Annotated in this window: 44 protein-coding genes (1 of these 44 running past the window's edge); 16 read left to right on the forward strand and 28 right to left on the reverse strand. The window is 72.3% G+C overall.

Going from position 1 to position 57,671, the window contains the following annotated elements:
* From AW16_RS0102825 to AW16_RS0102835, 3 genes are all read left to right on the forward strand, one after another.
* On the forward strand, positions 1-1,021 hold a 1,021-nt coding region (locus AW16_RS0102825; protein ID WP_369794749.1), incomplete at its 5' end, for an AAA family ATPase.
* Positions 1,022-1,023: 2 nt separating this feature from the next.
* Complete coding sequence (locus AW16_RS0102830; protein ID WP_029288031.1) at positions 1,024-2,316, forward strand: DUF58 domain-containing protein; 1,293 nt, start codon at positions 1,024-1,026, stop codon at positions 2,314-2,316.
* Positions 2,317-2,415: 99 nt separating this feature from the next.
* The gene (locus AW16_RS0102835) at positions 2,416-3,573 is read left to right on the forward strand and encodes a winged helix DNA-binding domain-containing protein (RefSeq protein WP_029288033.1); all 1,158 of its coding nucleotides are present in this window, start codon (positions 2,416-2,418) and stop codon (positions 3,571-3,573) included.
* A 27-nt stretch (positions 3,574-3,600) separates the two neighbouring features.
* On the opposite strand, the gene AW16_RS0102840 is transcribed toward AW16_RS0102835, so the two are convergent.
* The gene (locus tag AW16_RS0102840; RefSeq protein WP_029288035.1) at positions 3,601-4,590 is read right to left on the reverse strand and encodes a stage II sporulation protein M; all 990 of its coding nucleotides are present in this window, start codon (positions 4,588-4,590) and stop codon (positions 3,601-3,603) included.
* Positions 4,591-4,639: 49 nt separating this feature from the next.
* Here AW16_RS0102840 and AW16_RS0102845 point away from each other — a divergent pair, with 49 nt between their 5' ends.
* Positions 4,640-5,464, forward strand: coding sequence for an RDD family protein (locus tag AW16_RS0102845; protein WP_029288037.1), 825 nt, complete (start codon positions 4,640-4,642; stop codon positions 5,462-5,464).
* A 50-nt stretch (positions 5,465-5,514) separates the two neighbouring features.
* Here the strand turns inward: AW16_RS0102845 and AW16_RS0102850 are convergent, their stop codons facing one another.
* The 4 genes from AW16_RS0102850 to AW16_RS0102865 all read right to left on the reverse strand — a co-directional run bounded on the left by AW16_RS0102850 (position 5,515) and on the right by AW16_RS0102865 (position 7,350).
* Positions 5,515-6,426 carry a cation diffusion facilitator family transporter gene (locus tag AW16_RS0102850; RefSeq protein WP_029288038.1) on the reverse strand — a complete coding sequence of 304 codons (912 nt, stop codon included), beginning with the start codon at positions 6,424-6,426 and terminating at the stop codon, positions 5,515-5,517.
* Between the two features lie 63 nt (positions 6,427-6,489).
* Positions 6,490-6,678, reverse strand: coding sequence for a Trm112 family protein (locus AW16_RS0102855; protein WP_029288040.1), 189 nt, complete (start codon positions 6,676-6,678; stop codon positions 6,490-6,492).
* 61 nt (positions 6,679-6,739) lie between these two features.
* Positions 6,740-6,943: a hypothetical protein gene (locus AW16_RS0102860; protein WP_231495928.1), complete on the reverse strand. Its 204-nt coding sequence runs from the start codon at positions 6,941-6,943 to the stop codon at positions 6,740-6,742.
* Between the two features lie 56 nt (positions 6,944-6,999).
* Positions 7,000-7,350 (reverse strand): DUF3499 domain-containing protein, encoded by a 351-nt coding sequence (locus tag AW16_RS0102865; RefSeq protein WP_029288043.1) that lies wholly within the window; start codon positions 7,348-7,350, stop codon positions 7,000-7,002.
* A 94-nt stretch (positions 7,351-7,444) separates the two neighbouring features.
* On the opposite strand from AW16_RS0102865, the gene AW16_RS0102870 reads away from it, so the two are divergent.
* Positions 7,445-7,951: a metallopeptidase family protein gene (locus tag AW16_RS0102870; protein ID WP_369794751.1), complete on the forward strand. Its 507-nt coding sequence runs from the start codon at positions 7,445-7,447 to the stop codon at positions 7,949-7,951.
* A gap of 87 nt (positions 7,952-8,038) precedes the next feature.
* On the opposite strand, the gene AW16_RS18320 is transcribed toward AW16_RS0102870, so the two are convergent.
* From AW16_RS18320 to AW16_RS0102885, 3 genes are all read right to left on the reverse strand, one after another.
* The gene (locus AW16_RS18320) at positions 8,039-9,628 is read right to left on the reverse strand and encodes a DUF5719 family protein (RefSeq protein ID WP_029288047.1); all 1,590 of its coding nucleotides are present in this window, start codon (positions 9,626-9,628) and stop codon (positions 8,039-8,041) included.
* Positions 9,625-13,152, reverse strand: coding sequence for a glycosyltransferase (locus tag AW16_RS0102880; RefSeq protein WP_029288048.1), 3,528 nt, complete (start codon positions 13,150-13,152; stop codon positions 9,625-9,627). Before AW16_RS0102880 ends, AW16_RS18320 begins: the two co-directional genes overlap by 4 nt.
* A 110-nt stretch (positions 13,153-13,262) precedes the next feature.
* On the reverse strand, positions 13,263-13,508 hold the full coding sequence (locus tag AW16_RS0102885) for a WhiB family transcriptional regulator (protein WP_304412820.1): 246 nt from the start codon (positions 13,506-13,508) through the stop codon (positions 13,263-13,265).
* Positions 13,509-13,831: 323 nt separating this feature from the next.
* On the opposite strand from AW16_RS0102885, the gene AW16_RS16770 reads away from it, so the two are divergent.
* Positions 13,832-14,542 (forward strand): TIGR03089 family protein, encoded by a 711-nt coding sequence (locus AW16_RS16770; RefSeq protein WP_231495929.1) that lies wholly within the window; start codon positions 13,832-13,834, stop codon positions 14,540-14,542.
* A 7-nt stretch (positions 14,543-14,549) separates the two neighbouring features.
* Positions 14,550-15,419 (forward strand): glucose-1-phosphate thymidylyltransferase RfbA, encoded by an 870-nt coding sequence (gene rfbA / locus AW16_RS0102895; protein ID WP_029288054.1) that lies wholly within the window; start codon positions 14,550-14,552, stop codon positions 15,417-15,419.
* Here the strand turns inward: rfbA and rfbD are convergent.
* Complete coding sequence (gene rfbD / locus AW16_RS0102900; RefSeq protein ID WP_029288056.1) at positions 15,386-16,261, reverse strand: dTDP-4-dehydrorhamnose reductase; 876 nt, start codon at positions 16,259-16,261, stop codon at positions 15,386-15,388. The two genes, rfbA and rfbD, sit on opposite strands and share 34 nt — an antisense overlap.
* Positions 16,262-16,428: 167 nt before the next feature.
* Between rfbD and AW16_RS0102905 the strand changes: the two genes are divergently transcribed.
* The gene (locus AW16_RS0102905) at positions 16,429-17,034 is read left to right on the forward strand and encodes a dTDP-4-dehydrorhamnose 3,5-epimerase family protein (RefSeq protein ID WP_029288058.1); all 606 of its coding nucleotides are present in this window, start codon (positions 16,429-16,431) and stop codon (positions 17,032-17,034) included.
* A gap of 9 nt (positions 17,035-17,043) precedes the next feature.
* Here AW16_RS0102905 and AW16_RS16775 read toward each other — a convergent pair whose 3' ends face one another.
* Genes AW16_RS16775 through AW16_RS0102920 form a run of 3 tightly spaced genes read right to left on the reverse strand, consistent with a single transcriptional unit; the run spans position 17,044 to position 20,733 of the window.
* Positions 17,044-18,933: a glycosyltransferase gene (locus AW16_RS16775; protein ID WP_081861425.1), complete on the reverse strand. Its 1,890-nt coding sequence runs from the start codon at positions 18,931-18,933 to the stop codon at positions 17,044-17,046.
* Positions 18,926-19,780: an ABC transporter ATP-binding protein gene (locus tag AW16_RS0102915; protein ID WP_029288060.1), complete on the reverse strand. Its 855-nt coding sequence runs from the start codon at positions 19,778-19,780 to the stop codon at positions 18,926-18,928. The genes AW16_RS16775 and AW16_RS0102915 overlap by 8 nt, the downstream gene beginning before the upstream one ends.
* A complete protein-coding gene (locus tag AW16_RS0102920; RefSeq protein WP_231495930.1) occupies positions 19,780-20,733 on the reverse strand; it encodes an ABC transporter permease in 954 nt (317 codons plus the stop codon). The genes AW16_RS0102915 and AW16_RS0102920 overlap by 1 nt, the downstream gene beginning before the upstream one ends.
* Positions 20,734-20,977: 244 nt before the next feature.
* On the opposite strand from AW16_RS0102920, the gene AW16_RS0102925 reads away from it, so the two are divergent.
* Genes AW16_RS0102925 through AW16_RS0102935 form a run of 3 tightly spaced genes read left to right on the forward strand, consistent with a single transcriptional unit; the run spans position 20,978 to position 24,163 of the window.
* Entirely contained in the window at positions 20,978-21,667 is a 690-nt protein-coding gene (locus tag AW16_RS0102925) for a 2-C-methyl-D-erythritol 4-phosphate cytidylyltransferase (protein ID WP_029288063.1), read from the forward strand.
* Complete coding sequence (locus AW16_RS17955; RefSeq protein ID WP_029288065.1) at positions 21,660-22,391, forward strand: SDR family NAD(P)-dependent oxidoreductase; 732 nt, start codon at positions 21,660-21,662, stop codon at positions 22,389-22,391. Before AW16_RS0102925 ends, AW16_RS17955 begins: the two co-directional genes overlap by 8 nt.
* Positions 22,388-24,163 carry a CDP-glycerol glycerophosphotransferase family protein gene (locus AW16_RS0102935; RefSeq protein WP_051681610.1) on the forward strand — a complete coding sequence of 592 codons (1,776 nt, stop codon included), beginning with the start codon at positions 22,388-22,390 and terminating at the stop codon, positions 24,161-24,163. Before AW16_RS17955 ends, AW16_RS0102935 begins: the two co-directional genes overlap by 4 nt.
* Before the next feature lie 18 nt (positions 24,164-24,181).
* On the opposite strand, the gene AW16_RS0102940 is transcribed toward AW16_RS0102935, so the two are convergent.
* Positions 24,182-25,426 (reverse strand): CDP-glycerol glycerophosphotransferase family protein, encoded by a 1,245-nt coding sequence (locus tag AW16_RS0102940; RefSeq protein ID WP_029288068.1) that lies wholly within the window; start codon positions 25,424-25,426, stop codon positions 24,182-24,184.
* Positions 25,427-25,601: 175 nt separating this feature from the next.
* On the opposite strand from AW16_RS0102940, the gene AW16_RS0102945 reads away from it, so the two are divergent.
* Positions 25,602-27,530, forward strand: a complete 1,929-nt coding sequence (locus AW16_RS0102945) for a carboxypeptidase regulatory-like domain-containing protein (RefSeq protein WP_156044030.1) — start codon at positions 25,602-25,604, stop codon at positions 27,528-27,530.
* 66 nt (positions 27,531-27,596) lie between these two features.
* On the opposite strand, the gene AW16_RS16785 is transcribed toward AW16_RS0102945, so the two are convergent.
* A complete protein-coding gene (locus tag AW16_RS16785; protein WP_156044031.1) occupies positions 27,597-30,356 on the reverse strand; it encodes an N-acetylmuramoyl-L-alanine amidase in 2,760 nt (919 codons plus the stop codon).
* Positions 30,357-30,493: 137 nt separating this feature from the next.
* On the opposite strand from AW16_RS16785, the gene rfbB reads away from it, so the two are divergent.
* Positions 30,494-31,489, forward strand: a complete 996-nt coding sequence (gene rfbB / locus AW16_RS0102955; protein ID WP_029288072.1) for a dTDP-glucose 4,6-dehydratase — start codon at positions 30,494-30,496, stop codon at positions 31,487-31,489.
* Position 31,490: 1 nt separating this feature from the next.
* On the opposite strand, the gene AW16_RS17460 is transcribed toward rfbB, so the two are convergent.
* From AW16_RS17460 to AW16_RS17465, 9 genes are all read right to left on the reverse strand, one after another.
* The gene (locus AW16_RS17460) at positions 31,491-33,659 is read right to left on the reverse strand and encodes a SpoIID/LytB domain-containing protein (RefSeq protein WP_051681611.1); all 2,169 of its coding nucleotides are present in this window, start codon (positions 33,657-33,659) and stop codon (positions 31,491-31,493) included.
* Between the two features lie 78 nt (positions 33,660-33,737).
* Positions 33,738-34,613, reverse strand: coding sequence for a glycosyltransferase family 2 protein (locus tag AW16_RS0102965; protein WP_029288076.1), 876 nt, complete (start codon positions 34,611-34,613; stop codon positions 33,738-33,740).
* Complete coding sequence (locus AW16_RS0102970) at positions 34,610-35,434, reverse strand: CDP-alcohol phosphatidyltransferase family protein (RefSeq protein WP_034648057.1); 825 nt, start codon at positions 35,432-35,434, stop codon at positions 34,610-34,612. Before AW16_RS0102970 ends, AW16_RS0102965 begins: the two co-directional genes overlap by 4 nt.
* Positions 35,431-36,657: a CDP-glycerol glycerophosphotransferase family protein gene (locus AW16_RS0102975; protein WP_029288080.1), complete on the reverse strand. Its 1,227-nt coding sequence runs from the start codon at positions 36,655-36,657 to the stop codon at positions 35,431-35,433. The genes AW16_RS0102970 and AW16_RS0102975 overlap by 4 nt, the downstream gene beginning before the upstream one ends.
* A 5-nt stretch (positions 36,658-36,662) precedes the next feature.
* Positions 36,663-37,352, reverse strand: a complete 690-nt coding sequence (locus AW16_RS0102980; RefSeq protein WP_029288082.1) for an NTP transferase domain-containing protein — start codon at positions 37,350-37,352, stop codon at positions 36,663-36,665.
* Between the two features lie 129 nt (positions 37,353-37,481).
* Positions 37,482-39,626: an acyltransferase family protein gene (locus tag AW16_RS0102985; protein ID WP_051681612.1), complete on the reverse strand. Its 2,145-nt coding sequence runs from the start codon at positions 39,624-39,626 to the stop codon at positions 37,482-37,484.
* A 61-nt stretch (positions 39,627-39,687) separates the two neighbouring features.
* Positions 39,688-40,920: a CDP-glycerol glycerophosphotransferase family protein gene (locus tag AW16_RS0102990; protein WP_231495931.1), complete on the reverse strand. Its 1,233-nt coding sequence runs from the start codon at positions 40,918-40,920 to the stop codon at positions 39,688-39,690.
* Between the two features lie 75 nt (positions 40,921-40,995).
* Positions 40,996-42,192 (reverse strand): LGFP repeat-containing protein, encoded by a 1,197-nt coding sequence (locus tag AW16_RS0102995; protein WP_029288087.1) that lies wholly within the window; start codon positions 42,190-42,192, stop codon positions 40,996-40,998.
* Between the two features lie 11 nt (positions 42,193-42,203).
* Positions 42,204-43,361, reverse strand: coding sequence for a CHAP domain-containing protein (locus tag AW16_RS17465; RefSeq protein WP_081861429.1), 1,158 nt, complete (start codon positions 43,359-43,361; stop codon positions 42,204-42,206).
* Positions 43,362-43,453: 92 nt separating this feature from the next.
* Here AW16_RS17465 and AW16_RS0103005 point away from each other — a divergent pair, with 92 nt between their 5' ends.
* Positions 43,454-44,473 carry an acyltransferase family protein gene (locus AW16_RS0103005; RefSeq protein ID WP_051681613.1) on the forward strand — a complete coding sequence of 340 codons (1,020 nt, stop codon included), beginning with the start codon at positions 43,454-43,456 and terminating at the stop codon, positions 44,471-44,473.
* A gap of 2 nt (positions 44,474-44,475) precedes the next feature.
* Here AW16_RS0103005 and AW16_RS17470 read toward each other — a convergent pair whose 3' ends face one another.
* The 4 genes from AW16_RS17470 to AW16_RS0103025 all read right to left on the reverse strand — a co-directional run bounded on the left by AW16_RS17470 (position 44,476) and on the right by AW16_RS0103025 (position 53,810).
* A complete protein-coding gene (locus tag AW16_RS17470; RefSeq protein WP_051681614.1) occupies positions 44,476-46,038 on the reverse strand; it encodes a glycosyltransferase in 1,563 nt (520 codons plus the stop codon).
* Position 46,039: 1 nt separating this feature from the next.
* A complete protein-coding gene (locus AW16_RS0103015; protein WP_051681615.1) occupies positions 46,040-49,303 on the reverse strand; it encodes a CDP-glycerol glycerophosphotransferase family protein in 3,264 nt (1,087 codons plus the stop codon).
* Between the two features lie 294 nt (positions 49,304-49,597).
* Positions 49,598-51,160, reverse strand: coding sequence for a hypothetical protein (locus tag AW16_RS17475; RefSeq protein WP_156044032.1), 1,563 nt, complete (start codon positions 51,158-51,160; stop codon positions 49,598-49,600).
* 574 nt (positions 51,161-51,734) lie between these two features.
* Entirely contained in the window at positions 51,735-53,810 is a 2,076-nt protein-coding gene (locus AW16_RS0103025) for an acyltransferase family protein (RefSeq protein WP_156044033.1), read from the reverse strand.
* A 141-nt stretch (positions 53,811-53,951) separates the two neighbouring features.
* Between AW16_RS0103025 and AW16_RS0103030 the strand changes: the two genes are divergently transcribed.
* Complete coding sequence (locus AW16_RS0103030; protein ID WP_156044034.1) at positions 53,952-54,263, forward strand: hypothetical protein; 312 nt, start codon at positions 53,952-53,954, stop codon at positions 54,261-54,263.
* Between the two features lie 416 nt (positions 54,264-54,679).
* Positions 54,680-56,827 (forward strand): heparinase II/III family protein, encoded by a 2,148-nt coding sequence (locus AW16_RS17480; protein WP_156044035.1) that lies wholly within the window; start codon positions 54,680-54,682, stop codon positions 56,825-56,827.
* Between the two features lie 9 nt (positions 56,828-56,836).
* On the opposite strand, the gene AW16_RS0103040 is transcribed toward AW16_RS17480, so the two are convergent.
* A protein-coding gene (locus AW16_RS0103040) for a DUF6270 domain-containing protein (protein ID WP_156044036.1) crosses the window boundary here: on the reverse strand, positions 56,837-57,671 show its 3' portion. Its footprint extends 3,698 nt past the window's final position; only the last 835 of its 4,533 coding nucleotides appear in the window; the start codon falls outside the window, past its right edge — the gene reads right to left on this strand; the stop codon is at positions 56,837-56,839.

Genomic DNA, 57,671 nt, shown 5'->3' on the forward strand with positions numbered 1-57,671 from the left:
CCCCGCCCCGGCCGCGTCCGGGCCCACGCCCGCCTTGCCGACCGCGGCCCGGACCGGGGCGGGGGGGGGGCGCGGCTCGGGGGCCGGGGCGCTCGCCGCGGTCCGGGCCGAGGTCGGCAAGGCGGTCGTGGGCCAGGACGCGGCCGTGACGGGCCTGATCATCGCGCTGCTGTGCCGCGGCCACGTGCTGCTCGAGGGCGTGCCCGGCGTGGCCAAGACGCTGCTCGTGCGCACGCTGTCGTCGGCCCTCGCGCTGGACACCAAGCGCGTCCAGTTCACACCGGACCTCATGCCCGGCGACGTGACCGGCTCGCTGGTGTACGACGCGCGCACCGCGGAGTTCTCCTTCCGGCCCGGACCCGTGTTCACCAACCTCCTGCTCGCCGACGAGATCAACAGGACGCCCCCGAAGACGCAGGCGTCGCTCCTCGAGGCGATGGAGGAGCGACAGGTGTCGGTCGACGGCACGCCGCGGCCGCTGCCGGACCCGTTCGTCGTCGTCGCGACGCAGAACCCGGTCGAGTACGAGGGCACCTACCCGCTGCCCGAGGCCCAGCTCGACCGGTTCCTGCTCAAGCTCGTGCTTCCGCTGCCCGAGCGGGGCGACGAGGTCGAGGTGCTCGCACGGCACGCCGGCGGCTTCGACCCGCGCGACCTGCGCGGCGCGGGCGTGCGGCCGGTCGCCGACGCCGCCACGCTCGAGCGTGCGCGCGCCGAGGTCGCGCGCGTCCAGGTGGCGCGCGAGGTGCTCGGGTACGTGGTCGACGTGTGCCGCGCGACCCGCACGTCGCCGTCGCTCGCACTCGGGGTCTCGCCGCGTGGTGCCACGGCGCTCCTCGCGACCGCCCGCGCGTGGGCGTGGCTCTCGGGCCGTGGCTACGTCACGCCCGACGACGTCAAGGCGCTCGCGCACCCCACGCTGCGCCACCGCGTGCAGCTGCGCGCCGAGGCCGAGCTCGAGGGCGTGAGCACTGAGTCGGTGCTCGACACGGTGCTCGCGACCGTGCCGGTCCCCCGCTGACGGTGGCGGTCACCTGGCGCGCGGTGCTGCTGGCCGCGCTCGGCATCCCGGCGGTCCTCGTCGTGCCCTCGGGCGGGACGGTGCTGCTGTGGGCGCTCGTCGTGCTGCTCGTGTGCCTCGTCGACGTCGCGCTCGCCGCCTCGCCGCGCCGCGTCGGCCTCGCCCGCTCGGTCCCGGGCGCGGTTCGCCTCGGCGAGCCGACGACGTGCGAGCTCACGGTCACGAACGTCTCGGGACGGCGGCTGCGGGCGCTCGTGCGCGACGCGTGGCCGCCGTCGACGGGTGCGGTCGGCGAGCGGCACGCCGTCGACGTCCGGCGCGACGAGGGCGTGCGCCTGCGCACGCGACTGGTCCCGACGCGGCGGGGCGACGCGCACGCGGCTGCAGTGACCGTCCGCAGCATGGGGCCGCTCGGCGTGGCCGCGCGCCAGGCGTCGCTCGACGTCCCGGCCCGGCTGCGGGTGCTGCCCGAGTTCGCCTCCCGGCGGCACCTGCCGAGCCGGCTCGCGCGGCTGCGCGAGCTCGACGGCCGCTCGGCCGTCCAGGTCCGCGGTCCGGGCACCGAGTTCGACTCGCTGCGCGAGTACGTCATCGGCGACGACGTGCGCTCGATCGACTGGCGCGCCTCGGCGCGGCGCGCGGACGTCGTCGTGCGGACCTGGCGACCGGAGCGGGACCGGCGGGTGGTCATCGTGCTCGACACGGGCCGGACCTCGGCCGTCCGCGTGCTCGACGCGCCTCGGGTCGACGCGTCGATCGAGGCCGCGCTGCTGCTCTCGGCGCTCGCCGCGCGCGCGGGCGACCGCGTCGAGCTGCTCGCGTTCGACCGGCGCGTGCGCGCACGCGTCGCGGCGACGACCGGCGCGCGGCTCATGCCCGCGATGGCCGACGCCCTCGCGACGGTCGACCCCGCGCTCGTCGAGACGGACTGGCCGGCGCTCGTGGCCCAGGTACGCGAGCGCACGAGCCAGCGCGCGCTCGTCGTGCTGCTGACGGCGCTCGAGCCCGCCGCCGTGGAGAACGGGCTGCTCGGCGTCGTCGGTCAGCTCACGCAGCGCCATCAGGTGGTGGTCGCCTCTGTCGCCGACCCCGAGGTCGAGGCCATGGCGCGCGCTCGCGACGACGTCACGGCGGTGTTCGACGCGGCGGCGGCCGAACGGGCCGGTCTCGAGCGCGCGGCCGTGGGCGTGCGGCTGCGTCAGCGCGGTGCAGAGGTGGTCGACGCGCTCCCCGACGACCTCGCGCCGCGGCTCGCGGACACGTACCTCGCGCTGAAGGCCGCAGGACGGCTCTAGACGTGGTGTCCGGGGAGCCCCTCCCGCGGCATGTCGGAGGTCGTCCGTAGGCTCGCGACGACCGAGCTCGCCTCTCGCACGACACGCACCGGGAGCCCCGTGGCCGCACTCCCTGTCCTGACCGCCTCCGAGCTCTCGCGTGCACTGCTCGCACGTCAGCACCTGCTCGAACGCACGGACGCCCCGTTCGAGACCGTCGTCCGCGAGCTCGTCGGGCTCCAGGCCCAGAACGCCTGGTCGCCGTACCTGGCGCTGTTCAGCCGCGTCCGGGGATTCACGCACGCGCAGCTCGGTGACGCCCTCCAGGCGCGGACCGTGGCCCGCATCGGGGTGCAGCGTGGCACCATCCACCTCGTCACGGCCGACGACGCGCTGCTGCTGCCGGTCCTCACCGCCCCGCTGCACGCGCGCGACCTGCTCGTCAACGCAGCGCACTCAGCAGCGCTGCGGACGGTGCACGTCCCGGACGTCACCCGCGCCGCGCGTGCCCTCGTCGAGGAGCGGCCGCGGGTCACCACCGAGCTCGGACGCCTGCTCGCACAGGTGTGGCCGGACGTGCCGCCGACGACGCTCGCGTACGCGGCACGCGGCACCCTGCCGATGGTCCAGGTGCCCCCGCGCGGCGTGTGGGGCCGGTCGGGGGCGACGACGTGGACCACCGCGTGGTCGTGGCTCGGGCGGCCGGCACCGGTGCTCGAGGGCGACGCGCTCGACGCCGCCATGGAGGACCTGGTGCTGCGGTACCTCGCCGCTTACGGGCCGGCGAGCGTCGCGGACGTGCAGTCGTGGTCCGGGCTGACCGGCCTGCGCGCGGTCGTCGACCGACTGGGCGACCGCGTGGTGCGGCTCGTCGCCGAGCCGAGTCCCGGCAAGGTCCGGCCACGCGAGGTGCTCGACGTCCCGGACGGCCCGCGCCCCGACGGCGAGACGCCCGCGCCCGTGCGGTTCCTGCCGGACTACGACGACGCGCTGCTCGCCCACGCCGACCGCACGCGCGTGTTCGCCGACGACGACCGACGCACGCTGCAGTCACCCAACGGCGTCCTGCCGGGGACGTTCCTGCACGACGGCCGTGTCGCGGGTTCCTGGCGGATCGTGCGCACCAGCGTCGCACGCGGGCGTGAGCTCGCGACGCTCGTCGTCACGCCGTTCCGGCCGCCGACGTCCACAGGGCGGCGCGAGGTCGAGCAGGAGGCCTGGGAGGTCGTGCGCTTCATGGCCGACGACGCGGCCGAGCACGAGGTGGTCGTCGGCTGACCCTCGCCCCGACCCCGGGCTGCGCGGTCAGCCGACCGTGGCGAGCACGTAGCCCGCGCGGTCCTCCTCGAGGTCGCCCGTGTGACCCGCGCGCACGGCCCGACCGCCGAGCACGATCGTGTACGTCCAGAAGGCCGCGAGCGCGACGGCGCCGGTCACGATCTTGAGCCACCAGGCCAGGCCCGAGCCGGTCACGAAGCCCTCGATCAGACCCGACACCGCGAGCACCCCGACGAGCCCGATCGCGACGGTGAACAGCGAGCGCCCCTCCTCCGCGAGCGCGCGCCCCCGCGGGCGCGGACCGGGGGCGAGCCACGCCCAGAAGATGCGCAGGCCCGCGGCGCCGGCGACGAAGACAGCCGTGAGCTCGAGCATCCCGTGCGGGGCGATGAGCTGCAGGAAGATCCCCAGCCGGTCGTGCGCGGCCATCATGCCGCCGATCGCACCGACCTGGATCGCGTTCTGGGCGAGGAACCACACAGGCCCGATCCCCGTGATCCCGAACGCGACGCACAGGGCCGCGAGGAACGCGTTGTTGGTCCACACCGTCGCCGCGAAGCCGATCCCGGGGTCGTAGTAGGACGCGAACGCCTTGTCCACGTACTCCTGCTGCTGCGACGGCGTCCCCATCGCGGCCAGCGCGTCGGGGTTCGTCGCGACCCACCACCCGGCCGTGACCGACAGCGCGAGGAAGACGACCATCACCCCGACCGTCCACCACCGGATCCGGTACAGCGCCGCCGGCAGCGTCACGACGACGAAACCGGTGACGTCGCGCCACGCGGGCTCGTGGGTGCCCGCGATCGCGGCGCGCGCTCGGGCCACCGACTGGGACAGCCGCATCAGCGTCTCGGGGTCCGGTGCCGCGGACCGGATCACCGAGAGGTCGGTCGCGGCCGACTGGTAGAGCCGCACCAGCTCGTCGGCCTCGGCACCCGTGCGGCGGCGGCGGCGCGACAGCTCGTCGAGGCGCTGCCACGACGGGCCGTGCACCAGCTGGTAGGCGTCGAGGTCCATGGCGCACAGCCTGCCACCTGCGACGACCGCCAGCGGCTAGTCTGCGCACGTGGTCACGGACGGCATCCTCACCGGCGAGGGCGTCGTGCTGGACACGCACGCCGCCTCTGCCCCGTCCCGCATCCTCGCCGGGCTCATCGACGTCGTCGCGATCTTCGCGGTGCTGCTCGTCGGCACCATCGTCGCCAACAGCCTCCTGCAGTGGAACCCGTCGGGCTCGGCCGCGCGCATCCTGACGATCGTCCTGATCGTGACGGTGCTCGTCGTTCTTCCCGTGACCGTCGAGACGCTCACTCGCGGGCGGTCGCTCGGCAAGCTCGTCGCCGGCATCCGCGTGGTGCGCGACGACGGCGGCCCCGTGGTGTTCCGCCAGTCGTTCGTGCGCGCGCTGACCGGGATCGTCGAGCTGTGGATCACGTTCGGCTCGATCGCGATCATCTGCTCGATCGTGCACCCGAAGGGCAAGCGCGTCGGCGACATCCTGGCCGGCACGTACGCCATCCGGGTGCGGGGAGCGAAGGTCGCGCGCGCCCTACCGGGCGTCCCCGCGTACCTGTGGGCGTGGTCGCGCACCGCCGAGGTGGGCCGGCTGCCCGACGGGCTCGCGCTCGCCGTGCGCCAGTTCCTGTCCAGGGCGCACATGCTGCACCAGCACTCGCGCGTCGAGCTCGGGTCGCGGCTCACCGCAGAGGTGGGCCGATACGTGCAGCCGCCGCCTCCCATCGGTGCGCACCCCGAGGAGTTCCTCGCCGCGGTGCTGGCCGTCAGGCGGGACACCGAGCTGCGGATCGCTGCTCAGGACGCCGCGCGCGACGAGCGGGACGCGGCGGGCGTGCGGCGCCTGCCGCACGGCGTGCCCGACCCGGTGGACTGACGGCCCTGCGGCTCGCCGGCCGAGGCCGCTCGGGTCAGGCTCGGCGCAGGTCAGGCTCGGCGCAGGTCGGGCTCCAGGTAGATGACGCGCGCGATGGGCACGGCGGCCCGCACGCGCTGCTCGGCCGCGTCGATCGCCGCCGCGACCTCGGCCGCGGTGTCCGCGGCGGGGACCTCGATCTTCGCCGCGACGAGCACCTCCTCGGGCCCGAGGTGCAGCGTGCGCAGGTGGATGACGGAGGTGACGCCGTCACCGAGGAGCGCCGACCTGATCGCGGCCACCTCGCGTGTCCCGGCCGACTCGCCCAGCAGCAGCGACTTGGTCTCGAGCGCGAGCACCACCGCGATCACGACGAGCAGCACGCCGATGCCCGCGGTCCCGGCCGCGTCCCAGCGCCCGTCGTCGGTCGCGAGGGTCATCCCCACGCCGACGAGCGCCAGCGCGAGGCCGATGAGGGCCCCGAAGTCCTCGAGCAGCACCACCGGCAGCTCGGGCGCCTTCGCGGTGCGGACGTACTGCACCCACGACTGCGAGCCGCGCGTGCGGTTCGACTCGTGGATCGCGGTGCGGAAGGAGAAGCCCTCGAGGCAGATCGCGACCACGAGGACGACGACCGGCACCCACTTCCACGACTCGATCGGGTGCGGGTCGTGCCACTTGTGGTACGCCTCGTAGAGCGCGAACAGGCCACCGAGGGTGAACAGCACGATCGACACGATGAACGCGTACACGTACCGCTCACGCCCGTACCCGAACGGGTGCTCCTCGTCCGCCGCACGCTTGGCCCGGCGCCCGCCGACCAGCAGCAGGAGCTGGTTGCCCGAGTCGGCGAACGAGTGCACGGCCTCGGCGAGCATCGAGCTCGAGCCGGTGAGCAGGAACGCGACGAACTTCGTCAGCGCGATGCCGAGGTTCGCTCCGAGCGCCGCGACGATCGCTCTCGTGCCGCCTTCGTGGGCCATGTGCCGCCTTCCGTCCGTGGGTCGCACGGAAGCGTAGCCGCCGCCGGTGACTCCCGGGCGGGGCTACCGCGCCTCGTCGACGAGCAGCACCGGGATGCCGTCACGCACGGGGTAGGTCCGCGGGTCCGTCGGGTGCGTCGAGACGAGCACGGGCTCACCGTCCTCGTCGACGCCGTCGACGAGGGTGGCACCCGTGACGGGGCAGCGCAGGAGGTCACGGGCCCACTGCTCGAGGTTCACGCCGCTGCTCATCCCTGGTCCCCGTCCGTCGTGCCGTCGTGTCGTCGGCGCCCACTCTAGGCGCGTGCGCGCGTCAGGGACCGAGCACCTCGGAGCGGTCCAGGGGCGTGCCGTCCCCCCCGAGCGCGAACCAGTTGGTCTGCTCGCACGCCTTGCACGAGACGAACACCGCCGGTCGTCCGTCGCGCAGCGCCATGCGGATCCGTGTCACGTCGGACGAGCCGCACCGCGCACACACCTTGGTCCCGTCGACGAGAGGCCCGGTGGCCTGGCTCATCGAACCGAGCGGCTCGGCCGGCTGGTCCCCCCGCCCACCCTGGCGACGCCGAGCCATCAGCCCTCCCCCCGCAGCACGCGCAGGTGCCCGCGACGCGGCGCCTCGGTGAGCGCGGCGGGCTCCGGCTCGACACGCGGCCGACCTGCCTCGCGGACCGCGTCGGCGAGCGCCAGCAGGTCGTCGGTGCTCGGAGCCGCCGGCTCGAAGTCGGGCGTGAGCCGGACGACCTCCCACCCGCGCGGCGCGGTGAGCCGCTCGGCGTGCTCGACGCACAGGTCGTACGAGTGCGGCTCGGCGAGCTGCGCCAACGGTCCCAGGACCGCCGTCGAGTCCGAGTACACGTACGTCAGGGTGGCCACGGCGGGGCGGCCGCACGCGGTGCGCGAGCACTGCCGGACGGTTCTCACCCGCAGAAGGTACCCCCGCGCACCGACACGGCGCCCCGGGCGCGCCGGACGAGCCGCGCGGACGCGCACCGCGACGCTGGCTAGAGTTCGTCGCGTGACGTCTGACGAGCCCTCGCGCAGGGGTTTCCTGTCGCGCCGCGGCACCGGGACGCCCGCGACGGGGCTCGCTGCGGCGTCGGCGTCGGTGCAGCCCGTGCGGCGTCGGGACCGTCGCGGCCGCGGCCCGCGCGGCCCGCTCATGCCGAGCAGCACCCCGGCCTACCGGACGCGTGCCGAGCGCTTCGACGACCTCGTGCTCGACGCCGTCGAGCGGGTCGAGCGCCGGTGGGCGCGGCAGCTCGAGGGCAGCGAGTTCGGTGTCGAGGACGTGCCGCCCTCGAACCCCGCACCGTGGGAGCACGGCGGCGTCCCGCTCGGTCGGTACTTCCCCGCGGACGCGGGCCAGCCCGCGCGCGTCGTGGTCTACCGGCGCCCGGTCGAGCAGCGAGCGTCGGACGACCTCGACCTCGCGGACCTGGTCCGGGAGGTGGTCGTCGAGCAGGTCGCGCACATGCTCGGTCGCTCGCCCGAGGAGATCGACCCGGAGCTGGGCGACCTCTGACGGTCACGTCCGCGCCGGGGAACCGGACGACCGGCCCTCCGACGCGCGGTTCCCGGTGACTCGGTGCTCAGCAGTGCTCAGTCGTGCTCAGTCCTCGGTCCCGAGCCGGGGGTCCCGACGCACGGTGACGCTCGACGCGTCCGCCGCCTGCGACGTGGGTCGCAGGACCGAGACGAGCACACCGTCGGGGCGCTGCACCTGCGCGACGAGCGCCCACGCGAGCCGCACGGGCGCCGCCCCTTCGGTCGTGAGGTCCACCGCGACGACGTGATCCTGCGTCGCCGCGGGCCGCGCACCGGGCGCGAGCGCTCCCTGCCCGAGGAGCGCGTCAGCGGCCCACGTCGCGGTGCGACCGGCCGCGAGGCTCACGGTTCGCGTGGCGACCACCCGGCCGCTCGCGCCGATCGTCCGCAGCGTGCCTGTCGCGTTCCCGGTGGGCGCGTCGGTCGCCGTCGTCGGGACCGCGGCCAGCACGAGCGTGCCCTGCGTCCCGGGGGGCACCGCGACGGTGCCACCCTGACCTGCGGTGGACGACGCGACCCACGCGCGCTCGGCGCTCGCGTCGGGGTCCGTGGCAGTCGGTGCGCCGGCCCGCGCGACGAGCGCACCGGCCACGACCGGACGACCGGCGTCGACGACGACGGTGTACGTGCCCGCCGGCAGCCCCCCGAGAGGCACGTCGGTGACCTGCCCCGCGTCGAGGTCGACGGATGCGGCACCGGGCAGGTCCGTCAGCCCGTCGGGCCCGAGCACCTGGACGTGCGCCGTGGTCCCCTTCGAGCCCGGCACCATGAGGCGCAGCTGGCCGGCGAGCGGGTCGTCGACCCCCGCCGCGACCACGGACACGCCTGCGAGGACCTGTCGCCGGGCGGGGTCCTGCCCCGCCACCACGAGGTCCGTCCCCTTGGGCGTGAACCCGTCGAGGCGGTTGTCCTGGACGTACGCGGTGACGGGACCGCCCGAGGCGCTCACGTGCACGACGAGCCGCCGCTGCTCGGGTGCGACAGCGGCGAGCACCACGGTCTTGCTCGCTCCGGGCGCGACGACGTAGTGGTCCGCGGTGGTGTCGACGCGGCCGCTCGGCCCGTAGACGTCGACCGAGACCTCCGCGGGAGTCGCACCCGCCGCGGTGAGCACCAGCTGGTCGGTGCTGCCGAGGTCCGTCGCCCCGCCGACGAGCCACGCGTCGGTCGTCGGCGCCTGGCAGCTCGCCGCGGAGAGGCCTCGCAGGTCCCCGGCCGTGACGACCGAACCGAACGCCGCCGTCGCGCGCGGGGCGTCCTCACCCGCACGGGCCGTGAGCACGAGCGGCACACGCACCCCCGGGACGCCCACCACGGCCGAACCGGGCGCGAGCGTGCCGACGGTCGCGGTACCGCCGAGCGGGACGAGCGTGCCACCGGCCGACGACGTCGCGGCGGCGAGCACCGACGTCACCGGCGCGACGGGAACGGGCTGGAACGCGGCGTCGCCCTTGCCTGCCTCGGGCAGCACGAGGGGCCCGGGGCACGTGAGCGCGACAGCCGACGGCGGCACGTCGACCGCGGTGCCGTCCGCCGCGGTCGACGGCTCGGCGGGCGGCAGCCGCAGCCCTCCGGCGACCGCGGCACCGACGAGCGCGACGACCCCGATGCCGGACACGACGCGTACGCCGCGCCCGATCCACCCGCGGCTCATGCGCGCACCCCCCGACGGCGGCGCACGGGCACCGCGAGCAGCACCGTCACGAGCAGGACGACGCCCTGCGCGACGAGCCACGGCGTTCGCTGCGGCGCGTCGTAGCGGACCACGAGGTGCCCTGAGGAGGAGCCGAGGTCGAACGCCTGGCGCCACCCCGCGTCCACCGCGCGTAGCGAACGGCCGTCCAGCCATGCCCGCCAGTGCGCGTCGGCGCGCTCGGCGAGCACGAGCGTGCGTCCCGAGGTCGAGGCGGGCACACGGGTGTCGACGTCCCGGTCCCCCGCCGGCACCGGGCTGCCAAGCCCCGGCGAGGGCTGCTCACCCTGCTGCACGGTCCTGGCCCACGCGGTGACGACGTCGGTCGACGAGTCCTGCACACGCCACAGCGTCCCGGCCGCCCCCTGCGAGACGCGCTCGAGCCCGTCGGTCGCGTCGAGGCGCGCGACGAGCTCGTCGCGCGCACGGCGAGCCGCGTCGCCGCCACGCGCGGGCGGCACGAGGACGTCGCTCACCGCGAGCGACGCGAGCGGTGGTGCCGCGTCCTGCGCGGAACCCGCGACGAGCCGCGCGACGAGGTCCTGCACCTCGCTCGTCGCGGCATCGGGGCTCGCCACGGCGACGGACGTCAGGTCGTCGCCCAGGGCGCGCGTGCTCACGGCCGCGGCCTGGTCGACGAGCTGCGGCCCGTCTCCCCGGAACAGCTGCCAGCTCACGGCAGGGCCGGCACCGGGGTGCCGGGCCTCGGCCGCGATCGCCAGCACGCGCGAACGGTCCGGGCCGGTCTGTGCCTGCTGGCCGACCGCGGGCACCACGGGGTCGTCGAGGGTCCCGAGCGCGACGGCGTCCCCCGTCCGCGCCTCCCACGCCCACCCGCCGAGCCACGCGACGGGCACGAGAACCGCGACGACCGTGACGAGCGCGACGACCGGCTGGCGCCAGCCGAAGCTGCGCTTCCCGAGACGATCCTGGAGCCGGTCCGTCCCGAGCACCGCCGCCGCCAGCAGACCGGCTCCCGCGAGCGACAGCGCAGACCCGGTCCAGCCGTGCACCACGGCGCCGTCCTGCGTCCCGACGGGAACGCGCGCGACGAGCGTCGCGACGCCGAGGCCGATCGCCGCGACGACCCATGCGACGCGCACAGCGCGTGCGAAGGGCGCCCCCCGCAGCAGCGCGAGCAGCGCGAGGACGAGCACGACGCCGCCGAGCGCGAGCGGCCAGACCTCCGCGACCGACGAGGCCCAGCCGGGCACGACAGCGGACGCGTCGGCCGGCACCCCGAGGAGTCGCTGCAGGGATCCGGCGGTGTCGGCGGCGGTCGCGACGCCGGGGCCCGCGACGAGCAGGCGCCAGCCCGCGGCGCCTCGGCTCGCGGCCTCGACGAGCGTCGGGCCGAGCACGACGAGCGCCGGGACCGGCACGAGCAGGAGCCGACCGCGAGCGCGAGGGGCGCACAGGGCCCACACCACGAGTGCGGCGGCCGCGGGAAGTGCGAGCACCGGTGCACCGACCGCGACGAGCACGAACGCGAGCGCGGCGCCTGCCGCAGCGGCGATCGAGCCCGTGGGGTCGGGCGCTCCGACCAGCAAACCCTCTGCGCGAGCGGCCGCGTGGTCGTCGGCCCCCGCAGGTATCGCACCGGCGCCGTCCTCGGTCGCGTCGCCGGGCCGACGCGGTCCGGGGACGTCCGGCAGTCCCGCCGCGACGCCGCGAGCAGGCGTGACGACGTCGGCCTCCTCGACCTCCCGGCCCACCTCGACCTCCCGGCGCACGTCGACGTCGCCGTCCTCGTGGCTCGCCGTCGCGAGACCGGACAGCACCTGGTCGACGCGCTGGACGCCCACCGCCCGGGCTGCGCCGAGCGCGACCCACGGGAGCGCGACGTGCGCGACGACCGGCCCGAGCCGCCCGTCGCCCACCGCGAGCAGCAGCGCGGGCGCTCCCGCCCAGACCACGGCGGCCCAGGCACGCACCCCGGTCGACCGCGTCGCGGCACCGGCGGCGGCCCACGCGCCGAGCCCGGCCAGCAGCACGGCCGCGAGCACGAGCGACGCGACGACCGCCCCGGTCCGTCCCCCCACGACCGCCGACGGCGCCGCGAGCATCCCGAGCAGCGGGTCGGCGGGGCCGGGCGCGCCTAGCCCGTCCGCGACCCAGCCGGACGTCGCCGCCGACCACAGCGCGCCAAGTCCTGACGTGGCGGGCGCGAGCGCCGACCCGACGAGCCGCGCACCGCCGGCGACGGCCGACACGAGCGGACCGAGGGCGACCACCGCGACGAGCGCGAGCACGAGCGCGACCGCGCCGAGCGTCACGCGGCGGCGCGTCGTGATCGCCGCGAGCTCTCGCCGCTCGAGCTCGCTCGGCGCGCGCACGACCTTCCGTGCCTCGGCCCGCGCGAGCTGACGATCACGAGCCTGGCGCCACACGTCCGCCCACGTCGCCTGCAGCGGGTGCAGCGTGCGGCGCGGGAGCACGCGGGTCCGACGAGCGGCGGCACGCGCGCGGACCACCGCGACGGGCCGCGCGAGCGCCTCGAGCGGGGCTCGCAGCTCGTCGACCGCGAGGCCGGGCTGCTTGGCGGCGAGCTGCACGAGGCTGCGCACGACGCCCACGGCGAGCGCGAGCACCGCGACGACCGGCAGCAGCAGGAGCGGAGCACCGGCGAGCCGCTGGTGCACGAGTGCCCTGCGACGCGCCCGGTAGGAGCGTCGCTCGTCGGGCTCGGCACCCGAGCGCGTACCTCGCAACGACGCCTGCGCGTGGCGCACGACGGCGCTCGGGACGACCACGACGCGATGACCGGCCAGGCGCGTCCGCCGGGACAGCTCGGGACCGTCACCGAACGGGCCGAGCACGGGGTCGGTGCCACGCAGCGCGTCCCACACGTCGCGACGGACGAGCGCCCCTGCGAGCCCGACGCCGAGCACGTCGTCGCGCGCGTCGTGCTGCCCCTGGTCGAGCTCACCCGGTTCGACGCCCGTCATCCGGCGCCCCGAGCGCGACGTGCGCACGCCCGCCTCGAGGATCCGGTCGGGATCGTCCCACGCGCTCTGCTTGACGCCCGCGACGCCCACCGAGCGGGCGAGGTTGACCGCGCGGGCGAGCTCGGCGAGGGCGGTGGGCTCGGGTGCGCTGTCGTCGTGCAGGAGCCACAGCCAGGTCGCCGGGACGCCGTCGCCCTCCGCGCCGTCGGCCAGCGCGCGGCGCACCGCGGCGCCGAACGTGCGCACACCGGGCGCCGCGACGGTGACGAGCATGGGGCGGGGGTGGCCGCCCGCGGCGGTCACGGCGGAGTCCAGGAGGTCGGCCAGGCGCCTGTCGGGGCCAGCGGAGCCGGCGTGGTCCGCGACGTCGACGAGCACGACGCGCAGCGGGCGTCGCGTCTGCCCGGCGAGCGCCGCGAGCGTCGTCGGGAGGTACTCGGTGAGACCCCGGGTGACGACGACGGCTGTGACCGGCGCCGTCGTCGGCGTCGTCGAGGTCGTCGTGGTGGGGACCACGGGCTGGAACGTCTCAGTCATGCTGCGGCCATGATGCCCGCGGATCGCGGCGGTCCTGGGAGCGACACTCGGCGGGTCGCTGTGCGTTCCGGGGTCACCCACGGGCTCGGTGCCGCCGTGGCGCGACGAGGTCAGACGACCCGACGCTTGAGCTTGCGCCGCTCACGCTCGGACAGGCCGCCCCAGATGCCGAACCGCTCGTCGTTGGCGAGCGCGTACTCGAGGCACTCGGCCTTGACCTCGCAGCCCGTGCAGACCTTCTTCGCCTCGCGCGTCGAGCCGCCCTTCTCGGGGAAGAACGCCTCTGGGTCCGTCTGCGCGCACAGCGCGCGCTCCTGCCAGCCCATCGGGCCGTCGTCGACGTCGTCGTCGAACATCGCGAAGACGTTGGTCGGCTGCGTCGGCGCAGCCGCGCGAGCGTCGGAGGGGAACTCCTCGTCGCCGTCGAGCAGGTGCCACATCGCGTGCCTCCGTGCGTATCGTTCGTGGTGCTGTGCAAGGCCCGTCTGGTGCGGAGGTCCCGGGTGGGGACCACCGCGTCGTGGTGCTCACTGCGCCGTGGTCGGCCGTCACTGAATTACACGCGTGTCGTTCCCGTGCGTCAAGCCGAGCCGTGGTAGTTGTCCGGATATGTCGGGTGAACTTGCGCGTCATATCGCGGTGCGACGGCGTGTCGACGCCTCGCGCCTAGGCTGACGAGGTGATCGCCGCCGCCGTCCCGTCGTCCGCCGCCGCACTGCTGGACCTGCTCGCGCGGGACCCCGGCCGCCCCCGCATCACCTGGTACGGCGACGACGGCGAGCGCGTCGAGCTGTCCGGGGCGGTCCTGGGCAACTGGGTGTCCAAGACGACGAACCTGCTCGTCGAGGAGCTCGACGTGGCGCCCGGTCACCGCGTCCTGATCGATCTGCCGCCGCACTGGCGCACGCTGGTGTGGGCGCTCGCGACGTGGCGTGCGGGAGCGTGCGTCGTCGTGGCGGGCGATGCCGACGTCGTCGTCACCACGCGCCCCTCGGAGCACCGCGGCGACGTCGTCGCGGTGTCGCTCCCCGCGCTCGCGCGCAGGTTCGACGGCGACCTGCCCCCCGGTGCGCTCGACGCCGCAGCCTCGGTGATGACGTACGGCGACGTCGTCGGATGGGTCCCGCCCGCCGATCCCGGCGCCCCCGCGCTCGAAGGCGTCGCGCACGCGGAGCTCGCAGCGTGGTGGGCGCCGTTCGTCCCGGGGCGGCGCCTGCTCGTCGAGGCGGGCGAGGACGTGGCGGCGTTCCTGCAGACGGTCGCGCGCGAGCTCGCGGCGGACGGCTCGGTCGTCGCGCTCTCCCCCGGGCGCTCGTCGACGCTCCACCAGGACCCGGCCGCCCTCGCGCGCCTGCTCGACGGAGAGCGCGCGGTGGTCGGTACGCCATGATGTCCGGATGCGAGGCATCATCCTGGCCGGTGGTTCCGGTACGCGGCTGCACCCCATCACGCTCGGAGTCAGCAAGCAGCTGGTCCCGGTCTACGACAAGCCGATGGTCTACTACCCGCTCTCGACGCTGATCCTCGCGGGGATCCGGGACGTGCTCGTCATCACGACGCCGCACGACGCGGACCAGTTCCGCCGGCTGCTCGGCGACGGATCCCAGTTCGGCATCTCGATCGAGTACACGGTCCAGGCCGAGCCCAACGGGCTCGCGCAGGCGTTCGTGCTGGGTGCGGGCTTCGTCGGCAACGAGCCCGCCGCGCTCGTCCTGGGCGACAACATCTTCTACGGCCCCGGGCTGGGCTCCCAGCTCCAGCGGTTCTCGACGATCGACGGTGGCGCGGTCTTCGCCTACCGCGTCGCCGACCCCACGGCGTACGGCGTCGTCGAGTTCGACGAGGCGGGGCGCGCGCTCTCGATCGAGGAGAAGCCCGCCGCGCCCAAGAGCAGCTACGCCGTGCCCGGTCTCTACTTCTACGACAACGACGTCGTCGTCATCGCCCGCGACCTGCAGCCGTCGGCGCGCGGCGAGTACGAGATCACGGACGTCAACCGCGTGTACCTCGAGCAGGGTCGTCTGCAGGTCGGTGTGCTGCCGCGCGGCACCGCGTGGCTCGACACCGGCACGTTCGACTCGCTCATCGAGGCGTCCGACTACGTGCGCACGGTCGAGCACCGCCAGGGCCTCAAGATCGGCGCCCCGGAGGAGGTCGCGTGGCGGCGCGGGTTCCTGTCCGACGACGAGCTGCGCGTGCGCGCCGAGGCGCTCGTGAAGTCGGGGTACGGGACCTACCTGCTCGGGCTGCTCGCCGAGGGTCGCTGACCCAGCACCTCGTCGGCCGCTGCAGCCCAGCGCTCGTCCCATGCCCCGATCGGGGCGACGCCGATGCGCTCGAGCGCGGCGTGCCCGAGCACGGAGAACGCCGGCCGCGGCGCGGGACGCACGAACGCCTCGCTCGTCGTCGGGGCGACGATCGCCGGGTCGAGCCCCGCCGAGCCGACGACCGCCCGCGCGAACCCGTGCCACGACGTCCGGCCCGACGAGGTGCCGTGGTACGTGCCGCCCGGGGCGTCGGCCTCGACGAGCCGCACGACCAGGTCGGCGAGGTCGCGCGTCCAGGTGGGCTGCCCGACCTGGTCGTCGACGACGTCCAGGCCGCCTCGCTCGGCCGCGACGCGCGCGATCGTCTTGGGGAAGCACGGCCCGCCCGCACCGTAGAGCCACGCGGTGCGCACGACCATGTGCCCCGGGTGCGCCGCGCGCACGGCCCACTCGCCCGCGGCCTTGGTCCGTCCGTACGCCGACCGCGGGGCCACGGGTGCCTCCTCGTCGTACGGCTCCGCGGCCGCCCCGTCGAACACGTAGTCCGTGCTCACGTGGACCATGCGGGCGCCGACGGCGGCTGCCGCACGCGCGACGTTCGCCGCGCCCACGGCGTTGACCGTGAACGCCGCGGGCTCGTCGGTCTCCGCGGCGTCGACCGCCGTGTACGCCGCGCAGCTCACGACGACCTCGGCACCGACGAGCAGGCGGTGGGCGGCCTCGGGGTCGGTCACGTCGAGATCCTCGCGCGCCAGCGCGACGACACCCTCGCCAGCCAGCGCCACCCGCTGGACGACGTCACGGCCCAGCATCCCGTGAGCCCCGGTGACGACCCAATGCATTGCAGCTCCTCTGCTCGCCCCCGCGCGTGTGCGCCGGATCGACCCGGTCGACGGTGAGAACTAGTGTTCCACCGAGCGTGCGTCCAGAGCCGCAGGTCCACCCCTCCGAGCTCTGGTGACGGCGTGGCACCCGCAGCTCGTACCCACGTCCACCCCAGGAGCCGTCGATGCAGTACCGAGAGCTCGCCATCCCGGGCGCGTGGGAGATCACGCCCCGCCAGTTCGGGGACCCGCGCGGGCTGTTCCTCGAGTGGTTCAAGGAGGCGCCGTTCGCCGCGCACGCCGGGCACCCGCTCGCGCTCGCGCAGGCGAACCTGTCGGTGTCGGCGGCCGGAGTCGTGCGCGGGATCCACTTCGCGGACGTGCCCCCCGGGCAGGCGAAGTACGTCACGTGCGCACGGGGCGCTGTGCTCGACGTCGTGGTCGACATCCGTGCCGGGTCGCCGACGTTCGGCCGATGGGACAGCGTGCTGCTCGACGACGTCGACCGCCGCGCGATCTACCTCGCCGAGGGCCTGGGGCACGCCTTCATGTCGCTCGAGGACGACTCCACCGTGCTGTACCTGTGCTCGACGGGGTACAACCCGGCGGCCGAGCACGGCATCCACCCACTGGACGAGCAGGTCGGGATCGAGTGGCCGACCATCGCGCGCGACGGGCGACCCATCCGCCCGCTCCTGTCCGAGAAGGACGCGGGCGCAGTGACGCTCGCCGACGCACTGTCACGGGGCGCGCTGCCCACGTTCGAGCGGCCGGACGCCGTCGAGCACTGAGGGGCGACGTCACTCCGTCGTGCCTGGCGTCTCGGCGACGCGCACGGCGAACCAACCGCGCTCTGTGGACAGCGGCACGAAGCACGGCGTGTCCGACTCGAGCGGGGTGTCGGGGGCCGCCGCGACCTGAACCCGCTTCGCACGGTCGGTCTCGGCCCAGAGCCGCCAGAACCGGGCCTCGGGCACGACGTCGGCTGGTAGGTCCGCCGTGACGAGCCAGGTGCCGCCACCGTCTCCTTCGATCGCGACTGGCTGCGCGGTCCCCCCGGGAAGCGTGAACTCGGCGCCCGTGAGCCTGGCAGCGCCGGTCGCCGCGACACGCACCGTGACCCGGGCTCCTCCGGTGACAGCCTTCACGACGCCGGACCGCACGACGAACGGTCGCCGGCGCACGACGACGCGAAGTGGTGCCCCCCTCTCGGCGGACACCGCCACGGCGGTCCCGTCAGGCGAGATCGACGTGGCGAGCGTGCCGAGGGAACCGCGCACCGAACGGGTGACGACGCGCGCTTCTCGCGACGCGGCGCCATGCCTCACCACGAGCCGCACCTCGCGGTCGGACCGTCCGGAGGCGACGAGGTCGGGACGCGGCCAGCGAGCCACGAAGAGCGCGGGGCCACGCTCGGCCGGGTTCTCCACCTCGACCTGGGCGCGCACCCGGTGCTCGCCGTCGACGAGCTCCACGGCGACGCCGACGTCCTTCGCCGGGAGGCCCCGCAGGCGCGCGCGGCCGGAGAGCTCGAGGACGTCGTCGTCCCACCGCGCGGCCGTGACCGACACCTCCGGCGCCGTCAGGTCACCGTCGATCGTGCGCAGGCGGTCAGCGAGTGGCGGCAGGCGCACACCCCCCAGGACCGGGGGGACTTCCACGACGGCCCGATCGTCCCTGACCTGCACGAGTGGCAGGTCCTGCCCGTGCTCCCGGAAGAACTCGACCGTGGGTGCGAGCGCGTCCCAGGCTCGACGTCGTACGAGGTGGTGAAGGACACGGGCACGCACGGGAAGGCGCCGCGCGTCGACACGACGCAGCGCTCGACGCGACGCGACGCGGAGAGTGCGGCGTAGGCGTCGGTCGCCGACAGCAGCGGCGGGTGCGTACAGAAGAAGGTCCATCGTCGCGACCTTCTCGTCGAAGGCTCGCAGCACGTCGGCGCCCGCGCTCGAGAACGCCCGCCGCGACGCCGCGAGCGCGCGGAGCCGATGCTCGAGGTTCTGAGGCCTCTGGCGCTGCTGCGTGATGGACGTGCCGTCCTCGCGCAGTCGCCACAGATAGGTCACGGAGCCCACGATGTCGACCGACGACGCGGTCGCGTACGCGTGCGCCATGGTCGCCATGTCCTCGTACAGCACACCGACGGCGAACGACAGCCCGGCGCGATCCCAGAACGTGCGTCTGAACAACGAGTTGCACGACGTCGTCGCCCAGACGAGATCCGGACGACGTCGAAGGTTCGTGGCGGGATCCGGCAGCGAGAGCGCCGGCGCGTGCTGTGGCGAGCGTTGCCGCATCTCCTTGCCGACCAGGCGCTCGACGTTGCCCGTCGCGAAGTCCGAGCCGGTGCGCTCGAGCGATGCGACGAGCGTGGCGACCGCCTTCGGCGGCAGCACGTCGTCGCCGTCGACGAACATGACGTACTCGCCGTGCGCGTGCTCGAGGCCTCGGTTGCGCGCCGACCCCAGTCCGCCGTTGGGATACCCGTGGACCTCGATCCTGGCGTCGCTCTGCGCGAGCCGGCGCGCGATGGTGGCGGAGGCGTCGAGCGAGCCGTCGTCGACAACCACGACCTCGAGGTTGGCGTAGGTCTGCTCGAGGATGCTCCGCAGGCACTGCTCGACGAACTGCTCGACGCCGAACACCGGCACCACCACGCTCACACGTGGCCCGGCGGCATCAACCACGCGAGTCCTGGGCCTTCACGAACGCCTTGTAGGCCGCGCACACCTCGTCGGACGGGCCGTCCATGACGAGCTTGCCCTGGTGGATCCACAGCGTGCGCGAGCAGATGCTCTCGATCGTCGCGAGCGAGTGGCTCACGAGGAACACGGTCCCGGCCTGGTCGCGGATCGCGTCGATGCGGTCCTTGCTCTTCTTGCGGAACGCCGCGTCGCCCGTGGCGAGCGCCTCGTCGATCATCAGGACGTCCGGCACCGCGGCCGCACTGATCGCGAACCGCAGGCGTGCACCCATGCCTGACGAGTACGTGTTCATCGGCAGGTAGATCGCGTCGCCGATGCCGGAGAACTCGACGATGTCGTCGAACCGCTCCTCGACCTCGTCCTGGGTCAGCCCGAGCGCGAGACCGCCGATCATGACGTTGCGCTCACCGGTGAGCGAGCCCATGAGCACGGCGTTCACACCCAGCAGCGAGGGGTCGCCCGAGACGTAGACCGACCCCTTCGTCGGCGGGATGAGACCGGCGACCGCCCGCAGCAGCGTGCTCTTGCCGGACCCGTTGACGCCGACGATGCCGATCGACTCGCCGTGCCGGGCGATGAAGGAGATGCCGCGCACCGCCTCGACGGCCGTGATGCCGCCGACGTGCGTGCGCCCGCGACTGAGGAATCGCGAGAGCAGGTTCGGCGGCGTCCCAGTGCCGGGCGCGACCCGCTTGCCGCCGAAGACGCGGTAGGTGATGTACAGGTCGTCGACGACGAGCGACGGAGCGCCCAGCTCACGGTCGCGGTCGACGAGCGGGGTCAGCTCGTCGGCGTCGACCTCGAAGTCGATCTCCTCGGGGATGCTCATCAGTCGCGACCGTACCGTTCCTCGCCGCGCCAGAAGATGAAGAAGCCGACCAGCAGGAACAGGACGGCCCAGCCGGCGCCGAAGATCCACATCACCCCGTCGACGGGGATCGTCGGCTCGTCCAGGACGGCGGACCGCGCGAGGTTCAGGTACACCGCGATGGGTTGGTAGTTGAGCAGGTGCGCGATCGGGCCGTGGCCCGCGTAGTGCGTGACGCTGAACAGCACGCCCGACGCGTAGAACACGAACCGGAGGGCGAAGGGGATGACGTTCTCGAGGTCCGGGGTGATCGCTACCCAGCGGGCGACCATGAACGCGCAACCGGTGTTGAAGACCCACATGAGCAGGACCGCGGGCGGCAGGAGCAGCAGGCGCCACGTGATGGGTACGTCGGCGTACTCGGGCAGCAGACCTGACGTCCACGAGATCAGGCACATCACGACGATCGCGGGCGCGAGCGTCGCGAGCTCGGTGACGGTGGTCGACACGGGCAGCACAGCACGTGGGAAGTGCACCGACCGCACGAGGCTCAGGTTGCCCTTGATGGACCTGGCACCCGAGCTCACCGACGAGTCGAAGAAGCGGTACATGAAGACGCCGACGACGATGAAGGCGATCGCGTTGGTGACGCCTCGGGTCGACTTGATGAGCAGGCCGAACACGAGCACGTAGACCATCGAGTTCAGCAGCGGCGTCAGCACCGACCACAGCTGACCCAGGTACGACCCCTGGTTGCGCGCGTAGGCCTTGGCGTTGCCGAGCGTGCGGATGAACGTACGGCGCGCCCAGACCGAGCGGATGTACTCCCCGAGTGGCGGACGCACGCCCATCTGGCGCAGACCGCTCGCCTCGGCGACGGCGCGAAGGTCGTCGGACGACGCGAAGACCCCGAGCTCCTCGGGAAGCTCCCCGTCCGCGGGCACGGCCCGTCCAGGACGGGACGGGATCGGCACGCCGTTCACCGACCCGTCCGTCGGGTGGGGGCCCGAAGGGTGCACCGGGTCTGTCACGTGCGCAGTCACGTGGTGGGGCGCCATTCTGTCGGGGACCGGGCCGGGCCCGGGGCGCGACGGGACGCCCGGACCGATGGCCCATACTAGACGCCGGGCGGGACACCGCCGTCCGCACGCGCAGCACGCGCGCGGGACGACTTCAGACGGCCGACGACGGCCCGACGCCACCGAGAGGACCACCTCGATGTTCTCGTTGCTGCTGCTCAACGGCGGGGTGGGAGCCCGCGCCGGTGCCGGGCAGCCCAAGCAGCTCGTCAAGGTCAACGGCCTGCCGATCCTGGTGTACTCGCTCGTCGCGGCGGACGCTGTGCCGGACATCACGCAGATCGTCCTGAACTACCCGGACGGCTGGCGCTCCCAGATCGAGGCGATCGTGGCGGACTACGCGATCCGCACCCCGGTCACGTACGTGCGTGCGGGGGCGAGCCGGCACGAGTCGGTGCGCGCGATGCTCGACGTCGCGACGCAGGACGACGTGATCATCCACGAGACCGCGCGCCCGCTCGTGACGACGGAGGACTTCCAGTCCCTCGTCGCGTCCGAGCACCGCAACGTCTCGCTCATGCTCGAGATCCCCTTCACCGTGGCACCGGTCGACCCGGCGGAGCAGAAGGTGACGGGCTACCTCGAGCGCTCGACGCTGCGCAACGTGCAGCTCCCCCAGAAGTTCTCGATCGCCGACCTGCGCGACGCGCACGCGTTCGCCGAGCGCGAGGGCCGGCTGTTCACGGAGGACGCGACGCTCGTCGCGGTCGCCGGGCACGACGTCCGGTTCGTCAACGGGTCTGACCGCAACATCAAGGTGACCACCCCCACCGACATCAAGCTCGCGACCTACCTGCTCACCGGCGGAGACGAAGACTGGAATGACTAAGACGCTGCTCGTCACGGGCGCCTCGCGCGGCATCGGTCTGGAGACCGTGCGCCGCTTCCTGCAGGAACCGGCCGCCGGACGCGGACCCGAGAAGGGCGACGTCTCGCGCATCGTGCTCGTCGCCCGCGACTCCGACGACTACTCCGAGGCGTTGGCCGACCTCGAGGCGCACAACCCACGCGGGGTCACGCTGTCCGCCTACCGCGCCGACGTCGGCGACCGCGCCGCGCTCGTCGAGCTGATCGACGAGATCGCAGAGAACGACGGCAACATCGACTACCTGGTCAACAACGCGGGGTACACCAACCCCGTGGCGCTGCAGCAGGTCGACTTCGCCGACTTCGAGCGGACCATGTCGGTCAACCTGTACGCGCCGTTCACGCTGGTACAGCAGCTGCTGCACCGCGGCAACCACTTCGACCTCATCGTGAACATCGCCTCGACCGCCGGTATCGGTGGCCGCTCGGGCTGGCTCACGTACTCGGCGTCGAAGGCGGCGCTCATCAACATGAGCGAGGTCATGCGCGAGGAGCTCGCGATCTACGGGACGCGCGTGGTGTGCATCTCGCCCGGTCGCACCGCCACCGCGCTGCGGCGCGTGCTCGCGCCGACCGAGGACCCGTCGACGATCATGCAGGCCGGTGACGTCGCCGCGGTGATCGAGATGCTCGCCTCGCCGGTCGGTCGTTTCGTCGACTCCGCGAACCTCGTCGTGCGCCAGTGAGCGCACTGCTGGGACGCGCGAGGGCCCTCGTGCGCGGCGGCTCTGCGGGCCGTGCGCTGTACACGGCCGCGCTGAACGGTCTCGCGGTCCTGGCAGTGGGTGCCGCGGCCCTGGACCACACCGGCGCGGCACTCGTGCTGCTCGCACTCGTGCTGGTGCTCACGGGCGTCGGCCTGCGCCGCGGCTCGCGTGCGCTGCGCCACCTCGGACGCTGGGGGGCCGCGCGCACGCTCGTCTCGGTCGCCGCACTCGTGCTGCTCGCGCGATCCGACGCACCACGGTGGACGATCGTGTGCGCGGCCCTGCTCACGGCCCTCGTCGCGACCGAGCCCTCGGGCGCGCGCCTGTGGCGGTCCGCCGCGCGGCCCGTGCACGCGCTGCCCGGGTTCGCGCTCTCGCGGCCCTACGCGTCGTCGGGCGGCCTCGTCGTCGTCGCGTCGCTCGTCCTCGCGGCGCTCACCGGTCTGGGCGCGGTGTGGACCCCTCTCGCACCTGTCGCCGCGGTCGGCACCCTGGCCGACGCCGCCGTGATCGGTGCGTGGACGGCGATGGCCGCGCGCGACCGGGGACGCATCGGCGCGCTCGTGCACGACGCGCTCGAGGACTACGCACCGCAGGTCATGGTGTACGTCTCCGGACCGGGTGGCACCGAGTACCAGCTGCGCACGTGGCTCGAGCACCTCGCGGAGGTCGACCGCCGCTGGGTCGTCGTGACGCGCGAGACCCCGCTCGCCAACGCCGTCGCGCGGCTCACCGACGTGCCGGTGGTCGCGGCCCGCACGCTCGTCGAGCTGGACCAGGTCCAGGTGCCGAGCCTGCGCGTGGCGATCTACGTGAACAACGGCGCGAAGAACGGCCACAACGTCCGCTACCGCGAGCTCACGCACGTGCAGCTGCTGCACGGAGACAGCGACAAGCCGTCGTCGTACAACCCGGTCACCGCGATGTTCGACGTCGTCTTCGTGGCCGGTCAGGCGGGGATCGACCGCTACGGCGCGCACGGCGTGCGCATCCCGGAGGAGAAGTTCAGGATCGTCGGTCGCCCGCAGGTGCGCGGGATCACGCGTGCTCACGACGAGCGACGCGAGCACGTCATGTACGCGCCCACGTGGACCGGCTTCCACGCGGACAACAACTTCGGGTCGCTCCAGTGGGGCACGACGATCGTGCGGGCGCTGCTCGACGACGGCTGGACCGTCACGTTCCGTCCGCACCCGTTCTCGCTCGCGCACGCGCCGTCGCTCCAGCACATCGCCGACGTGCACGCGCTGCTGGCCGCCGACGCCGCGGGCAGCGGGCGTGCGCACGTCTACGGCGAGGCCGCGACGCAGCTCGACCTCGTCGAGTCGTTCAACGCGTCGGACGCCCTGGTCGCGGACGTGTCGTCGGTGCCGGCCGACTACCTGTTCAGCGAGAAGCCGTTCGTGCTGGCGCGCGTCGGCGAGCTCGACGACGACGACTTCCTCGCCGACTTCCCGCTGGCTCGCGCCGCCTACGTCGCTCCTGCGGCGGACGCCGCCGCGATGGCAGCCGCCGTGGCGCGCCTGCGTTCCGACGACATGGCCGCGACGCGCGCCGACCTGCGCCGCTACTACCTGGGCGACCTGCCGACGGAAACGTACGGCCAGGTGTTCGTCGACGCGGTGCGCGAGCTCGTGGACGCGGCGCCGCCTGAGCACAGCGCGGCGGAGCACGGCACGCCGCAGCACGGCACCGCGGACGACGACGAGCTCGAGGCCGACCTTCAGCTCGGCGAGGACGACGAGGCCTGAGCCCGGCCGCTCACGCGGTCAGTCCCGCGCTTCTGCCTGCCGAGGCTCGGCCGCGGCGACGACGGGCTCCTGCCCCGCGAGGATCCGCTCGCACGCGTCGAGGAACCTGCGCAGCGAGGCTCCGGGCGTCGTGTCGCCGAGGTAGTACTCGGCCATCGCCTTGCGCTCGGCCGCGTACGGGTCGCGCTCGACCTCGTCGCGCGCGATCACGGCGGCGTCGATCGCCCGCTCGGCCGCCAGGCTGCGGACCTCCCGCACGAGCAGCCCACGGTCGACCCCGCTCCCGGACGGGTCCGTGAGCACGAGCGGACGGCTCGTGGCGAGCCAGTCGACCGCGACGGCCGAGACGTCGCACACGAGCACGTCGGCCTCGGCGAAGTCCGCCTCGAGCGACCCGGCTCCCGAGACCCGACCGCGGGTGCCGGCCTCGGCGACGATGCGCCGCACCGCGACGTCGGCCTCGCCGTACGTGGGGTTGCGTACCCCGGTGAGCGGGTGCGGGCGGTAGACGAACCGCACGTCCGGGTCACCGACGAGGGAGCGCGCGATCGCCGCACCGTGCGTGACGAGCGAGCTGTAGGCCGCCGACGTCTGTGCACCTTCCCAGGTGGGTGCGTACAGGACCGTGAGCTGCTCGCCCCGCTCGCGTGGGAGCGGAGCGGCTTGCGGACGTCCGACGACGACGCAACGGCGCTCGGCGTCGAAGCGGCGCAGCCCCGACGCGAGCCGGTCCACCGCGGCGCGACCGGCGACGAACATGAAGTCGTACGCCTTCGCCTGGTTGGACACCGAGACGACCTTGTCGCTGTCCCCGTGCAGGAGCGAGACGTGCGTGAGGTCGGCGAATCGCAGCAGCGAGAAGTTCTGCACGTGGTGGTTGACGTAGAGCGCGAGCCGCGCGGCTCCTCCCGTGACCATCTCGTCGAAGGTCGCGTACCGCGACACCGTGACGACGCGCAGACCGGTCAGCGCGCGGACGTCCGCCGCGGCCCGCGAGTCGGCCGTGACGACGACGACGGGGTGCCGTGCGTGCAGCTGTTCGAGCACCGGGAGCCACTGCGCGAGCTGGTAGACGCTCTCGCGCGTGCTGCCGAAGTAGACGACCACGTGCTCCGCGAGCGGGCCCGCGGCCACGAGCTCACGGTCGTTCCCCCGGGCATCGGGGACCCCGGCGGGCAGCAGTCCGAGCCGCTGGACGACCCGGCCACCGACGCTGCGGGCGCGTCGGCGCAGGGAGTCCGGCCTCGGGTCACTCGTCGTCATCGTCGTCCGTTCGGTCGCTGGCCCCCGGATTCTAGTACGGACAGATGTCCAGGACGGAGGGCGATGGAAGGCGTGTGCGCGCGTCATTCACCCGCGCGAGGTGCCGACGCGGGCGCCCGGCGCTGGGAAGATCTCCTCAGTCAGTCGCACGACCCCAATCCAAGGAGACATCACAGTGAGACGCACTTCGTCCTGGGTGCTGGCGCTCGTCGCCGCGCTCGTCGTCGGGCTCGTGGGCGCGACGCCCGCGACCGCCGCCGACTCGTACACCGTCACGGTGAAGGTGACGACCGCCGGCGGTGCCGGGGTCTCGGATGTCTACCTCTCGCTCAGCCAGGACTCGCCGTACTACTGGGACAGCGAGGACACCGACGCATCGGGCGTCGCGACGTTCACGGGCGTGCCCGGCGCGTCGACGCTCTCGCTCAGCGGCTCCGTGTACGTCGGCAGCACCCAGAAGCAGATCTCGCAGACCATCTCGGTCGCGAGCGCGAACGTCTCGACAACCGTCAAGCTCGCGGGCACGCAGGCCATCACGGGCAAGGTGACGGACAAGGGCACCGGGGCCGCGCTGGCGAACGCCTACGTCAACGCGAGCGCCTGGTCCGGCAGCGGCTCCGGCGGCTACGCGCAGACCGCCGCCAACGGCACGTACTCGATGATCGTCCCTACGGGCACGTTCCGCGTCTCGGTGTCGGCGTCGTCGGGCGACTACCTCTACTCGTACTACCCCGGCACGACCGACTACAACGCCGCCAAGAAGGTCACCGTCGCGTCCGGCAAGGACACCGCCGGGGTCAACGTCGCGCTCGTGAAGCCCGGCAAGATCTCCGGGAAGGTCACGTACAACGGCAAGGCCGCGAAGTCGCTGACCGTGTACGCGTCCGGTCCCGGCTACGGCTCGGCGACCACGTCGTCGACCGGTGCGTACACCACCAAGGTCGACCCGGGTGCCTACACCCTCGAGGTGTACCGCTCTCCCACGTCGTCGTTCCTGACGACGTACTACGGCGGCACGGTCCGGGCCCCCGAGGCGAAGAAGGTCTCCGTCGGCTCCGGTGCGTCGGCCACGGCGAACATCGCGCTCAAGGCGGGTGCGACGCTCAAGGGTGTCGTCAAGAACAGCAAGGGCAAGGCCGTCAAGGGCGCCCAGGTCTCGGCGTACAACACGACCCGCGCGGGCTACGCCTACGCGACCACGAACGCCAAGGGCGCTTACGTGCTCTACGGCCTGGCGAGCGGCAAGGTGAGCGTCTCCGCGAGCACCGGCGACGGAGCGACCTACGGCACGAAGACAGCCACCGCGACGCAGGGCAAGACGAAGTCCGTCAAGACGATCGTGGTCCGGGCCTACGGCACCGCGACGATCAAGGGCAAGATCGCCGTCAAGAGCGGAAAGCTCGCGGACGCCACCGCCGTGCTCATCGGTGCGAAGAAGGTCGTCTACGGCCAGCGCGGACCCAGCAAGTCCGGTGCGGTCACCTTCAAGCACGTCCCAGCGGGCACGTACACCGTGGTCGTCTCGGGGTCGAACGTCGCCAAGAAGGTCACCGTGAAGTCCGGCAAGACCGTGAGCTTCGGCAAGCTGACCCGGCCCAAGCTCACGACCGTCAAGGGCACTGTGAAGGCACCCAACGGCAAGGTCCTTCGCGATGCCTCGGTCGTGCTGTACGACTCCTACGGCACGTGGGCAGGCAGCGCCACCACGTCCACGAAGGGCACCTACAGCATCAAGGGCCTCGCCAAGGGCACCTACCACCTGTGGGCGGGCTCCTCGTCCGGCACCTACGTCCCCGTGACGTCGACGTTCACCGCCAAGTCGGGCAAGAACGTGAGCAAGTCGCTCAAGCTCAAGACGGGCGGCACGCTCAAGGGTGTCGTCAAGAACTCGAAGGGCAAGCCCGTCGCGGGCGTCAACGTGTCGGCCGGTGGCGCGTACACGACGACGAACTCGAAGGGTGCCTATGTCCTCAAGGGCGTCGCGTCCGGCAAGGCGACCGTGTACTTCTCCGACCCGTACGTCGGTGGGTACCTGAACGCCACCAAGTCGGCGAAGGCGAAGGCGGGCAAGACGGTCTCGGTCTCGACGGTCAAGCTGAAGTGACCTCGCCGACCGGCTGAACGCACGAGAGCCCCGCTCCCTGGAGCGGGGCTCTCGTCGTATGGAGGCTCAGCGGCCGAGCACGACCGCCGAGATCCGCACCGGCTTCGAGTCGGCGGTCGTGATCGTGAGCGTGCCGCTCGTCGCCTTCGTCAGGGCGACGTCGACGTGGTGGTGCGTCGAGTGCGCGCGTGATGCGAGCGAGACTGTCGCGACCTTGGTGCCACCAACGCGCACGACGACGCGGCCGCGACCCGGTGCCGAGTCGACGATCAGGCGCACCTCGCGTACCTTGACCGCCTTCGCGACCGTCAGGGTGCGTCCCTTGCTCGTCGCCTGCCACACCTGGTCGCGATACCAGGCGTCGGCGTGCTTGGTGGACCAGCCGGCGGAGCGCTTGACGAGCGTGCTCGAGACCGGCCGCGACGCGGACGGGTACGCGGTGATCGCGCTCGTGCCGCCCGCACTCACGGCCCGTACGCCGACCACCCAGGTCCGCCCCGTCTGCGACGTCGCGAGCCGGTACGACGTGCGCGTCGTCGTGGCGACCTTCGTCCAGGAGCTCGGGAGCGCCGTGCCGTGCGCCGCGGTCCGGACGAAGACCTCGTACCGCTTCGCGTTCTTGAGCGGCTGCCACGAGTAGGTCGAGGTCGTCGCCTCGCGGAACGGCGCCTGCGCCGCGGACAGCGCGACCTTCGTCGGCGTCGCGGCCGGCAGGGAGCCCGTGCCGAGCACCTTGGACCCCACGGCGACGCGCGCGAACGCGATCGCGTTGACCTGCACGCTTCCCGTACCGGCCACCCTGCGCAGCGTGAGCGTGCCCGAGACGGACCGCGGGAGGTCGAGATGGACCACCGCACGCGTCGTGGCGGTCGCCGCTCGCGTGTCGATCGTGCCGAGCACGGTCGACCCGGACCGGACCTGGAGACGTCCCGTCGACGGACCGCGAGCCACGTCGAGCACCACCGAGCGAGCCTGGCTCACCTTCACGGCGAGGGTGCGCGAGCCCGAGGTCGCGCGGTAGGACTGCGCACCGGTCACCTTGGTGCTCGACCAGCCCGACGAGCGCACCACCGACGACCACGGCACGGGCCGTGTGACCTGCCCGAGGACCGTCACCGACCCGCGGCGGCCGTGGCTGTCGATGCCGCGCACCGCGACCACGCGCGTGCGCCCGGCGTCCGTCGAGAACGACGTCGACGTTCCCTTCACCGTCTTGAGGACGGTCCACGCGCGGTCGTCGTCCATCGTGTACGTGAGGCCCGACGAGCGCGTGAGCACCTGGTACCTGACGGCGCCCTTCACGGCGCCCCAGTGGTAGGCACGCGAGGTCGCCCACTGCACGGGCGTCTGGGTGCTGGTCATCGCGACCTTGCCCGGTGCGGCCAGGGCGGCGACCGGCTTGCCGTACGTCGTGGTGGCGGCGTCGACCTGCGTCTTGACGGCCTTGCGGATGGACGGGAGCTTCGCGTACAGCTTCCAGCCCGGGCACGCGGTCCCGTTCGTGTCACGGTGGCCGAGGATCACGGGGACCTTCACCCACGTGCCGGCCTTCGCCTTGGTGTCGCTGCCCGTGCTGCTGCCCGTGAGGAGCTTGGTGGACCCGGTCGGGTTCAGCCCGTGCGCGTACGCCTGCCAGGCGAACACCTTCTCGATCGACGCGACCATCGCGGCCGGGGGCGCCGCCGACTGGAAGTTGCCCATCGCCGAGACACCGATGGTGTCGGTGTTGTAGCCGCCCGCCTGCGCACCGATGGGCAGGTCGTCGATCGCGTCGCGACGGCCCTGGTAGATGGTCCCGAACCGGTCGACGAGGAACTGGTAGCCGATGTCCGGCCAGCCGCGGCTGCCGGTGTGGAACGCATAGATGCCGCGCACGATCGCGGCCGACTGCGCCTTGGTGTAGCCGTTGCTGCCCGCGGTGTGGTGCAGGTACATCGCCGTCAGGCGCGACGACACCTCGGGCCACGCCGAGCCGCGCTTCTCGTTGGCACCCCACTGGGCACGGGTCACGATCTTCGGGCGGATGACGTCGCCCTTGGCGGCGCCCTTCGCGACGTCGGTCGTCGTCGTGGTCGTCGTCGTGGTCGTCGTCGTGGTGGTCGTGGTGGTGGTCGACGAGGCCGGCGGTGCGGGATCCGTCGTCGGGCTGGGTGCGGGCGTGGGATCGGTCGAGGTCGGGTCGGCCGGGGTCGGGTCGGTCGAGGGATCCGTCGGGGAGTCGTCGTCGGCCGCCACGACGTCGAGACGCAGCCCGGCGGGCTCGGATGCGCCGTCGGCCGTCTCGACCCGCACCTGGGCCGCGTCCGCCCCTGACGTCACGAGCGCCTCGGTCCCGGGCCGCTCCCCCGCGACGCCCGTGTCGACGACGTCGAGCGCCTGCCAGTCGGTCCACGTGCCGTCCTCACGGACGCGCACCGCGACCTGAGTGACGTCGACGCGCTGGCCGGGGTCCCACGTCACGCCGGCGACGAGGAACCGGCCGGTGAACGTGCGGGCACCGAGCGCGACGACGTCGTCGCGCTCGACCGGTTCGAGCCCGTCGTCCGTCGCCGAGGTCGCCTCGCCCGCGGCGGGCGCGAACGCACCCGGCTCGCGTGCGGCCGACCGGTCGACGCCCCCGACCGCATGCGTCGTGATCGTCGGGTCGTCGACGGGAGCGGTCGCGAGATCGGCGCTACCCTCCGTCGCGCTCGGTGCACCGCCCTGCTCGTCGGCAACGGCCTGCCGCACCACCGGGCCGAGGTCCGCCTGCGCGATCTCGGCCGGCGCCACGAGGGCAGCACCCAGCAGGGCTGCAACGGATGCTCGGATCAACCGTCGGGTCATGGTGGCTCCCCCTCATAGCGCCCCGGACCGGGACACGGTACGTCGCCCGATAGGGTGGCGGCGATCCCTGTCCCCGCGTGTCTGCCCCGTCGGCCAGTTCGACGACAGGTCCGACGCCCACACGCTCAGGAGCCATCGTGCGACTCCTCGTCACCGGCGGCGCAGGCTTCATCGGCGCCAACTTCGTCCAGCAGACCGTGCGCGAGCACCCGGACGTGCAGGTCACGGTGCTCGACGCACTCACCTACGCGGGCGACGAGGCGAGCCTGGCACCCGTCGCCGACGCGGTCGCGTTCGTACAGGGCGACATCGCCGACGCCGAGGTCGTCGACCGGCTCGTCGGCGCGGCGGACGCGGTGGTCCACTTCGCGGCGGAGTCGCACAACGACAACTCGCTGCACGACCCGTGGCCGTTCGTCCGCACCAACGTGATCGGCACGTTCACGCTGCTCGAGGCCGTGCGTCGTCACGGGGTGCGGTACCACCACATCTCGACCGACGAGGTCTACGGCGACCTCGAGCTCGACGACCCCGCGAAGTTCACGCCCGAGACCCCGTACAACCCGTCGAGCCCGTACTCGTCGACCAAGGCGTCCTCCGACTTGCTCGTGCGTGCCTGGGTCCGCTCGTTCGGCGTGCAGGCCACGATCTCGAACTGCTCGAACAACTACGGCCCGTACCAGCACGTCGAGAAGTTCATCCCGCGGCAGATCACGAACCTCGTCGACGGCGTGCGCCCCAAGCTGTACGGCACCGGGCAGAACGTCCGTGACTGGATCCATGTCGAGGACCACAACACCGCGGTGTGGGCGATCGTCGAGCGCGGTCGCATCGGCGAGACCTACCTCATCGGCGCCGACGGCGAGGTCGACAACAAGACCGTCGTCGAGACGCTGCTCGAGCTGATGGGCCAGCCGTCCGACGCCTACGACCTCGTGTCCGACCGCCCGGGCCACGACCTGCGCTACGCCATTGACGCGACCCGGCTGCGTGAGGAGCTGGGATGGGCGCCGCGCTACTCGTCGTTCCGCGACGGGCTCGCGGCAACCGTCGACTGGTACCGCGCGAACGAGGCGTGGTGGCGCCCCCGCAAGGAGGCTACGGAGGCCCGGTACGCGGAGCTGGGACGCTGACCTACTTCGGCAGCACCGGCTTGAGGGACTTGACCCACGGCGACTTGACGTATCCCGATGCAATCGCGTTCAGGTCGGCTCGCATGGCATCGGTCTTGCCCGGACCGCTCCTGGGGACAGAGGCAGTCGTTCCCGACGACGAGGTTGCCGTCAGTCGTACGACCCCTCCGCCCTGTCGCGTCTTCTGCACCGCGATCGACACGACGTCCGCGAGCCCGAAATACTTCTCCGCCGCCGCCTGCGAGAGCGTGGCGGTCCAGGAGATGTTCGGGTTGCCCGACGAGGTCTTGAGACTCCAGGGGTCGGGCACCGAACGCTCGTACGGGACGGCCGTCACCCATACGTCCTCGCTGTTCAGCGTGCTACCGCCTGACGCAGAGTAGTAGTGGGCGGCCACCGGCTCGCCACCGGAGGTCAGGAGCATCCCCGCGTCTCCGGTGATCGTCGCGGCGACTGCCTTCCGCCAGATCGAGCCGTAGTAGCCGTCCGAGGTGCTGCCGTACAGCCCGTTGTGACCCTCATTCTCCTTCTTCCACCCCGTGAAGTTCTGGTCACGCACGTCGTCACGCAGGTGGCATCCGCACCGGGACTTGATCCCCTTGTCGAACTGCAGGAGCGCGAACGAACGCGCGGCGATGGCCTGCGCCTGTAGCGCGGCAGAACCGTTGACACCCCACGACGACTGCACCTCGGCGATGCCGTTCAGGTATTCAGTGTTGAGTTCGAGGTCGTTCACGACGTTGATGTGACCGCCGATATTCGTCACGGTCAGGCGACCGTGCCGGTACGCGCCCTGCGCACCGGCGACCGTCACGTAGGTCTGCTTCGACGTGTGACTGGGGTAGTAGTAGGAGGTCGACTCCCAGTGCAGACGCACGGTCGTGTCGGTCGAGACGACCTTGCCGTCGATCGAAGCGGTAACCTCGCCCTGAGGTGCGACGGCAAATGTCACTTTCTCGTCGTCGACCCCGTATGCGACAGTCGAGCCTGCCGAGGTGCGCACACGCCATCCGCCGTCGTGGACTCTCACGGCGACTTCCGTGGACAGATCCTCGTAGGCCGCGTACTTCGGGTCCGGACCGAACACCTGCACAGAAAGCGGTGAGGCGGGCATCGCGGCTGAGGTCACGTCAACACCTGTGTAGTAGGTCTTCAGGATCGTCGTCGCAGACTTCCCCGCCTGAGCCATCGCGTACGCGCCGTACTGCGACATCCCGACGCCGTGGCCGAAACCCGAGCCGTTGATCGTGAACGACGTCGGGATCACGGTCGTGACGGCGACCTTGACCGTCGAGCTGCTCGTCTTGCCGACGAGCACGCGGTACGAGCGCGTCACGACGGGCGTGATCTTGACCGTGGCCGAACCGGCGCTCACCTTCACGGACTTCGCGGTCTTCCAGCTGCCCGACCCGGTGCGCTGCTGCAGCGTCACGGTTCCGGTGCCGGGGTGGCCGGCGGCGTACCAGCGGATCGTCGCCGTGGTGGTGGACGTGGACGTGGGCAACGAGGTCGACGAGAAGGAGAGGGAAGCCCAGTCGCGGTCGACGCTCAGCGCACGCGAGCTGCTCACGACGCTCCCGCGCACGACACGGAACGTGTGGGACAGGGTGGGTGCGAGCTTCGTCGTCGCGTAGCCGGATGCCGGAACCTTGACGTCCTTGTAGCGCAGCCACGTCGAGCCCTTGCGGTACTGCACCGTGACGGTTCCTGCCGCCGGCTTCCCGCCCCGCACCAGGCGGATCTTGGCGATCGTGGCGGTGCCCGCCTTCACGGACGCGGGACTCAGGCCGAACGAGATCCACGACGTCTTGACGGTGAGCTTCTTCGACGCGCTGACCCTGGACCCGTACTTCAGGCGGTAGGTCGTGGTGGTGGTGGGCTTCACGCTGGTCTTGCCCGAGCCCTTGGTGACCTTGACGGTCGCCACGGTCTTCCAGGTCGATCCCTTCTTGGCCTGCAGCGATACCTTGGCAGTCGGCTTCGACGACCCGACGCGCAGCGAGGCCGTCAGCGTCGCCGCGCTGCCGAGGCGGACGGACGACGACCCGCCGAGCTTGATCGTCGTACCGGACGTCGCTGCGGACGCGGGCGAGAGCCCGACCAGGACGAGCGCTGCCGCGACGACGACCACGAGCAGGGACCGCCGCCGGGGCACGGCGACGTGACGCATGTGACGCATGTGACGCATGGCGCACACTGTGACACGTCCCCCCGGGAAATCCCACCACCGCCCAACGACGCGCCACGCTCAGATCACGGGCGGACGCCCTCGCAGGGTCATGCGCGCCACGGTCCGCCACGACATGACCTGCCGCTCCCCCGCGTCGCTCGTGACGCCCTCCCGGAACCCGCCGAACCACACGCGCAGCGCGGGCAGGTCGGAGCGGTCCCGGATCACCTGCGCCGCCGTCCACGTGCCCACGTACAGCGGGCGCAGCAGTGCCGGGAGGTTGCGGCGCGCGAGCCACACGCGGTTGCGCCCGTTGAGCCGCTGCGAGACCGCGTGCCGCGACGGGTGCGTCGCCGGGTGGTGCATCTCGACGTCACCCATGTGCCACACCTCGAAGCCCTGGTCCCACACGCGCCACGCGAGCTCGATGCCCTCGTGCGCGTAGAAGAACTGGCCCGCCCACCCGTGCGCGCCCTCGAACGCGTCGCGGCGCACCATGGTGACCCCCTCCGTGACCGAGAAGATCGGCGTCGAGCGTTCCGGGTCGCCCTTGCGCAGCCGGCGCACCCACCGACCGGGCGGCTCGGACCCGTCGAGCGTCGTGAGCAGCGCCTGCGCCATGCCGAGGCGCGAGCTGCGAGCGAAGCGCTCCGCCATGGTGCGCAGCGCGTCGGTCGACGGGATGACCGCATCGTCGTCCAGGAAGAAGATCAGGTCCCCGACGACGTGCGCGGCGCCGACGTTGCGGCCCTCGGGGATGCCCACGTTCTCCGCGAGCGCCAGCCCGCGCGCACCGTCGGGCAGGCCCGTCGGCTCCCAGCCGTTGCCGACGACGAGCACGTCGAGGTCGACGCCCTCCTGCGCGAGGGCGGAGGAGACCGCGGTCGCGAGCTCGACCGGGCGGTTGCCCATCGACAGGACGACGACGCCGACGGACGGCAACGCGGCGCTCATGCGCGCAGCCGCGAGGACGTGAGGATCGCGACGAGGTGCCCGGCACCGGTCACCACGACGGCGACGATGAGCCCGACGAGCGTCCAGCGCGTCACGTCGTCACCGCCGAGGAAGGCGTCGGCGATCGCCGCGACGGCGATCACCGTCGCCAGCTCGACCGCGTGGAACAGGCGGTGGAACGGCACGAACCGCGCGGCGCGGCGCAGCCGGGCGACGCCGCCCACGCGCGGCGCGGCGACCTCGGCCGCGTCCTTCGCCGGCGGCAGCCCGCCCTGCGCACGCGACGAGACGACGAGGTCGTTGACGACCTTGTTGAGCAGGAGCAGCGTGGCGAACAGGCCGCCGAGCGTCGTCCACGCGAGGTTGTCCGGGATCTCACCGAAGCCACCGGCCGCGCGAACGCCGAGCGCGAGCGCGATGAGCGCCTCGGTCGTGTAGTGCGCGAGCTTGTCGATGAAGATGCCGACCGGTCCGGTGGTCCGCTTCCAGCGCGCGAGCTCGCCGTCGGAGGAGTCGACCAGCATCTGCAGGTGTGCCAGCGCGACGGCGAGCACCGCGAACCCCCACCCGGGCAGCGCGACGGCGAGCGCCGCCACCCATCCGATCGCGAGCATCAGCCACGTGACCTGGTTGGCGCTCATGCCGAGGCGCAGCGCTACCAGCGTGAGGTACGGCGAGATGCGCCGCCCGTACACGTCGGCCGTCCAGTGCTCGGCGTTGCGGCGCTGGCGGATCTGGTCCGGCTGGCCGACGCGGCGCAGCTCGGCGACGCTGGGCCGCCGGTCGTCGGGGTCGTGCGTCAGTTCGGTGGTGCTGCTCATTCCCGTCCTCGTCCGCCGCGGAGCGCGTCGCGCTCGCGGATGATGCGGTCGCACTCGACGACGAACCGCTTGGTCGCGCCGCCGACGGCGCCGAAGTAGTACTCGACGAGACGTGCCCGCTCGTCGTGCCCGGGGTCCTGGTCGACCTCGCGCCCGAGCACGTCGCCGACGTGCGCGATCTCGCGCGCCGTGAGCCGGGGCACGGCGGCCAGCAGCCGCGTCTCCGCGACGTCGGCGCCCTGCGGCGGGACCGTGACGACGAGCGGGCGACCCGTCGCGAGCCAGTCGAACGCGATGGCCGAGACGTCGGTGACCATGACGTCGGCACGCGCGAACGTCCGGTAGGGGTCGGCACCGGTGTCGACCACGTGGCCAGGCCCGGCCGCCGCGAGGATCGCGCGGATCCGCTCGTCGGCGGTCGCGAACCGGGCGTCGCTCACGCCCGTGCGCGGGTGCGGCCGGTAGACCACGCGGAAGCGTCCGTCGTCGACCAGCGCCTGCACGAGCCGCTCGCCGTGGCTCACGACCGACGAGTACGCCGAGGACCCCTGCCCGCCTTCCCAAGTGGGCGCGTAGAGGACGACGACCGGCGAGCCCGGAGCACGCTCACGCGGACCGGTCGGGACGTCGTCGAGCTGCGGTCGCCCGACCGCGACGACGTGCGCGGGGGCGTCGAAGTTCATGAGCTGGCCCGCGAACCGGTCGATCGCGCCCTGGCCCGCGACGAACGCGTAGTCGTACGCCTTGACCAAGTTGGACGCCGAGACCCGCTTGTCGCTCTCGCCGTGCGAGAGGAACACGTGCATCGCGCCCGGGACCCGCAGCGCGTTGAAGTTGCCCACGTCGTGCCCGACGTAGCAGAACAGCGCGACGTCCGAGCGTTCCGCGAGCGCGTCGATCGTCGCGCTGCGGCCCACGACGACGACGGGAAGCGGCTGCTCGCGCGCGACGACCCGGGCCGCGCGGGAGTCGGCGCACACCACGAGGACCCGGTGCTCGGCGTCGAGCGCGCGCAGCGGCGCGTACCACTGCCGGAGCTGGTACAGGTTCTGCACCGTGCCGGCGAAGTACACGACGACGCGCTGCTCGTGGCTCGCCGCGAGCACGGCCGCGTCGTCACCGAGCCCGTCGGGCATGCCCGCGGGGAGCCAGCCGAGCCTGCGCAGGGCGCTGCCGCCCCAGCTGCGCACGCGTCGGCGCAGGCGCGCCCGATCGAAGCCCACGCGGCTCAGACGTGCTCGTTGGCGCGCTCGAGGTCCTCGTCGAAGTCGACCTCGACCGCCCACAGGTCGGAGATGTCGACCGGCAGGAACTTCACGCCGTCGCGCTCGATCGCCAGCTCGATGCCGCGCTCGAAGTAGTCCTGGTCCTCGACTTCCTCGAGCCGCGCGACGAGGGTCGCCTTGTCCTGCGCCGCGACGTAGTTGATGCCCACGGCCTCGCCCAGCGCGTCGACGACCTGCTTGGAGAGGGCGTCGATGTACCCGTCGGCGTCGACCGTGTACTTGACCTCCTCCTCGGCCACCTTGGCGGTGTTGACCGAGACGAGCGAGGTCTCGCTCTCGAGGTACGGCTTGAGTCGCTCGAGGATCGCGGGGTCGAACACGACGTCGCCGTTCATCCACAGCACGCCGCCGTCGCCCGACGCGCGCAGCACGCGCAGCAGGCTCTTCGACGTGTTCGTGCGGTCGTACTCCTCGTTGTAGACGAACAGCGAGCGAGGGTGCGCCTCGAGGATCATCTCGAGCTTGAAGCCGACGACCGTGTAGAGCTGCACGTCGGCGAACGCACCACGGATCTTCTCGACCTGCTGGTCCATGATCGTGTGCCCGTCGCGCAGCGGCGTGAGCGGCTTGGGGAACGGCCGTCCGAGCCGGGTGCCCATGCCTGCGGCGAGGATCGCCACCTGAGTCGTCATCGAGAAGTCACTCCCTGGTCGTGGCCTGTTCGGCGGCCGTTCGTCAGCTGTTGTCCGGCGCCTCGGAGCGCCGCTGCCCGCGGCACCCCTAGGCATGCTAGTCGCGCCGCCACCGGCGGCGCGCAGGGATCACCGTCCGACGTACGGCTCCAGCCGCTCCCACAGGTACGGCGCGACGCTGCGCGCGTAGGTCGACGAGATGTGGTCGTCGTCGCGGTGCACGTCGGCACCCCCGATGACCGCCGGGCACGTCGAGCCCTTGCAGTACAGGTCGGTGAGCTCGACGAGAGGCACGCGCCCCTGGCTGCGGTCCGTGGCGTCGCGCAGCGGGTCGTGCTTCACGAGCACGTCGGCGCGGCGCTGGTCGCACCGGCTCGGGTCGGCGCGACCCTCCTTGAGGAGGCACTCGTTGGGGTCCGTGTGCGACGTCGGGTTGTCGAGGATCGCGACCACCGGGGTGCCCGCGTCGAGCACCGGCTGCCATGCGTCCAGGAGGCCGGAGGCGACCACGTCGCGCTTGTTCGCCCCCGCGGGCACCTGCATCTTCTGGCGCGCGTACCCGGTCACGACGACGGCGTCGTAGTCGTGCGCCTTCGCCAGGAGGTCGGCGCCCACCTCCTGCTGCCATGTCCCGCAGCCCTGAGCGACGGACGGCACCGAACGCCTCGGCAGGACCGTGCTCCAGACGCACGACGCCTTGAGGTAGCTGGTCACGACGACGTCGCCGTCGTCGACCAGGCGCTCGAACGCCGGCAGCATCGCGCGTGCGTGCGAGTCGCCCACCAGGGCGATGTGCGGCACGCCGGCACGCGGCTTGCCGAACGTGCACGGTTCCATGTCCGGCTCGCTGTTGTCGCTCCAGCACTGCTGCAGCCCGGCGTCGTCGTTCTTCACGTCGGACGGGTCGGGGACGACGACGTGCGCGAGAGCCGGGTCGGGGCACCCCTTGCCGTCGTTCACCATGCTGGCGGCGCCGAAGCAGTGCGGCTTGCTCGCGACGACACTCTCGGCGTGGGCGGCCGCCCGTGCGCTCGCGGCACCCGCGGCGTTCGAGCCGACGACGCACACGGCGGCGACGACGCACATGCCCGCCGCGGTGAGCGCGAACGTCACGCCGGACCGTCGCAGCCCGAACCGGTGCGTCGACCGCACGGGGTCCTCGACCCACCGCTTGGTCGCCCACGCCAGCACGACCACCGCTGCGAGCAGGAGCAGCTTGTCGACGGCGTGCAGCTCGTGACCGAGCGCGAACGGCAGGATCACGATCGGCGGCCAGTGCCACAGGTACGTCGAGTAGGAGATGTCACCGAGCGTCTGGACGGGCCGCAGGGCCAGCGCGCGGGTCGGCGCCCACGCCGCACGCGGCGCTCCCGCGGCGATCACCGCGGCGGTGCCGAGCACCGGCACGAGCGCGGCGGTGCCGGGGAACGGTGTCGCCGAGGTGAACGACACGCCCGTCCATGCCAGCGCTCCGAGCCCGGCCCACGAGAGCACCGCTCGAGCCCTGTCGAAGCGTTGCGCGCGCTCCTCGAACGCCACCATCGCGAGCGCGAGCAGCGCCCCGGCGCCGAACTGCCACGCGCGGGCTGTCGTGACGAAGTACGCCTGCGGCGCGTCGGTCGTCGTCAGGTGCAGGGACCACCCGAAGCTCACGACCGTGACGACGCCCAGCAGAGCCGCCGCCACCGTGCCGTTCCTGCGGCCCGTGCGCGCGGCAACCCAGAGCGCGAGGAGCACGAGCAGCGGCCACACGAGGTAGAACTGCTCCTCGACCGAGAGCGACCAGTAGTGCTGCACGGGAGACGGCGCGGCGTCGGCCGCGAGGTAGTCGACGGCGTCGTGCGCCAGGACCCAGTTCAGGACGTAGAAGCCCGCGGCGCCGACCTGACGCAGGTAGTCCTTCCACAGGCCGCTCGGGACCCATGCGAACGTCGCGACCGCGGTGACCACGAGCACGAGGAGCGACGCAGGCAGCAGTCGGCGCGCACGCCGCGCCCAGAACCGCCCGAGCGCGACGCGCCCCGTGCGCTCACCCTCCCGCAGCAGGTGCCCGGTGATGAGGAAGCCGGAGATGACGAAGAAGACGTCGACGCCCACGTAGCCGCCGGTGAGCCGCTTGGGCCACAGGTGGTAGAGCACCACGAGCATCACCGCGACGGCACGCAGCGCCTGGACCTCGACGCGCACCTTCGTGCCGGACGGGCGCCGCTCGGCCGGCGGGACGGCCACCTCGGGCGGGACGTCCTCGGCGACGGACGGACGGGTCGACGACACGGGCTGCGGACTCCTCGCTGCGGGGAAAAACCGGTTCAGGGTACCCGTGCGGGCGGGCCGGTCAGGCCCGCGTGCCGTGCCGCTCGCGCTGCGCAGCCCGACGGTCGCGCACCACGCGGTCGGCGACGACGAGGAACCGGGACATGGCCGCCCCGGGGCGCGTGTCGCCGAAGTAGTCTGCGACCACCTCGGCGTACGCGTCGTCGGCGCCCCGCGCCAGGAGGGCGTCGACGACCGCGACCGCGCCACCGGCGTCCTGCGCTGCGATCGTGTCGACGCGGTCGGCCAGCGAACCCGGTTCCACCACAGCGGTCGGCGACTCGGGCCGGGTCAGCAGGAGGGGACGGCCCGTCGCGAGCCAGTCGAACGCGACGGCCGAGACGTCCGTGACGCACACGTCCGCGGCGCGCAGGTGCCACCCGAAGGCGGTGTCACGGTCCACGAGGTGCTCCGCGCCCGGGTCGCTCTCGTTCGCTCGCGCGAGGATCCCCGCCAGGCGCGCGTCACCCGCGGCGAACCGACCGTCCTGCACACCGGTGCGCGGGTGCGGGCGGTACACGACGCGGAAGCGTGGGTCGGCGACGAGCGCCTCGAGCAGCGCGGGGCCGTGCGAGAGCACCGAGGAGTACTCCATCGAGGGCCGGTCGCCCTCCCACGTGGGCGCGTACAGCACCACCGTGCGGTCGTCGTCCGGGAGCTCCGGCCCGGCGTACGTCACGTCGACCTGCGGACGTCCGACGAGCAGGATGCGTGCCGGGTCGAGCCCGTAGACGTTGCGCTCGATCCGTCGCACGGCGGCCGGCCCCGCGGCGAGCACGTGGTCGTAGGCCTTCAGCTGGTTGGACACCATGTAGGACTTGTCCGACTCGCCGTGCGACATGAACACGTGCGCCGGCTCGGTGAAGCGCAGCGTCGAGAAGTTCTCGCGGTTCTGGTTGACGTAGAGCATCGCGGCGACCGGGTGCGTGCCGAGCCAGCGCTCGAGCTCGGCGATCGTCGAGAAGTGCAGGACCGGGACGGGGCACTCGTCGAACAGCGCACGCGCGGAGTCCGGCGAACGCGTCACGACCACCACGGGGTGCTGCTCGTCGAGCCGCCGCAGCGGCTCGAACCACTGCCGCACCTGGTAGAGGTTGACGGCGCCGTCCGCGAAGTAGACGACGACCTCGACGGTCCCGGCGACGACGGCGGGACGCGACCGTGCGATCGCGGCGACCTCTCGTCGGAGCCGCCGCCGGGTCAGCACCTCCCCGACCTTCGCACTCCCCCGTCTCACGTCACCCAGCAGTCCCACGGCACCCGCTCCTCGTCGCGCCGCGCGCGCTGCGCCGCGGTCAGGTCACGGTACCGGCCTCGCGGCGGGCAGGGCTCACCACCGCGGGTCGGCGTAGAACAGGACTCGCTTCGCCGAGCGGTGGTGCACGTACACGCCGCGGGCGTCCGTGAACCGGGTCCCCTTCGACGAGTTGCCCTCGAGCACCACGAGGTCGTCGCCCGACCTGCTCAGCAGCAGCCCGACGTGGCTCGCCTTCTTCGGCGACGCGTTGCGGAAGTCGAAGAACACGAGCGTCCCGACCTTGGGCTTGCGGCTCGAGCCGGGCTTGTAGTCCGTCATCGCCTTCTTCGACGCCGCGACGAACGAGTCGAACGACGACCGGGCGGGCACCACGCCGGGGCGCCCGATCGCGGCGGACACCCATGACTGGAAGGTCCCGCACCACGCCGCCGAGTACCCGAACCACGCGTTGTACTTGGACTTGCGCCAGGCCGGCTCGCGGTACCCGACCTGCGAGCGCGCCGCCGCCAGGTACTGCGCACGGGCACCGCTCCCGGCCTGGTAGTGCGCGATCTTCGTCGTCGACGAGGCGTACGCCGCCACCTTCGCGAACTGCTGCGTGCAGCCCGACTCGAGCACGACGCACCGCGCGTCCGCGCGCGGGACCCCGAACGTGCCCGTCATACGCCCCTTCGCGACGTACCGGTCGCGGATCTTGCCGGGGACGAACCAGGTGCGGGTCACGCCTGAGCGGACCACCTCGACGAGCATGCCTCTCTCGAAGTCCTTGTACCGCACCGACGTCACACCCGAGTCCTTGACGCGCGACGCCGCGACGCGTCGCGTCCCGGTCGTCGCATCGCCCAGACGGCCGGCGAGGTCCTTCGCACGGGCAGCGAGGGTGCGCGCGGTCGAGCTCTTGGCGACCTCGAGCACCGGACCGTGCACGGACGACGAGCCCGTCGTGCGGACGTAGTACTCGGCCGACCCGGTCGGCGTGGCGGGCACCGCGAACCGGCCCGTCGACGTCGTGCGGAAGGTCGCCAGCACCGTGCGCGTCGTGCTCGTCCGGCGTACCAGCTGCACCTGGGCGGAGGCGACGCCGGCCGACCCCTTCGTCACGCGGCCCGTGAACCACACGCTCTCGCCCGTGCGGTACGTCGTCGACGTGGCCTTCGTCGTGACCACCTTCGTCGCGGCCTTCGTCGCAGCGTGCGACTCGGGTGCGGCCACGAGCGTCGTTCCGCCCAGGCCCAGCACGACGACGAGTGCCGCGAGAACCCTGCCCATCAGTCTGCCCATCAGTACGTCGGGTAGGCGTAGTAGAGCGGCATCGAGCGCGGTCGCGTCTTCTGGTAGACGCCGCGGCCGGCGCTGTCACCGGGGGTGCTGGTGTTGCCCTCGATCGTCACGATGCTCGACGCGTTGACCTTGACGACGACGCCCACGTGCGTCGCGGCCGTGCGGCCGTCGCTGATCGTGTCGTAGAAGACGAGCGCACCGACCTTGGGTGTCTTGCCGAGCTTCATGTGTGCGCGCACGTCGGCGAGGAACACCGACCACTTCGCGTGCTTCGGGATCGCGCCGGGGTTGCCCGACGCGACGGCCGCCCAGGACTGGAACACCGAGCACCACGCGCCGACGCGCCCCACCCACGCGTTGTACTTCGAGTCGTTGTAGCGCTTCTGCCGGTACCCGACCTGCGACCGCGCGGCGGCGATCACCTCGGCGGCCTTGGTCTTCCCGTACGCGACCGCGCCCTTGGTGTGCTTGTTGTCGTAGATCGCACCACCCGAGAACCGCTGGACGCAGCCGCTCTCGATCAGCCCGCACTTCGGGTCCGCGAGCGGGACGCCGAGCTTGCCCTTCGGGCCGCCGGCCTTCTTGTACGCCGTCAGGATGTCGCCGTAGACGAACCAGGTGCGCACCGAACCCGCCTTGTTGGTGACCTGGACCAGCATCCCGTGGGAGTAGGACCGGTATCGCACCGCCGTGGTCCCCGCCACCTTCGCGGACGCCGTCGAACCACGCGCCGCACCCGCGCGGTCGCCGAGGATCGCCGCCCGCGCCGCGATCGTGCGCTTGCCGTACGTGAGGTGGATCTTGCGAACGGTGCTCTTCACCCCCGACGCGGTGGCCCGTGCGCGGTACGAGTACTCGCCGTAGGGCCGCTGCCGAACGGAGAACGTGCCGGAGCTCGACGTCGTCGACGTCGCGACGCGGTGCCATCCCGACGACGTGCGGCGCTCGAGCACGACGGTGCGCGCCTTGAGCCCCTTGCCTCCCGACGTGAGCTTCCCGGTGAACCACACCATCTCGCCGTGGCGGATGCTCGGCGAGCTGACCTGGAGCTTCAGGGACGTCCCGGTAGCGAGCGCGGGCCCCGCAGCACCGACGAGCCCGCCGAGCGCGAGCACGGCTGCGAGGAGGGCGGCGGTGAGGTGTCGTCGTCGGGCCATGCCCTACCTTGAACGGGACGGTACGACGAGGCAACCGGAACGCCCGGGACCTGCGCTGGCCTTGCGGCGGGACAGCCGCCACGATGGCACGCGTGACGAGCACCGGCGACCGCCACCCGTTCTGGGACAACGCGAAGGCCGTGCTCGTCACGCTCGTCGTCGTCGGGCACGCGCTGCAACCGGCCGCAGCCGCGGGCGTCGCCGTCGCGGACGTGCTCTACCGCTGGGTGTACCTGTTTCACATGCCGGCGTTCGTGCTGGTCACGGGCGTGCTGACGGCAGAGCTCACGACGCGGCGCGCCGGCCGCCTGGTCACCGGTCTGCTCGCGCCGTACGTCGTGTTCCAGGTCCTGCAGACCGCCGAGGTCTCCCTGCTGCGCGGGTCGCTCGCACCGCTGCACCTGCTGGAACCCCGCTGGACGCTGTGGTTCCTCCTCGCGGCGGTGCTCTGGCGCCTGTCGGCTCCGCTGTGGACCGCGTTGCAGCCGTCCGTCGCCATCGGGCTCGCGGTCGTCGTGTGCCTGCTCGCAGGGCTCGGCGACGGGGTGGGGCACGTGCTCGCGCTCGACGACGCGCTCGGGTTCCTTCCGTTCTTCGTCGCCGGCCTCGTGCTGCGCTCGTCGGCCTGGTCCGGGCGCCTGACGACCGCACCCCGGACCCCCGTCGTCCTCGCCGGGGCCGTCGTGCTCGCCGCGGCCCTCGTGCTCGCCGCCGTGACGCGGGACGCGTTCACGTCGAGCGCCCTCCAGCTCGGGTTCGCGACGGACGACGTGGGAGCCACGGCCGCGCGTGGGACGGCCCTGCGGGCGGCGCTCCTGCTCGCCGCCGCGGCGTGCGTCGCCGCGGTGCTCGCCGTGGTGCCGCGCCGGGAGCTGACGTGGACGTCCGTGGGCCGCGCGTCGCTGTACGTGTACCTGCTGCACCCCTTGCTGCTGCTGCCGCTGCGCGACGGGCGGTGGGTGGCAGGTGGGGCGGTCGCGCTCGCGACCGCGCTCGGTGCGGTCGTTCTCGCGCTCGTGCTCGCGTCCTCCCCGGTGCGCCGCGTCGCCCGGCCGTTCGTCGAGCCGCCGCTCGACCGCTTGCTGCTCGCGCGGCCCGGCGGGCGAGCCTGAGCTCAGCCCGCGTCGAGAGCGCGACGCTCGCGCAGCACGTCGGCGACGAGGGCGAGCCAGCGCTCGTCATGGCCGCGCTCCGAGTAGGTCCGCCGCACGCGGAGCGCCATGATCCCCTTGATCCGCGAGCGGATCGGGTGCCGCACGGCGCGCTCGAGCGCCGCCGCGAGGGCCGCCACGTCGCCTGACGGGACGAGCCATCCCGCACTCCTGCCGACGAGGTCACGTGGGCCGTACGGGTAGTCGTAGGAGACCACGGGCGTGCCGACGGCGAGCGCCTCGAGCGTCGCGATCCCGAAGCCCTCGCTGCGTGAGGCGGACACTGCGACGCAGCCCGAGCGGAGCGCCTTGACCGGGTCGGCGGTGAACCCCTCGAACGTCACCGACCCCGCGAGGCCGAGCTCGGTCACGAGCGCCCGCAGGTCTGCTTCCGCGACGCCGCTCCCCCAGATGCGCAGACGCGCCTCCGGTGCCCGGTCGACGACCGTCCGGAACGCCCGCACCACGTCGTCGACGCGCTTGTGCGGCACGAGCCGCGTGACCACGACGACGTGCGGAGGTCTCCTGACCATGCGCTTGACGCGCCCGCGCAGCCGAGGGCTGCTCGCCGGCGGCTCCCCCACCGCATGGGGCAGCACGACGACCCCGGGCGACCGTCCGTAGTGGGCCTCGACGTCGGCCGCCTGCCCGCGCGAGAGCAGCACGAGCCTCGAGAAGGCTGCCGCGTTGGTCAGCGCCCAGTCGTTGTACGTCCAGACGTTCTGCGGGTCGTCGTACGGCGGGCGCAGGTGGCAGCTGTGGATGCTCGCGACCGACGCGACCGGTGGCATGTGCGGGTTGAGGCGGACCACGTGCCCGTCGTACGAGCGCGACTCGCACAGGAAGACCGCGTCACGCCCCGACCCGGCCAGAGTGCCGAACCACCGCAGCTCGAGCTCGCGCTGCGGCAGCTCCTCGTCGCCCGTCGCCACCGGCCCGCGCAGCACGCGCAGGTGCGACGAGCCGTCCGAACCGATCCGCTCCTCGAGGTACGGTTCGCCGCCGGGCGTCAGGTACCTCCGTGCGACAGGTGTCTTGCCTTCGGTGGTGGTGACGACGCGCAGGGCACCCGTGCGGTCGAAGTTGCTGTGCCGGACCCGCGTCCCGTCGGCCCACTCGTCGGAGTAGTTGAGCGACCCGTCCTCGCGCAGCACGTACCGGGCACGCAACGCACGGTCCTCGTCGCGCACCTCCCACTGGCCCTCGCGACCACGACGGCGCTTCATGCCCGGTGCAGGCTTGAACGGGGTGCGCCGGCCGACGGCGTAGAGCGGCTCGCCCGCCAGGTGCTCGAAGAGGTTGGCGAGCACGACGTTCTCGGGCAGCGAGTACCGTTGCCGCCAGGACGTCATGATCTCGTCGTACGCCAGTCGGTGGTTGAACGTCACGAGCTGCACCGAGCGGTAGTGCGGCGCGAGCAGCGCGGCGCGCGTCAGAGCGGACTGCGTGCGGCCGCCCGAGTCCGCGCTGAACCGGCCGACGACCAGGTACACCGTCGCCGGGTCCGGCCCGCGCGGGGCGTCCACGTCAGGCGCCGTCCGCGGCCGCGAGCGTCCGCTCGGCCCGGTCAGGGACCATGAGCGACGTCGCGGGCCCCACCCGGTCGCCGAAGAACTCGTCGAGCACCCGGTCGCTCGCGTTGCCGTCGTCGCGCGGGCCGTACGTGGCCCGGAACTCCTCGAGGTGGTCGGCGTGGTCCGGCCACACCTCGTCGAGCCGGGACAGCACGTCCGCCAGCTCGGCGTTGGTCCGCACGATCGGACCGGGCACCTGGGTGTCGTAGTCCAGGTAGAAACCGCGCAGCTCGTCGCGGTACTTCTCGAGGTCGTACGCGAAGAACACCATGGGCCTGCGCAGCGCAGCGAAGTCGAAGAACAGCGACGAGTAGTCGGTCACCAGCACGTCGGAAGCCATCATCAGCTCCTGCACGTCCGGGTAGTGCGACGCGTCGAGCACGAACGAGGAGTCCTTGTACTCGACCGGCAGCGGGTTGCGGACCAGCTGGTGGAACCGGACGACGAGCACGTAGCGGTCGGCGAGCGCCGCCTCGAGGCGCGGTAGGTCGAGCGACAGCTCCTGGCGCCAGTGCACGCCCTGTCGCTCGTCGTCGCGGAACGTGGGCGCGTACAGGATGACCTTGCGGTCGTCGTCGGCCAGCCCGAGCCGCGCACGGACCCCCGCCGCACGCTCGTCGGTCCCGGGCCACGAGAACACGTCGTTGCGCGGGTAGCCGAGCTCGAGGATCGTGCCGTCGAACCGGAATGCGCTGCGGAACGCCGCGGTCGCGTACGCGCTCGCCGACAGCAGCGCGGTCCAGTAGCTCGTCAGTCGCGCCGCACGCTTCTGGTAGTTGCCCTGCCGGCCCGCCATGTTCTCGACGTCGTGCTGCATGCGCTTCAGCGGCGTCCCGTGCCACGCCTGAAGGAACTCGGTGCCGGTGCCGGGGCGCAGGTCCGCCGGGAAGTTCTGGTTGTTGACCCAGTAGCGCGCGCGGGACGCGACCCACCAGTACGTGGGCGAGTGCCGGCGGATCTTGCGCGCGCGCGGGTCGGTGAGCCGGAGCGTCGTGTTGCTCGCCCACACCATCTGCAAGCCGTGCTCGCGCGCCGCGAGCCGCTCGTACAGGTAGCGCGGAGAGTCGCCGTAGTGCTCGCCGCGGTCGCACTCGAACAGCACGACGTCCTGGCGCGGCAGCCGCTTGGCGACGAAGTTGAGCGCCCGCATCGATCGGAAGTACATCGGCTTCTTGCGGAACCAGCGCCACCCGAGCTGCACGGTCGCGTTGTTGCGCACCCGCTCGAGGGCCACCTTCGCATCCCACGCGTGCGCGACGACCTGCTCGATCCGCTCGCAGTTGTCCTGGTCCCGGTACGTGAGGAAGCCGTCGGCTCGCTCGACGAACTGCGGCTCCATCACCAGGTCGCGCGCGATCGTCGCCTCCACCTCGCCGACGAGCTGCTTGGGCGTCGCCGCGATCGGGCCGGGGAGCGAGACGTCGAAGTCGATGTGCGGCGCGCGCTGACGCACGAGCGCCGAGCGGTCGAACTGGAAGAACAGCACCGGCTTGTGCAGGTAGCTGAAGTCCCAGCACACGCTCGAGAAGTCGGTGATCAGCACGGCACACGACTTGAGCAGCCGCTGCACGTCGACGTCGTCCTGCCGGATCAGCTGCACGCGCTCGGACTCGAAGTGGTCCGCGTACTTGCGCATGTTCGGGTGCAGCAGCATCTTCACCTGCATGCCCGAGCGCTCGAGAGCGGCGTGCAGGTCCGGCGACTGCAGGAAGCCGCGCCAGTTCGCGTAGTAGTCGCTCGCGAGGAACACCTCCTCGCGCATGAGCGCGTCGCGCCACGTCGGCATGACCAGGATGGTCCGCTCGTGCTCGACGTCGTCCTCGAAGAGCCGGTCGAAGCGAGCGAACCCCGCCACGCTCACCTGGTGCGGACGGTAGCCGTAGTCCTCGACGACGATCCGCTTCTCGAGTTCGCTCACCGCGATCCAGCGCTCGGTCGGCCGCTCGGCCGTGCCCTGCCGCCCGTAGTTGAGGGTGACGTTCTTGTTGGCGGTGGGCCCGTGCTGGAGGAACACGCGCACGCCACGCGCCCACCGCGCGACGCGGTGGTCACGCGACGCGAGCAGGTACTCCGCGTGGTGCGAGCCGACGAGCCGCGAGGCCGCCATCGTGTAGCGGATGTGCCGGCGCGAGCGCAGCAGCACGACGTTGCCGAGCTCCTCGACCTTCGCGCGGTCGGGCGACGCCGGGTCGATCACGTAGTACGCGCGACGACGCGGGCTGTGCGTCCGGACGTGGCGGAACAGCTGGTAGCCGTTGTCCTGCGCCTTGTACGGCACCTCCCCGATCAACCAGATCCGCGTGAACGGCCGCGTCAGGACGAACACCCACCCGAACGGAGCGAGCCTGCGCAGGTAGCGGTAGTCGGCCGCCGTGTACCGCTCCACGCGGTACGAGACGTTGTGCGCGCGGAAGGTCGAGTACGGCACGAGCATCGTCGACTGGTCGCCGACCGTCACGGCCGACGAGCGCATGTGCCGGCCTTTGCGGCCGCGCGGGGTGCGCACGCGCACCCAGCGTTCGTCGTCGGTCCCGGGGTTGGTGACCACGTGTAGGTCGATCGTCTCCTCCGACTGCGGCAGGCCCGCGAGGCCCGTGAGCGGGAGGTCGCCCGTGACGTCGACGACGAGGCGGCCGTTCTTGACCTCGCTCAGGTCGGGGCGGGCCGCGACCCGCGCGGGCGCGACGACGTGGAGGCCCGTCTGGCGACCGATGCCGACGAGGTTCGCGGCCTCGATCGGCTGGTTGCGGGTCGAGAGCTCGAGGTCCAGCCCGAGCAAGTCTCCGCCCCGGCGGACCCGACGGGTCACTGTCGCCGGTGCAGCCTCCAGACGTTCGCCGTAACGCACGCAGAGGTTTCCGCGCTGCGTGTTCTCGATCGTCACGGGCACCCCGTCGACGGTCGCGGCGAGACGACGATCGGGGCGGCGAGTGCGAGCGAAGTGCCCGACCTTGACTCGACGGCTCGCGCCGTCCAGCGATTCGAGCAGCAGCGTCAGGTCGACGTCGTCGTCGTCGATCGCCAGCTCACGGCGCAGGGCGGCCAGCTCCAGGTCGAACTCGAACGTCGGAGCCTCTGCTTCCGTCGGCGCCACGACGCCGACGCCCGCGCGCCGCGCCCAGAGCTCTAGGCCCGTCACGTGCCAGTAGCGCGCAGCGTATGTCCCCGTGAGTGTGAGGCGCGTCCCGTCGAGCGAGTAGGAGAGGTCCGCACGCACAGGCTTTCGGACGACGGCGACCACACGCCGGCGCACGCGCGACGGCAACACCCTGAGAAGCGCGCGTCCGGGAACGGTGAGCGCCCGTCGAACCATTGCCATCACGTCAGCCACGCCCCTGCCCTTGTCCATCCCGCACCGCCGCAGAATAGGACACGCCGGAGCACACCCACGCATCGCTGGTGGACGGTCCCTGGCGAACCTGGCGATGCCCCAGGCAACAGCTGCGACCCTTGACGATCGGGACGACGTCGGCGCGGGCCGTACGTGTGTGCGAGCGACGGCGCCGTGCCGCTACGGCGTCATCTCGTCGGAGACTTGGCGCCCCGAGACGTCGGCGAGAAGTCGACGCAGCAGAGCGGCGCCCGCAGGACCGTCTCCCAGCCGGGTTCGCAACAAGTCCGGCATCTGGTCCATCGCGCTGCCCTCCTCGACGAGGGCCCAGACCGGGGTCCCGGAGCCGAGGTAGTCGCTCACCTTGGACGGCAGGTAGGGGTTCGTTCCGATGACCTCCCGCATCCGGGAGTCCGTCACGACCAGGAGGTCCAAGCGCCGGGCTAGGGCAAGGAACTCGAGGTACGGAAGGTAGGACGAGACGCGGACCTGCTCGCGTAGTCCGGCGTCGTCCACCGCCTCTCGGGTTTGCTCGGGCTCCCCCGTGAAGACGTGAACGACGATCCGGCGGCGTTCCGGCGCCTCAAGCCAGTCCAGCGCGGCGACGAGGTCGTCGAGCCCGCGGGCTGCGAAGAAGGTGCCGAAGTAGCCGACGTTGAGCACGTCGTCGGACAGCAGGTAGGTCGATGGCGCGAGCGTGTACAGGTCGGCGTCAGGCGTCGGGTGCGCCGTGATGCGCGAGCGGACGCGGACCCGTGCCGCCAGGCCGGGATCGATCCGCTGGAGCATCACGGCGCGCTGGTTCACGTTGGTGAACACGACATGGTCCGCCAGCTCGAGGACAAGCATCTCCACAAGCTCGAAGAGCGTGCGCATCGCCGACGCCGGCACGCCCCGCTCGGCCAGCGCACCGCGAAGCTCCCGGCTGAGGTCGGTATCGGGCACCCGTCCGGCCCGTCGCCTGCCCCTGGAGTCGAATGTCAGCGGGTCGGAGAACTCTGCGGTCCACGGAAGGCCCGGACGACGGACCTTGAGCAGAGCCGCGAGCGCGTGCGACGCGGGTGGCATCGACCGGCTGTAGATGCTGCGGTAGGGGCCCTGCGCCAGTTCCGACCGCGCGACGAGGTGGGCTCCTCGCATGGTGAACTCCTCGAGGGGCGCCCAAGCGCTCATGGGCAATGCGGGGCCGGGAACCCTCAGCACCTGGCCCACGAGGCCTGCGGTCACGCCCGGCGTCGACAGGTCACGACGCTCACTCGTGGGCGGTTCTGCCGCGACCACGTCGACAGCACGCGCCGCGACTCGAACGCGCCGCGCGGCGACGAGCCCGGACGTCTCCGCACTCGGAGGGAAGAGATAGGACACGACCAGGTCCCGTCCGAGAGCACGGTTCATCGCATCGAACGGAAAATCGGCGACGTTCTTGCCGCGCAACCCGGCGACGATCTCTGGACGCTGGTCCGGATCAGCGGCGAGCAGGTCGCGCAGACGCGTTGCTTGCAGATGGACGGCCGGATGGTCGCGGAGTCCTGCGTCGAGCAGCACGTTGGACAGCCGTGTGCGGATCGCGGCCTCCTCACGTCGCGACTCCACGGCCGGGATGCCGGTGTGCCCCAGCCGGACGACGAAACGACTGTCGAGCGGAGCGACGGCCACGTCGTGCAGCTCGCTGAGCGCATCGACCCAGCCGACCTCGTCCGCGACGGACCGTCCGCGATGCCCAGTTTCCTCGGGAGCGCGCACCCTCGAGTCGACGTCTGCGAGCGTTCCACGGCGCACGGACCAACCCACCGGTCCAGGTACGGTCCCGAGCAGCAACCGGAGAGGGACCACGTTTCCGGCATGCTTCGCCAGCTCGGCACTCGCGCAGTCTCGGCTCGCGATCGTCCCTCGCCCAGCGTCCACAGCCGGCACCACCACAGTCCCGCACGAGTCGAGCTGGGAGCGCAGAGCCGCAACTAGCTCCGTCGTGACGATCCCCCGCCCGATGAACAGCACGTGGGCGCCGGAGCTGGCTTGATAGCCGAGTCGCCAGGGTGAGCCTCTGTAGCTCTCGGGTGCTCGCACGGCGACGACACGACCTGCTCTCAGGACCGCGTCCGCGTCCGAGAGCTCCGTCTCGGACGCGACTGCGACCACCTCGACGCCGTCCGCGCAGGTCGGCGTGCCGAGCGAGCCGATGACCCGCGCGAGCTCCTCCGGGTTCCGCCACCCCCAGACAACCACCGAGAGCCACGCGTCGGACGTGCACGAGGGCGTCACCGACTGCTGTGCGCGCTCGTCTGACACAGGACGAACCATATCCGGGGCCGCCGCGTCACTCGCTCGATGCGAACGAGGAGAGCAGCCGCTGCTCGAGCACAGGCTCGAGCGAGTCGATGTAGGTCTTCGTCAGATGCGAGCCCTGCCGGTACACGAGCACGTCGCCGATCACCGGGGGGCAGACACCAGACGGGCAGATCTGGTCGTTCAGATCGAGGATCTCGACGCCCGGGACACGGGACGCCGCTTCGCGCTGGACGTCCGCGACCAGCTCCGGCGCGGTGAAGGTACAGGCGGAGAGGTTGTCGAGGTGCTCGGCGACGCACTCGTAGATCTCCTGAGACGGCCCCGGGTTGCCCAGGAGCGCGACCACGGGGATGCCCGCCGCCTCGAGTGCTGCCCATCGGGACGCCAGGCCGTCGATCATCGCTTGCGGGGTGTCGGCGGACCTGGCGTCCAGCGGGTCCTTCAGCGCCCGGAACCCTCCTTGGCTCGTCACGACCGCGCGGGGTCGCATCTCGAGCACCGTGCGCAGGGCGTCCTTGTTCCAGTCCGCGCAGTCGCTGTATCTCTCCTCGAGACGGATCACCGCACCGTCAGCGAAGGCGCACGAAGACTTCAGGACGGTCACGAGCTTCCACCCGTTGCGCCGCGCGATCGGGTCCAGGGCGGACTGCCACTGGGCGGCCTTGCTGTCACCGACCAGCGCGATGACGGACGAGCTGGCCGGGTCACCGTAGGTGCAGGTCACCGCCGTCCGGGCGGCGTCCTGGCAACCGTCGGCGTAGATCACCGGCACGTCGTCGGGGGCTGCCGCCGGAGCCGGGGTGATCGACGCGACCTCGTCGACGAGCGCCCAGTCGACGGAGCGGTCGGCGCGCAGCGCGGCAGCGCCCAGGGCGTCCGCGTCCGGCTGGTTCGTGCGCTCGCGGTCGATCACATCGGGGATGATCAGGGCGAGCCCGGCGCATACGCCAACGATCGTCGCGACAGCACCGAGTCGAAGCACAGCGCCGGGGTGGCCGGAATACCGCCGACCGTGCCTGATGGGATTCTCGACGAAGCGGTGGCACAGCCACGCGGGCACGAACGCCGCAGCCACCACGAGCATCCCGCGCCTCGCGCCGAGCTCACCCCACGCCCCCTGCGCGGCGACCAGCAGTGGCCAGTGCCACAGGTAGAGCGAATAGCTCAGCCCGCCGAGCCACACGAGAGGCGGGACCGCCAGCACCCGGCTCGGTCCCGTCCCCTCCGTGGCGATCCCGCCTGCGAGGACTGAGGCGGCGCCGAGCACCGGAAGCGCCGCCAGGCTGCCCGGCCAACTCGCGGAGGCGTCGATGAGGAGCCCCGAGGCGACGATGCCCCCGAGACCGGCAACGACCAGGGCTCCTCCCCCGACAACCGGAAGCCGACGGAGGCGTGGAGCAGCCAGGGCGACCCCCGCGCCCGCCGCCAGCTCCCAGAGCCTCGTCGACGTTAGAAAGAAGCTCTGCTCGGGCGAGGAGGCAGTCTGGAGGACCGATGCGCCGAACGACAGCACGGCGATCAGCCCGAGCCCGATCCACAGTGCGTGCGAGAGTTTTACCCCGCGCCGCCGGGCCAGGTGGACGACGCCCACGATCACGACCGGCCAGACCACGTAGAACTGCTCCTCGACCGCCAGCGACCAGAAGTGCTGGACGGGGGACGTGACGACCCCCTCCGCCAGGTAGTCGACCGATCGGGCCGCGAGGCGCCAGTTCACGACGTACAGCGCGGAAGCGACGACGTCACCGCCGAACACCTGGCGTTGGGTGACCGGCAACCACAGCCAGGTCAGGAGCCCGGTCGCCACGAGGACGACCGCAGTCGCCGGGAGCAGTCGCTTGGCACGACGGGCGTAGAACGACACGAGGGACAACCGACCCGACCGTTCGATCTCCCGCACCAGCAGACCAGTGATGAGGAACCCCGAGATCACGAAGAACACGTCGACACCGACGAAGCCGCCCGGAACGAAGCGCAGCCCGGCGTGGTACGCGAGCACCAGTCCGATGGCTACCGCGCGAAGTCCCTCGACGTCCGGCCGGAAGTGCCCGGCCCGCGGGCGACGCCGTGCCAGCGATGTCTCCCCCAGCGTCGCCGCGGTCATCGCGCGCTCCTCGCTCTCGTCCCACACACCATGCCCGGCGGCTCGGCCGGTAGCCTACCCACCATGCCTGCGCTCCCCGCCGCTGTCCGAGCCCACGGCAGAGCTCTGGTCCGGCGCTATCTCGTTCCTGCTTCTGGGGCCGTGGTCGTAGCAGTCGGGGTCGTGGTGGAGCTCGTGCGCGGCGACCTGGTGCTCGCACTGGTCAGCGCGACGTCGACAGCGGCGCTCGCACTCGCGGGGTGGTCCTGGATCCGGGATCGCTCGTCCATGCGTGCCACCGCCGCCGTGCGCCGCCGTAGCGCGCGGCTCGCGCAAGCGACCCAGGACCTCGGTGCGAAGGTTGACCAGGTCGCGTCCGACCTCGACGGCCTCGGAGTCCGGCTGGAGACGATCGAGTCGGACCTGGTCGACCTCCACCACCGCACAGACGCCGCTCCGAAGCTGCTCCCATGACCGGCCTCGGTACCCGCGAGGCTGGGCGGGTGCGAAGGGTGCAGTCCGCCGCGATCGTGCCCGTGATCCTCGTGATGGCTGCCCTGTGTGCAGCTGCGGTGGTCGCGCAGACGCACGACGCGCTCCTCGCCGCCCTGGTTGTCGTGAACGGCATCACGGCGTGCTTCGCTCATGGGGCGTGGAGAGCGAGGACCGCGTCACGAGCGCGTCGCCGCGGCGCAGCGGCCGAGATCGACCGTCACCGTCGCGCGGGCGTCACGCGCTCGCTTCGCGCAGGCGCCCGCGCCAACGACGCGCGAGCCTCGCACCTGTCGGACTCGGTCGACGACATCGAGGTCCAGGTCGCTGCTCTGCGGCGCGGTGCGGAGCTGGCACACGTCCTCGACTCGGCGCCCGCGCTCACCGGCGCGCCAGGGGTGCTCGGACTCGAGACGTCGCAGGCGTGGCTCGCACATCATTTCCCGGAGCGACAGATCCTTGACGCGGTCGTGCGCCGAGGCGTCGACCGGCTCGACCACAACGACTCCATTGTCGGTCCCGCCAGCATGACGGCAGACGCGACGGAGCAGGCGCCTGGACCGGAGGAGCCGACGTGGCGCAGCTTGGTCCGCTCGATCGATCTCGGGCGCGTCGTGCCGAACGCGACCGGCTACGCCGTCGTGTACCGCGTGCGGGGCTGGCGAAGCATCCGGTACGTCGCGGTGGGTGTGGAGGGGGCCGACGGCACATTCCGGCACGTCAAGGTCCGCCATCCTCGCCAGGGACACTGGGACTCGGTGGCCGTGGACGTGACGGATCTCGTGCACGGGCTTGAGAACGGCTGGGACACCCTTCACACCGGGGCGGTCCAGAGCGTCCAGATCCGTGTGAGCGGATCAGATGACGACGGACTAGGAACGGCGGACGTGGCGTGGGCAGCCACGTGGCGCGCGGACCCCGAGCTGCGCCTCTCGGCCACTGCCGAGCACCGCTCCGTCACGCGAGCCGTGGTGTCGGCGCTCGCGGACTATGTCGCGCAGACCCAGCTCGCGAGCCGCGCCGAGGCGTTCCTGCGCGATCGCCGACTGTCTCTGGCCGGGCCGGAGACTCACGTCTGGCACGCCGGAAGTGCGAAACCGGTCGGCCCGGGCGACGACCCGACATCCAGGTTCCTGTGGCACGGGCTCGTCCCCGCCTCCGGCCTGCTTGCGCACGGTCTAGCGACAGGCTCGGCCGATGCCCGCGCCGCCGGGCACGAACTCGTGCGCGCCTGGCTCGCCGAGAGCTACCAGACCGTCGACGACGATCCACGCTACGCCTGGTACGACCACGCTGCGGCCGAGCGCATGGTGGCATTCGTCCTGGCCCGAGACGACGCCGCCGAGCACGGCGGAGCGGCCTATGCCGCGACGCTCGACGACGCCGTGCGACGGCACGCGCTGCTGCTCGAGTCCGAAGCGTTCTACGTGCGAAACCAGAACTACCGATACCACAACCACGCGATGTTCCAGGACCTCGCGCTCCTCGCTGCGGGCCTGGTGACCGATCTCGCCGGGGCCGATCGACTGGTTCGACGCGCGCTCTCGCGGCTGGCGGACCAGGTCGACCATCTCATCGTCCACGAGGGTGACCATGCGGTCCTGGTGGAGAACTCCATCGGCTACCACCATGCGATGGAGAGGCTCCTCGCCTGTGCGAGCACCCTCAGCAGACTCGCCGGGGAGGACCGTCGGGCGTCGGGCACCGTCGCGGCGATGCGACGGTTCTCTCGGGCCTTCCAGTATGCCGACGGGCGCCACCCAGCGGTGGGGGACACGTGGAGGGATCCCGCTGACGCGACCGCCGAGCGGCCACGAGACGACGACCTGGGGGTCGTCACACTGCCCCGCGCCGGCTATGTCGCCGCACACAGCGCTGACGGGACCTCGATGTTCGTGGTCGCCACCTCGTTGTCGGCGACGCACAAGCACTGCGACAACCTCTCGATGACCTTGTTCTCACAAGGGGTCGAGTGGTTCGTGGACCCCAGCTTCTTCTCGCACGCATACGACGAGCCCGTGCCGTCATATCTTCGCGGCCCGTTCGCCCACACGGCAGTCGTGGTCCCCGGAGCCGACTACAGCATCGAGCCTGGAACAGCACGCATCGAAGCGTCCGGCGACGAGTACGACATGGTCATCCGCGGCAGCCACACCGCCTTCGCGGGATATCGCGTCGACCGCCAGATCACCGGCGGTCTCCAACCGCTCGACCTGACCGTGCGCGACCACGTGCACTCGCTGGACGCCAACGATCCCGCTCAGCCGGTCGCTGTGCTCCACCTGGCGGAGGGCGTCTCCGCGCGGCTGGCGCAGGCCGACGGACGCTCCGCGGTCCTGACTCACCCCGACGCGGTGAACGGCCTCCTCCTCACCTGGGACCACGCCACCGCAAGGGTCGTGAGCGGCTGGCACGCGAACCGTCCGGAGACCTCCAGCGTCGCCGGGTCGACGTTCGGCGTCATGGCCGACACGACCAGCATCCTGCTGGCGATGCCCTCGGACGGGGCGGGCACGTGGCGCGTGCGCACCGCGCCAGCGCCGTAGATCCTCGGGTCAGCGCCCGATGGCCACCTCGCGTGCAAGATGTTCGACGAACTGCCGGTAGTACGCCTCCGTGTAGTGGAACGGCGCCACGCCCCATCGGTGCTCGGCAGCTGCCACGAAGCTGTACGCGGGATAGGTGTAGAACTGCGACTCGCCGAGGTCCTCGGCGATGCGGGCGTACATGCGCTCGAGGAACTCATTGGCCGCGACTGTCACGCGCGTCGGGTAGACGGTGGGGAGCTCGTCACCCAGCTCGGTCTCCGTCGACCAGTAGACCTTGTTGATCCGCAGCCGGTCCAGCCGGCCACAGCCGCTCAGCCGAGATACGAGCGTCGTCCAGCCCTTCTCCCACAACACGAAGTACTCGTCCGTCCTGGCGCCGACGCGACGCGCGGACGCCGACAGCGACGTCGTCGCCCGCAGGAACTCGCTGGACCTCGTCGCAAGACCGCCGCCCGGCACCATCAAGAGGTCGAACCGTTCGTCGATGAGGTCGTAGACCAGGACGTCGAAATCCCCCGTCCCGAGGTAGTCGCGCAACGAGCCCTCGAGATCCTGCTCGACCATCCGTCGCTGGAATGCGGACTCGATCGACGAGGTGTCGACCCCCGTCACCACCTGTTCGCTCAAGGCACTGGCAAGGGCGCTGCGAGCGAAGTACGCCGTCGGGTCGCCCGTGGTGTCGGCGTACATCGCGAACGCGTCTCGCGTGACGCAGCTGCCCAGGATTGCCGCGCGCACCGTCACGGCGGACGGCGACGCGACCGTTCCGCTGGCGGCGATCAGCTCGAGCTCACGCGGGATCACGATGTCGGCGGCGGTCTGAGACCGAGCACGCTGGGCA

The sequence above is a fragment of the Cellulomonas sp. HZM genome (assembly GCF_000708885.1).
Lineage (GTDB): Bacteria > Actinomycetota > Actinomycetes > Actinomycetales > Cellulomonadaceae > Cellulomonas.

Excerpts from the sequence above, each read along its gene's own strand:
- AW16_RS0102840 (WP_029288035.1), bottom strand. The coding sequence starts at position 4,590 with ATGGACCTCGACGCCTACCAGCTGGTGCACGGCCCGTCGTGGCAGCGC.
- AW16_RS0102850 (WP_029288038.1), bottom strand. The coding sequence starts at position 6,426 with ATGGCCCACGAAGGCGGCACGAGAGCGATCGTCGCGGCGCTCGGAGCG.
- AW16_RS0102855 (WP_029288040.1), bottom strand. The coding sequence starts at position 6,678 with ATGAGCAGCGGCGTGAACCTCGAGCAGTGGGCCCGTGACCTCCTGCGC.
- AW16_RS0102860 (WP_231495928.1), bottom strand. The coding sequence starts at position 6,943 with ATGAGCCAGGCCACCGGGCCTCTCGTCGACGGGACCAAGGTGTGTGCG.
- AW16_RS18320 (WP_029288047.1), bottom strand. The coding sequence starts at position 9,628 with ATGAGCCGCGGGTGGATCGGGCGCGGCGTACGCGTCGTGTCCGGCATC.
- AW16_RS0102880 (WP_029288048.1), bottom strand. The coding sequence starts at position 13,152 with ATGACTGAGACGTTCCAGCCCGTGGTCCCCACCACGACGACCTCGACG.
- AW16_RS0102885 (WP_304412820.1), bottom strand. The coding sequence starts at position 13,508 with ATGTTCGACGACGACGTCGACGACGGCCCGATGGGCTGGCAGGAGCGC.
- rfbA (WP_029288054.1), top strand. The coding sequence starts at position 14,550 with ATGCGAGGCATCATCCTGGCCGGTGGTTCCGGTACGCGGCTGCACCCC.
- rfbD (WP_029288056.1), bottom strand. The coding sequence starts at position 16,261 with ATGCATTGGGTCGTCACCGGGGCTCACGGGATGCTGGGCCGTGACGTC.
- AW16_RS0102905 (WP_029288058.1), top strand. The coding sequence starts at position 16,429 with ATGCAGTACCGAGAGCTCGCCATCCCGGGCGCGTGGGAGATCACGCCC.
- AW16_RS0102915 (WP_029288060.1), bottom strand. The coding sequence starts at position 19,780 with ATGAGCATCCCCGAGGAGATCGACTTCGAGGTCGACGCCGACGAGCTG.
- AW16_RS0102925 (WP_029288063.1), top strand. The coding sequence starts at position 20,978 with ATGTTCTCGTTGCTGCTGCTCAACGGCGGGGTGGGAGCCCGCGCCGGT.
- AW16_RS17955 (WP_029288065.1), top strand. The coding sequence starts at position 21,660 with ATGACTAAGACGCTGCTCGTCACGGGCGCCTCGCGCGGCATCGGTCTG.
- AW16_RS0102940 (WP_029288068.1), bottom strand. The coding sequence starts at position 25,426 with ATGACGACGAGTGACCCGAGGCCGGACTCCCTGCGCCGACGCGCCCGC.
- AW16_RS16785 (WP_156044031.1), bottom strand. The coding sequence starts at position 30,356 with ATGACCCGACGGTTGATCCGAGCATCCGTTGCAGCCCTGCTGGGTGCT.
- AW16_RS17460 (WP_051681611.1), bottom strand. The coding sequence starts at position 33,659 with ATGCGTCACGTCGCCGTGCCCCGGCGGCGGTCCCTGCTCGTGGTCGTC.
- AW16_RS0102965 (WP_029288076.1), bottom strand. The coding sequence starts at position 34,613 with ATGAGCGCCGCGTTGCCGTCCGTCGGCGTCGTCGTCCTGTCGATGGGC.
- AW16_RS0102970 (WP_034648057.1), bottom strand. The coding sequence starts at position 35,434 with ATGAGCAGCACCACCGAACTGACGCACGACCCCGACGACCGGCGGCCC.
- AW16_RS0102980 (WP_029288082.1), bottom strand. The coding sequence starts at position 37,352 with ATGACGACTCAGGTGGCGATCCTCGCCGCAGGCATGGGCACCCGGCTC.
- AW16_RS0102995 (WP_029288087.1), bottom strand. The coding sequence starts at position 42,192 with ATGGGCAGGGTTCTCGCGGCACTCGTCGTCGTGCTGGGCCTGGGCGGA.
- AW16_RS17465 (WP_081861429.1), bottom strand. The coding sequence starts at position 43,361 with ATGGCCCGACGACGACACCTCACCGCCGCCCTCCTCGCAGCCGTGCTC.
- AW16_RS0103025 (WP_156044033.1), bottom strand. The coding sequence starts at position 53,810 with ATGACCGCGGCGACGCTGGGGGAGACATCGCTGGCACGGCGTCGCCCG.